General features: G+C 64.6%; 42 protein-coding genes, 4 tRNA genes and 2 pseudogenes. 23 read left to right on the top strand and 25 right to left on the bottom strand.

Going from position 1 to position 49,062, the window contains the following annotated elements; translation table 11 throughout:
* Positions 1-176 precede the first annotated feature (176 nt).
* Complete coding sequence (murA, locus tag GFD25_RS09925; protein WP_163232408.1) at positions 177-1,505, top strand: UDP-N-acetylglucosamine 1-carboxyvinyltransferase; 1,329 nt, start codon at positions 177-179, stop codon at positions 1,503-1,505.
* A gap of 336 nt (positions 1,506-1,841) precedes the next feature.
* On the opposite strand, the gene GFD25_RS09930 is transcribed toward murA, so the two are convergent.
* Together GFD25_RS09930 and GFD25_RS09935 are read right to left on the bottom strand one after the other, a co-directional pair.
* Positions 1,842-3,122, bottom strand: coding sequence for an MFS transporter (locus GFD25_RS09930; protein ID WP_338024652.1), 1,281 nt, complete (start codon positions 3,120-3,122; stop codon positions 1,842-1,844).
* A 501-nt stretch (positions 3,123-3,623) separates the two neighbouring features.
* The gene (locus GFD25_RS09935; RefSeq protein ID WP_163232485.1) at positions 3,624-4,352 is read right to left on the bottom strand and encodes a TetR/AcrR family transcriptional regulator; all 729 of its coding nucleotides are present in this window, start codon (positions 4,350-4,352) and stop codon (positions 3,624-3,626) included.
* A 295-nt stretch (positions 4,353-4,647) separates the two neighbouring features.
* Between GFD25_RS09935 and GFD25_RS09940 the strand changes: the two genes are divergently transcribed.
* The 3 genes from GFD25_RS09940 to GFD25_RS09950 all read left to right on the top strand — a co-directional run bounded on the left by GFD25_RS09940 (position 4,648) and on the right by GFD25_RS09950 (position 8,004).
* Positions 4,648-5,541, top strand: a complete 894-nt coding sequence (locus GFD25_RS09940) for a lysophospholipid acyltransferase family protein (RefSeq protein WP_163232412.1) — start codon at positions 4,648-4,650, stop codon at positions 5,539-5,541.
* Positions 5,542-5,803: 262 nt separating this feature from the next.
* Positions 5,804-6,799, top strand: coding sequence for an NAD(P)H-dependent glycerol-3-phosphate dehydrogenase (locus GFD25_RS09945; protein ID WP_163232414.1), 996 nt, complete (start codon positions 5,804-5,806; stop codon positions 6,797-6,799).
* A gap of 65 nt (positions 6,800-6,864) precedes the next feature.
* On the top strand, positions 6,865-8,004 hold the full coding sequence (locus GFD25_RS09950; RefSeq protein ID WP_163232417.1) for a D-alanine--D-alanine ligase family protein: 1,140 nt from the start codon (positions 6,865-6,867) through the stop codon (positions 8,002-8,004).
* Between the two features lie 350 nt (positions 8,005-8,354).
* Here the strand turns inward: GFD25_RS09950 and GFD25_RS09955 are convergent, their stop codons facing one another.
* Positions 8,355-9,161, bottom strand: a complete 807-nt coding sequence (locus GFD25_RS09955) for a mechanosensitive ion channel family protein (protein ID WP_420837557.1) — start codon at positions 9,159-9,161, stop codon at positions 8,355-8,357.
* Between the two features lie 82 nt (positions 9,162-9,243).
* Here GFD25_RS09955 and GFD25_RS09960 point away from each other — a divergent pair, with 82 nt between their 5' ends.
* Positions 9,244-10,401 carry an Mbeg1-like protein gene (locus tag GFD25_RS09960; protein WP_163232420.1) on the top strand — a complete coding sequence of 386 codons (1,158 nt, stop codon included), beginning with the start codon at positions 9,244-9,246 and terminating at the stop codon, positions 10,399-10,401.
* Positions 10,402-10,418: 17 nt separating this feature from the next.
* On the opposite strand, the gene GFD25_RS09965 is transcribed toward GFD25_RS09960, so the two are convergent.
* Both GFD25_RS09965 and GFD25_RS09970 read right to left on the bottom strand, forming a co-directional pair.
* Entirely contained in the window at positions 10,419-11,069 is a 651-nt protein-coding gene (locus tag GFD25_RS09965) for a TetR/AcrR family transcriptional regulator (protein ID WP_163232423.1), read from the bottom strand.
* A 203-nt stretch (positions 11,070-11,272) separates the two neighbouring features.
* Positions 11,273-12,478 carry a DUF2974 domain-containing protein gene (locus tag GFD25_RS09970; protein ID WP_163232424.1) on the bottom strand — a complete coding sequence of 402 codons (1,206 nt, stop codon included), beginning with the start codon at positions 12,476-12,478 and terminating at the stop codon, positions 11,273-11,275.
* A gap of 246 nt (positions 12,479-12,724) precedes the next feature.
* Here GFD25_RS09970 and GFD25_RS09975 point away from each other — a divergent pair, with 246 nt between their 5' ends.
* The 5 genes from GFD25_RS09975 (at position 12,725) to GFD25_RS09995 (ending at position 14,458) form a co-directional block, all read left to right on the top strand.
* Entirely contained in the window at positions 12,725-13,915 is a 1,191-nt protein-coding gene (locus GFD25_RS09975) for a pyridoxal phosphate-dependent aminotransferase (protein ID WP_163232426.1), read from the top strand.
* A 108-nt stretch (positions 13,916-14,023) separates the two neighbouring features.
* Positions 14,024-14,096: transfer RNA gene (locus tag GFD25_RS09980), tRNA-Gly, on the top strand.
* A gap of 52 nt (positions 14,097-14,148) precedes the next feature.
* A tRNA-Val gene (locus tag GFD25_RS09985) sits at positions 14,149-14,220 on the top strand.
* A 62-nt stretch (positions 14,221-14,282) separates the two neighbouring features.
* Positions 14,283-14,355, top strand: a tRNA-Val gene (locus GFD25_RS09990).
* Between the two features lie 30 nt (positions 14,356-14,385).
* Positions 14,386-14,458, top strand: a tRNA-Ala gene (locus tag GFD25_RS09995).
* Between the two features lie 121 nt (positions 14,459-14,579).
* Here the strand turns inward: GFD25_RS09995 and GFD25_RS10000 are convergent.
* A complete protein-coding gene (locus GFD25_RS10000) occupies positions 14,580-16,424 on the bottom strand; it encodes an AMP-dependent synthetase/ligase (protein WP_163232428.1) in 1,845 nt (614 codons plus the stop codon).
* A 238-nt stretch (positions 16,425-16,662) separates the two neighbouring features.
* Here GFD25_RS10000 and GFD25_RS10005 point away from each other — a divergent pair, with 238 nt between their 5' ends.
* From GFD25_RS10005 to GFD25_RS10020, 4 genes are all read left to right on the top strand, one after another.
* Entirely contained in the window at positions 16,663-17,496 is an 834-nt protein-coding gene (locus GFD25_RS10005) for a class I SAM-dependent methyltransferase (protein WP_163232430.1), read from the top strand.
* 167 nt (positions 17,497-17,663) lie between these two features.
* Positions 17,664-18,824 carry a helix-turn-helix transcriptional regulator gene (locus GFD25_RS10010; RefSeq protein WP_163232432.1) on the top strand — a complete coding sequence of 387 codons (1,161 nt, stop codon included), beginning with the start codon at positions 17,664-17,666 and terminating at the stop codon, positions 18,822-18,824.
* Between the two features lie 127 nt (positions 18,825-18,951).
* Positions 18,952-19,569 (top strand): sugar O-acetyltransferase, encoded by a 618-nt coding sequence (locus tag GFD25_RS12420; protein WP_163232434.1) that lies wholly within the window; start codon positions 18,952-18,954, stop codon positions 19,567-19,569.
* 136 nt (positions 19,570-19,705) lie between these two features.
* Entirely contained in the window at positions 19,706-20,254 is a 549-nt protein-coding gene (locus GFD25_RS10020; protein ID WP_204314873.1) for a GNAT family N-acetyltransferase, read from the top strand.
* A 50-nt stretch (positions 20,255-20,304) separates the two neighbouring features.
* On the opposite strand, the gene GFD25_RS10025 is transcribed toward GFD25_RS10020, so the two are convergent.
* Complete coding sequence (locus GFD25_RS10025; protein ID WP_163232437.1) at positions 20,305-20,670, bottom strand: VOC family protein; 366 nt, start codon at positions 20,668-20,670, stop codon at positions 20,305-20,307.
* Positions 20,671-20,824: 154 nt separating this feature from the next.
* On the opposite strand from GFD25_RS10025, the gene GFD25_RS10030 reads away from it, so the two are divergent.
* The gene (locus tag GFD25_RS10030; protein ID WP_163232439.1) at positions 20,825-21,220 is read left to right on the top strand and encodes an HIT family protein; all 396 of its coding nucleotides are present in this window, start codon (positions 20,825-20,827) and stop codon (positions 21,218-21,220) included.
* A gap of 268 nt (positions 21,221-21,488) precedes the next feature.
* Here GFD25_RS10030 and GFD25_RS10035 read toward each other — a convergent pair whose 3' ends face one another.
* Both GFD25_RS10035 and GFD25_RS10040 read right to left on the bottom strand, forming a co-directional pair.
* Positions 21,489-22,784: an MFS transporter gene (locus GFD25_RS10035; protein ID WP_163232441.1), complete on the bottom strand. Its 1,296-nt coding sequence runs from the start codon at positions 22,782-22,784 to the stop codon at positions 21,489-21,491.
* 185 nt (positions 22,785-22,969) lie between these two features.
* Positions 22,970-24,052 (bottom strand): PfkB family carbohydrate kinase, encoded by a 1,083-nt coding sequence (locus tag GFD25_RS10040; RefSeq protein WP_163232443.1) that lies wholly within the window; start codon positions 24,050-24,052, stop codon positions 22,970-22,972.
* Positions 24,053-24,313: 261 nt separating this feature from the next.
* Here GFD25_RS10040 and rpmB point away from each other — a divergent pair, with 261 nt between their 5' ends.
* The 4 genes from rpmB (at position 24,314) to GFD25_RS10060 (ending at position 28,604) form a co-directional block, all read left to right on the top strand.
* Positions 24,314-24,508 (top strand): 50S ribosomal protein L28, encoded by a 195-nt coding sequence (rpmB, locus tag GFD25_RS10045; RefSeq protein ID WP_163232444.1) that lies wholly within the window; start codon positions 24,314-24,316, stop codon positions 24,506-24,508.
* A 136-nt stretch (positions 24,509-24,644) separates the two neighbouring features.
* Positions 24,645-27,131, top strand: a complete 2,487-nt coding sequence (locus GFD25_RS10050) for an ATP-dependent DNA helicase RecG (protein WP_163232446.1) — start codon at positions 24,645-24,647, stop codon at positions 27,129-27,131.
* Between the two features lie 99 nt (positions 27,132-27,230).
* Positions 27,231-27,839 (top strand): 16S rRNA (guanine(966)-N(2))-methyltransferase RsmD, encoded by a 609-nt coding sequence (gene rsmD / locus GFD25_RS10055; protein WP_163232448.1) that lies wholly within the window; start codon positions 27,231-27,233, stop codon positions 27,837-27,839.
* A gap of 162 nt (positions 27,840-28,001) precedes the next feature.
* Complete coding sequence (locus GFD25_RS10060; protein ID WP_163232450.1) at positions 28,002-28,604, top strand: nitroreductase family protein; 603 nt, start codon at positions 28,002-28,004, stop codon at positions 28,602-28,604.
* 220 nt (positions 28,605-28,824) lie between these two features.
* Here GFD25_RS10060 and trmD read toward each other — a convergent pair whose 3' ends face one another.
* From trmD to ffh, 6 genes are all read right to left on the bottom strand, one after another.
* Positions 28,825-29,757 carry a tRNA (guanosine(37)-N1)-methyltransferase TrmD gene (gene trmD, locus GFD25_RS10065; protein ID WP_163232453.1) on the bottom strand — a complete coding sequence of 311 codons (933 nt, stop codon included), beginning with the start codon at positions 29,755-29,757 and terminating at the stop codon, positions 28,825-28,827.
* Positions 29,758-29,901: 144 nt separating this feature from the next.
* Entirely contained in the window at positions 29,902-30,504 is a 603-nt protein-coding gene (rimM, locus tag GFD25_RS10070) for a ribosome maturation factor RimM (RefSeq protein WP_163232455.1), read from the bottom strand.
* 8 nt (positions 30,505-30,512) lie between these two features.
* On the bottom strand, positions 30,513-30,746 hold the full coding sequence (locus tag GFD25_RS10075; RefSeq protein WP_094729693.1) for an RNA-binding protein: 234 nt from the start codon (positions 30,744-30,746) through the stop codon (positions 30,513-30,515).
* A 2-nt stretch (positions 30,747-30,748) separates the two neighbouring features.
* Entirely contained in the window at positions 30,749-31,195 is a 447-nt protein-coding gene (gene rpsP, locus GFD25_RS10080) for a 30S ribosomal protein S16 (RefSeq protein WP_163232457.1), read from the bottom strand.
* A gap of 285 nt (positions 31,196-31,480) precedes the next feature.
* A complete protein-coding gene (locus GFD25_RS10085; protein ID WP_239512536.1) occupies positions 31,481-32,629 on the bottom strand; it encodes an endonuclease/exonuclease/phosphatase family protein in 1,149 nt (382 codons plus the stop codon).
* Between the two features lie 75 nt (positions 32,630-32,704).
* Positions 32,705-34,345: a signal recognition particle protein gene (gene ffh / locus GFD25_RS10090; protein WP_163232459.1), complete on the bottom strand. Its 1,641-nt coding sequence runs from the start codon at positions 34,343-34,345 to the stop codon at positions 32,705-32,707.
* Between the two features lie 367 nt (positions 34,346-34,712).
* Here ffh and GFD25_RS10095 point away from each other — a divergent pair, with 367 nt between their 5' ends.
* Positions 34,713-35,618 carry a cation transporter gene (locus GFD25_RS10095; RefSeq protein WP_163232461.1) on the top strand — a complete coding sequence of 302 codons (906 nt, stop codon included), beginning with the start codon at positions 34,713-34,715 and terminating at the stop codon, positions 35,616-35,618.
* A gap of 273 nt (positions 35,619-35,891) precedes the next feature.
* Here the strand turns inward: GFD25_RS10095 and cysS are convergent, their stop codons facing one another.
* Positions 35,892-37,523, bottom strand: a complete 1,632-nt coding sequence (gene cysS, locus GFD25_RS10100) for a cysteine--tRNA ligase (RefSeq protein ID WP_163232463.1) — start codon at positions 37,521-37,523, stop codon at positions 35,892-35,894.
* 114 nt (positions 37,524-37,637) lie between these two features.
* On the opposite strand from cysS, the gene GFD25_RS10105 reads away from it, so the two are divergent.
* The 3 genes and pseudogenes from GFD25_RS10105 to GFD25_RS12600 all read left to right on the top strand — a co-directional run.
* Entirely contained in the window at positions 37,638-38,363 is a 726-nt protein-coding gene (locus tag GFD25_RS10105) for a type 1 glutamine amidotransferase (RefSeq protein WP_163232465.1), read from the top strand.
* A gap of 72 nt (positions 38,364-38,435) precedes the next feature.
* Positions 38,436-40,317: pseudogene (locus GFD25_RS10110) on the top strand (ABC-F family ATP-binding cassette domain-containing protein); the annotation flags it as partial.
* 98 nt (positions 40,318-40,415) lie between these two features.
* Positions 40,416-40,658, top strand: a pseudogene (locus tag GFD25_RS12600) (ABC transporter C-terminal domain-containing protein); the annotation flags it as partial.
* Positions 40,659-40,818: 160 nt separating this feature from the next.
* Here the strand turns inward: GFD25_RS12600 and GFD25_RS10115 are convergent.
* The 9 genes from GFD25_RS10115 to coaD all read right to left on the bottom strand — a co-directional run bounded on the left by GFD25_RS10115 (position 40,819) and on the right by coaD (position 48,888).
* Entirely contained in the window at positions 40,819-42,162 is a 1,344-nt protein-coding gene (locus GFD25_RS10115) for an MFS transporter (protein WP_163232469.1), read from the bottom strand.
* An 11-nt stretch (positions 42,163-42,173) separates the two neighbouring features.
* On the bottom strand, positions 42,174-42,737 hold the full coding sequence (locus GFD25_RS10120) for an ArsR/SmtB family transcription factor (RefSeq protein ID WP_163232471.1): 564 nt from the start codon (positions 42,735-42,737) through the stop codon (positions 42,174-42,176).
* Positions 42,738-43,063: 326 nt separating this feature from the next.
* Positions 43,064-43,618, bottom strand: a complete 555-nt coding sequence (gene ilvN / locus GFD25_RS10125) for an acetolactate synthase small subunit (protein ID WP_163232473.1) — start codon at positions 43,616-43,618, stop codon at positions 43,064-43,066.
* Between the two features lie 31 nt (positions 43,619-43,649).
* The gene (locus tag GFD25_RS10130) at positions 43,650-45,572 is read right to left on the bottom strand and encodes an acetolactate synthase large subunit (protein WP_163232475.1); all 1,923 of its coding nucleotides are present in this window, start codon (positions 45,570-45,572) and stop codon (positions 43,650-43,652) included.
* A 164-nt stretch (positions 45,573-45,736) separates the two neighbouring features.
* On the bottom strand, positions 45,737-46,462 hold the full coding sequence (gene rnc, locus GFD25_RS10135; protein ID WP_163232477.1) for a ribonuclease III: 726 nt from the start codon (positions 46,460-46,462) through the stop codon (positions 45,737-45,739).
* Between the two features lie 104 nt (positions 46,463-46,566).
* Positions 46,567-46,761 carry a 50S ribosomal protein L32 gene (rpmF, locus tag GFD25_RS10140; protein WP_163232479.1) on the bottom strand — a complete coding sequence of 65 codons (195 nt, stop codon included), beginning with the start codon at positions 46,759-46,761 and terminating at the stop codon, positions 46,567-46,569.
* A gap of 93 nt (positions 46,762-46,854) precedes the next feature.
* Entirely contained in the window at positions 46,855-47,463 is a 609-nt protein-coding gene (locus GFD25_RS10145; RefSeq protein WP_163232481.1) for a YceD family protein, read from the bottom strand.
* A gap of 4 nt (positions 47,464-47,467) precedes the next feature.
* Complete coding sequence (locus GFD25_RS10150; RefSeq protein WP_163232493.1) at positions 47,468-48,331, bottom strand: ATP synthase F0 subunit B; 864 nt, start codon at positions 48,329-48,331, stop codon at positions 47,468-47,470.
* Positions 48,332-48,357: 26 nt separating this feature from the next.
* The gene (gene coaD, locus GFD25_RS10155; protein WP_163232483.1) at positions 48,358-48,888 is read right to left on the bottom strand and encodes a pantetheine-phosphate adenylyltransferase; all 531 of its coding nucleotides are present in this window, start codon (positions 48,886-48,888) and stop codon (positions 48,358-48,360) included.
* Positions 48,889-49,062: the final 174 nt, after the last annotated feature.

Below are 49,062 nucleotides of genomic sequence, written 5' to 3' on the forward strand. Positions count from 1 at the left end.
ACGTTTTTCAAACAACACCACGCATGGTGCGAGCGTCAGCGTCGCCACTCAATCCATCAGTTAACTAAACACGGTGCTTTCACCGGGTGCGCACATACCTTGTGGCAAACTGTTGGATAGTCAGGTGGGGCGGTGGCTCCCCACGAAGAGCAGCGCGAGAGTCGAAAGAGGTCAGCGTGGTCAACGATCCGAAGGAAGACATCCTGCATGTCGAGGGCGGCAAGCCCCTCAACGGCACCATTAAGGTGCGCGGCGCGAAGAACTTCGTCAGCAAGGCGATGGTGGCGGCGCTGCTTGCGCCCGGCAAGTCGGTGCTCAAGAACGTCCCCGAGATCCGCGACGTGCACGTCGTGTCCGATCTGCTGCGCCTGCACGGCGTGGACGTGAACGTGGACGGCAAGAACGGCATCGTGACCATCGACGCGACCCATGTGCAGCTCGCCGACGTGGCCGACGTGGACACGCTGTCCGGCTCGTCGCGCATCCCGATCCTGTTCTCCGGCCCGCTCGTGCACCGCTTGGGCGAGGCGTTCATTCCCGCGCTCGGCGGCTGCGCGATCGGCGGACGTCCGATCGACTTCCATCTGGAGACCCTGCGCAAGCTCGGCGCGACCGTCGACAAGGAGCACAAGGACGGCATCCACATCTCCGCGCCCGACGGACTGCACGGCGCGAAGATCCACCTGCCATACCCGTCCGTCGGCGCGACCGAGCAGACGCTGCTCGCCGCCGTGCTCGCCGAGGGCAAGACCGAACTGTCCGGCGCGGCCATCGAACCGGAGATCATGGATCTGGTTGCCGTGCTGCAGAAGATGGGCGCGATCATCTCCGTGGACGTGGACCGCACGTTCCGCATCGAAGGCGTCAAGGAGCTCAAGGGCTATACGCACACGGCCCTGACCGACCGCATCGAGGCCGCGTCGTGGGCCGCGGCGGCGCTTGCCACGCACGGCGACATCTTCGTCAAGGGCGCGACCCAGCCGGAGATGATGACCTTCCTCAACGTGTTCCGCAAGGTCGGTGGCGAATTCGACGTGACCGACAAGGGCATCCGCTTCTGGCATCCGGGCGGCGACCTGCACCCGGTCGCCATCGAAACCGACGTGCACCCCGGTTTCATGACCGACTGGCAGCAGCCGCTCGTGGTGGCGCTGACGCAGGCGAACGGCCTGTCGATCGTGCACGAGACCGTGTACGAGAACCGTTTCGGCTTCACCAAGCCGCTCGTGCAGATGGGTGCGACGATCCAGCTGTACCGCGAATGCCTCGGATCCCTGCCGTGCCGCTTCCAGCAGCGCAACTACAAGCATTCGGCGGTCATCTTCGGACCGACCCCGCTGACCGGCCGCGACATCGACGTGCCGGATCTGCGCGGCGGCTTCTCGCACCTGATCGCGGCGCTCGCGGCCTCCGGCCCGTCGAACGTGCAGGGCATCTCGCTCATCGACCGCGGCTACGCTGACTTCCGCGGCAAGCTCGAGGCGCTCGGCGCGGACTTCGACTGATCGCGTCGGCGGGATCGCAGTGGCCGGCATCCGGATTGTTGTTCCGGGTGCCGGCCATTTTTATTGCCGACCGGGGCGGTTCTCCGATGAGTTTGGGGCGGTGTCCCGCTGTCGTGGGTCTGCGTGGGGCCGGTTCATTACGGCATCCGGGAATTGCCCCGCACAACGTATGCTGTTCGGGGCGATTCCCTGACGGGTTCCGTGATATACCCCGCGGGGCGGGCTGTATGCGGGGCCGAATGCCGATGACTTCCCTGAGCTGCCCCGCGAAATACTCCATACGCGGGGCAGCTCAGGGATGAGTTCCTGAATTGACCTCGTCGGACGGCGCGGCCTTCAGGATTCGAGCCGTTTGGCGATGGGAATGACGGCCAATGAGCCTATGGCCAATGCGGCGGCCGAGACAAGCAGCACCGCCGCGACGGGGAAGCGGTCATAGGCCCAGCCGTACAGCATCTGGCCGAACGGCTGGGCGCACATGCACAGCGCGGAGAACATCGCCATCACCTTGCCGGTCATCGACTCCGGCGTACTCAGCTGAATCGCGGGTACGGCGATCAGATTCGTGAAACAGGCCGCGATCACCGATGCGCACATACCGGCCACCAGCACCGCGAGCTGCGTTGCCGGGTCGAGCGGCAGCAGGAATACGATGCCCTGCGGCAGCGTGGTCAGCGCGAACATGGCGGTCGCGGCCGGCAGATGGCGAACGGCAAGACGCGCGGCGAACAGTCCGGCGAGAAACGCGCCGGCCACGCCCGCCACGCCGACCAATCCGTCGGATATGCCGTACACGGTCGCGTCGAATCCCAGTACGGTGCGGATCGTGTACGGAAACCCGACCGCGGAATAGCCGATCGTGACGAAATTGATCGCCGCCGCATACAGCGCCAGGTGGAACACGGCCGGCCTGTCATATGTCAGGAACCGCAGTCCGGCTTTGAGATCCTCGATCGGCGTGGGAAGCCGGTCGCCGTCGGCCGTGCGATCCGGTGCGGCGAGACGGATGAAGCATTCGAGGACGGCGGCCATGGCGAAGCTCGTGATCGTGACCGCCATCATCACGCGGATGCCGACCATCGCGTACAGCACGCCGCCGAGGAAGCTCGGCAACAGGGAGCTCAGCTGCTGCACCTGATTGATGACGGCCATCGCGCGACGCATGGTCGCCGGTCCGTGTGCACGGAACATCTGGGGGAGTGCGGCCTGGACGGTCGGCGTCTCGAACGCGCCGAGCACGGCGAGCGCCACCTGCATGACGGCGATCGCGGCGATATTGAATCCGACGACGGCGAAGACGATCGCGCTGGCGAGTACGAGTGCCGCCGATGCGGCGTCGAGCGCGACCATGATCGTGCGGCGGTTCATCCGGTCGGCGAGCACGCCGCCGAACGGGGAGAGGATGATCGTCGGGACGATGGAGACGGCGAGGATGGACGCGAAGACGGCGGCCGAGCCGGTTTCGTCGAGCACCCACATCGACATGGCGAAGCGCAGCATCATGTTGCCGAACAGCGAGATGCCCTGGCCTGCGACGAGCAGGATGAAGTCGCGGGAGATGAGCGGGGAACGGGCGGCGGTGTTGTCCGGAGGAGTCGCACTTGTCGGAAAATTCACGTTGCCCGGTCCTGGTTCTGTTGCCGCAGTGGTTCTCGACGTTGGCCGTGTTGCGTTGCGATGTGTCTGATTGTCGCGGGTCATTAGGGGTTCCTTTCTCGCTTGTCCTTTGTCATACCGATTTTTCATACCGGACGACGGTATGAAAAGAAACGTTGATATGACGCCGGATTGGGCGGATGGTGTCGGGTTGGCATGACAACGGATCGGGTGGGCTGGCGGACGATTGCGGACCCCGAAGTGGCTTGCGGCTTATCCGGTGGGTGCGGGCTATCCGGTAAGTACGGGGTCATCCGGTGGTCCTCGCGCCGGCGCGACTTTTTTCGGAAAACAGCCGCATCGTCCGGAAATGGTTGCGCTGAGTGGTCGTCAGTGCAACCATTTCCGGGAATCGCGGGTTGTTTCCGAAAATAGTTGCGTTGGGACAAACTCAGCGCAACCATTTTCGGAGGATGGGGAAGATTGCCGAAAATAGTTGCGCGAGCAAGTGGACTCGAGCGATTAGCTGGGGTGTGAGTCGGCGGAATGCCGGCTGTCGGAATGTTGATCGGCGGCGTCCGGGCTGTCGGAATGCCGGCGGGGGCACGGAGTGTCGAAGGCGGCGTAAAGGTCGGCGGTGAGATCGATGAGCTCGTCGTCGAAGACCGGCACGCCGATCGCGTCGAGCATCGTCGCAAGGCATTGGACGCGATGCTTCAGCTGTGCGGGCGTGGCGGGGTAGAAATGCGGCAGCAGCCAGTAGTTGAACAGCAACGCGATCAGCTCAGCGGCCTCCTGCGGGTATTCGGTCGGAATCGACCCGTCCCGCACACCCTCGTCGATAAGCGGGCGGAAGCTGTTCGGAAGCTGCGACGACCAGAACCGCATGTTCTCGGTGAAGTATTTCGGATCGTCCAACAGGGGCAGCGCCACACGGTTGATGTCGCGATGGTCGGCGCTGGTCGTGAATATGCGAAACAGTTCCCGCAGCTTCTGCAGTCCGGTCATGCCGGGATTGTCGAACACGGTTTTGGTCTGCGCGTTGATGCGTTGCGCGTCCTCGTCGCCGAGACGGTCGAGGATCGCCTGCTTTGACTTGAAATGGTGATAGATCGCGCCTTTCGACAGGTCGCCGAGCCGGTTGACGATGTCCTGGATGGAGGTCTTCTCGTATCCCTGTTCCATGAACAGTTCGCGGGCGGCGTCGAGGATGCGCCGTTCGGTCACTTCGGGGTGCGCGTTGCGTGCCATCATTGCCTCGTTTCTGTACGGTGATGCGGCCTGCCGACACGGCTGGCGGCTTGTCGTACGGTCATCATTATACATACCATCGGTCGGTATGCATAATTGGATGGTGACATCGTGTGGTGGTTTTCGTTCGCCGACGGTACCGTCAGCGAACGAAAACCGCCACGCGAGTAAGCACGCGACGTGACGAACGATACGGACATGACGGATGAATGCGGACGATGGAGCGTGTATGCGAAGGCCGGCGGACGACGATCCCCTGCGGCCGTCGTTCGTGGGTTGCGGCACAATAGGGCACATGGCATCCAAAGGAAAACCGTCGCCGCGATCCGCGGTCAAGCCTCTCTCCAACGAGCAGGTGGACCGGCTCGCCAAGCGGCATCATCTGGTCGACCCGATGCGCGACCTGCCGACCGGTCCGAACCGTCGCATCAACCAGCCGGAAATCGACGCGCAGAACCCGAAAGGCACCAGGCGTCTGCTCAAGGGCGTCGACGTCGTCTTCAACACCAGCTGCAAGACGCTCGCGTGGGGACTCGACAACATCCCCGAAACCGGCCCGTTCATCACCGCCGCCACGCATGTGACGATGTTCGACGTGTTCGTGCCGATGGCGAGCCTGTTCCACATGGGCCGCCGCCCGCGCTACATGGCCAAAGCGGAGATGGCGCACTGGCCGCTGATCGGCAAATGGTTCCAGATCGTCGGCATGCAGCCCGTCCAGCGCCGCTCCGGCAAGGCCAAGGTGATCGAGGAGACGTCGATCGAGATCCTCACCTCCGGCCGGCCGCTCACCGTGTGGCCGGAAGGCACGGTGACGCGCGACCCGAAGAAATGGCCGATGAGCATGAAGAACGGCGTCGGCGTGATCGCGCTCGAGGCGTCGCGCCGACTCGGGACCCAGGTGCCGCTGTTCTGCGCGGTGACGTGGGGTGCGGCCAGCATCAACCACTGGTGGCCATGGCCGCGCAAGAACGTCGTCATGTGCTACGACACGCGGCTCGACTACGCCGACCTGCTGGAAGGCAGCGATGCGTGGGCCGAAGGGATTGATGGCGTGCCGGAAGCCGCCGCCGACGAACTGACCCGGCGAATCCGCGTGCGCATGACCGAGATCATGGCCGAGATCCGCGGCGAGGACGCACCCGACGGGTACTGGGACTACCGGACGATGAGCCGTGTGAAGGGCTGAGGGTTTGCCGGGCTTGGCGTGTTGGGTATGTCACCCCCTCAGTCAGCTGCGCTGACAGCTCGTCCAGCAATTATGGACGGTCTGCGACCGCGTTTTGCCGGCTCGCCTGACGGTTCGCACGTTGCCTGCAAACAGCGCTGCTGTTTGCTTCACGGCAACGTCCCTTCAGGGGGAGCAAGAAATAAGGGGGCGACTGCGCTGACAGCTATTCAGTCGGGCGACCAAAGATTTGATAGCAATGAGATATAAGGAGAATAACGGTATGAAGATCACGGTATTGGGCGCCGGTGCCTGGGGCACCGCCTTCGGACAGGTACTGGCCGACGCGGGCAACGACGTGACCATGTGGGCCATCGAACCCGAGATCGTCGAGGGCATCCGCGACCACCACCACAACGGTGTGCGCCTGCCGTCCGTCGAGAAGCTGCCCGACAACATGACCGCAACCGGCGACCGCGCCGAAGCCGTCAAGGACGCCGAAATCGTCGTCGTCGCCATCGCCGCGCAGTTCGCCCGCGTCGCGCTCGCCGAATTCAAGGGCCTCATCCCCGAAACCGCGATCGTCGTCAGCCTCATGAAAGGCATCGAGCGCACCACGAGCAAGCGCATGGACGAGGTCGTGCGCGAAGCCCTCGACCTGCCGGCCGAACGCTTCGCCGCCGTTTCCGGTCCGAACCTGAGCAAGGAGGTCGCCGACCGTCAGCCGGCCGCCACCGTCGTCGGCTGCGCGGACCTCGACAACGCCCGCAAGGTCGCCAAGGCCTGCACCAACGGCTATTTCAAGGCGTTCGTCACCCGCGACGTCATCGGCCTCGAAATGTGCGGCTCGCTCAAGAACGTGACCGCGCTCGCCGTCGGCATGGCCCGCGGCGCCGGCTACGGCGAGAACACCGCCGCGATGATCGAGACCCGCGGACTTGCGGAGCTCACCGCCCTCGGCAAGGCCGCCGGCGCCGATGTCAAGACCTTCTCCGGCCTCGCCGGAGTGGGCGACATGACCGCCACGTGCGGCTCTCCGCTGAGCCGCAACTACATGTTCGGCGCGAACCTCGGCAAGGGGCTGAGCGTCGAGGAGGCCACCAAGGCCAGCAACGGCGTGGCCGAAGGCGTGCCCACCACCGACGCGGTCGTCGCGCTCGGCAAGGAGCTCGGTGTGGCCACCCCGCTCGCCTATGCGATGAGCCGCGTGCTCGCGGACGGCATCTCCTGCCAGGAGATGCTCGGCCTGCTGTTCGGCGACGAGATCACCGAGGAGTGACCGGGCTGCCGGGTAGTCTGTTGCCCCGGTATTGTTGATCGTTTCAGGAACGGTAAAGGAAGAACATGACCAAGAAGCGCATTGTGGTGATGTATGGCGGCAAGGCCGACGAGCATTCGATTTCCTGCATTTCGACCGCGGGCGTGCTCAAGGCGCTCGACACCGACAAGTTCGAGCCGATTGCGGTGGGCATCACCAAGTCCGGCCAGTGGATCGTGGACGGTGAGGACCCGCGCGGCTGGGATCTGGGCGGTTCCGCGCTGCCGACCGTCGAAAAGACCGCCGGCTCGCGCGACGTCGTGCTCGACGTGGCGCTCGGCCAGGACGGCTTCTTTGCCCGCAATGCGGACGGTACGCTGGAATCGCTCGGTCACATCGACGCCGTGTTCCCGGTGCTGCACGGTCCGTTTGGTGAGGACGGCACGATCCAGGGCCTGTTCGAGATGATGAACGTGCCGTACGTGGGCTGCGGCGTGCTTGCATCCGCCGCGTGCATGGACAAGCACTACACCAAGGTGCTGCTGGCGGCCGCCGGCATTCCGGTCGCGCCCGGCATCACGCTTGACGCGCGCGGCTTCGACGCGTCGACCAAGTTCGCCGCGAACGGCGAGGACATCCTCGCGCAGGTCGAGGCGGCGGGACTCCAGTACCCGCTGTTCGTCAAGCCGTCGCGCGCCGGCTCCAGCTTCGGCGTGACCAAGGTCGAGCATGAGGGCGACGCGGCCGAGCTTGCCGCCGCCGTGTTCGAGGCCAGCCACCACGACTGGCGCATCCTCGTCGAGCAGGGCATCGACGCGCGCGAGATCGAATGCGCGGTGCTGTGCCCGAAGGCCGGCGACGAACCGAAGGCCAGCTGGCCGGGCGAGATCGTGCTTGACAAGCGCGCCGGCGGCGACGACCAGTTCTACGATTTCGACAGCAAGTACATGGACTCGTCAGCCAGCCACGTCGAGGTGCCGGCCAACCTGCCCGACGAGCTGCTCGAACGCGTGCGCGAGATCGCGGTGCGCGGCTTCAAGGCCGTCGATGGCGCGGGTCTGAGCCGTGTCGATACGTTCGTGACGCCGGACGGCGACGTGATGATCAACGAGATCAACACCATGCCCGGTTTCACGCCGATCTCCATGTATCCGAAGGCGTGGGAGGCCACCGGCGTGAGCTACACCGACCTCATCACCACGCTCATCGAGGGCGTGCTGCGCTGATTTGTTTCGTCGGCCGACGGTGATGCCCTGTGTCATGGCCAGTGTCATCTGGCTGGGACACAGGGCATTGCCATATGTGGTGAGCCATCACGATGTATGTCTTTTCGCAAACCCTGAGGCAGTTTTCCCATGTTGACGAGGCCGATTTGCAAACTCTGAGGCAGCCGTTGTCCCGGAATCCATCGCGGCATGGGGGAAAACGGCGGATTCATGCCGCAGGCAGCTGGATACTAGCCTCAAGGTTTGCAGAAAGACCTTCTCGCCCGTCAAAAACCGCCTCAAGGTTTGCGGAAAGCTAGACAGGCCAGTGCTGCGGCCGCCTGAATGGCCAATGGACCGTGGATTAGCGGTTACGCGCCGACGGCGGCACGCTGCTCCAGGGCATCGACGCCCGACAGCGCACGGGCCGCCGCATCGCGTGCCGTCGACAGCAGCAGGTCGGGCTTCGCGAACACCAGCACCTGCCCTTCGATGCCGTAGGGCGAGAATCCCGTGAACTTCACGATCGGCACGGTTCCCTCCGCCGCTACGTCGATCGTGCCGTGCTTCACGGCCTCGACGATACGCCGCTCGACGTCCTTGACGTCGCTGCCGGCCTTCGCCGTGAACGGCACCGTCACCAATCCTTCATTCGCCGGCGTGAGCTTTTCCAACGATGCCGTGTTGAGCACCGAATTCGGGATCACCATTTCATTGCCGTTGCGCTCGCGCACCACGGTCTGTCGCCAGGTGATGTCCTTCACCACGCCGGTCGTGCCGGCTACCGTCACCAGGTCGCCTGGCTGGATCACGCGCCCGAACATCAGCCCGAATCCCGAGATCACGTTTGCGACCGTGTCCTTCAGGCCCAGCGACACCGCGATGCCGCCGACGCCGAGCGCCGTCATCAGCGTGGTCGGGTCGATGCCGAACACCGGCTTGAGCACAATCGTCGCGGCGACCACCCAGATCAGCACGCGCACGATGTTGACGAAGATCGACGCGCTCGGCATGTCCGTGTGATCCAGCACGCGGCGCAGCACCTTGCTGACCACCTTCACGACCGCCCATGCGGCGACGAGCACCACGATGAGGAACACGATCTTGCCGGCGTTCGCGGTCAGCCACTTGATCATCAGGTTCATCATGTCCAGTCCAGCATCCGCCGTATCGCTCATCATGCCTCTTTCGTGTCGTCCGGTGATATCCGCCTATATCCTACCGGGGTGATGCGGCGGAACCTGTGACTACCATGAAAGCATGGGCAATATTCTCGATGGCGCGCGTTCGAATTTCCGCACGTTCGACGAACTGCCGTTCAACGCGGTCGATTCGCTGACGCTCAGCGAGCTCGCATACATCCATATGCCGGAATCGGTGCCGCGTCATGAGACCACCACGACCGTGCGCTGCGTGCCGATGACCGCCACGTTGCGTGCGGAAGACTATCCGTCCATGGTCACGACCGGCTCGCAGTCGGTGAACGAATACCGGCTGAACCTGCTGCGGGCCGTCTGCGAATCGCCGCGATACCGCGGCATGCGCGTGGGGGAGTACGCCGAACGGCTTGACTCGGACGACCAGACGCAGTTCGCGGCCATGACCTTCGATCTGAGCGACTGCGTCGGCATGCGGGCGGACGCGGGCGGCACGCTGTACGTGGCGTTCCGTGGCACGGACAACACGCTCGTCGGATGGAAGGAGGATTTCAACATGGCCGTGCGGTGCCCGGTGCCGGCGCAACGTTCGGCGGCGGCGTACCTGCGGTCGGTGGCCGACCGTTCGACGGGAGCGCTGGGCTCCTCGCCGGCGACGATCATGGTCGGCGGTCATTCCAAAGGCGGGAACATGGCCATATACGCGGCCATGTTGTTGGGGGCGTCCCAACCCCGTGTCACGCGTATTTTCAGTCATGACGGCCCTGGTTTCGATGCGGCCGTCACGCGGTCTGACGCATATCGTGCGGTGTGCGGGCGCATCGACAAAACCGTTCCCGAATCGTCGGTCATCGGCATGCTGCTGGACGACGGCGACGTTGCGCATACCGTCGTCAAGGCCGACGCGATCGGCATCCTGCAGCATATGGGCGGCAGCTGGCAGGTCGCGGACGGTGAATTCGTCACCGCGCCCGAGCTGACCGTCGGAGCGCAGTTCGCGGACAGGACGATCGGCGCGTGGCTGGACGGGGTCGACCAGCGGCAACGGGAGATCACGGTCGATCAGACGTATGATGTCATCGCCGCGGCCGGATACGACAATTTCGCCGATCTCGCCGCGAACTGGACCGCGGCGCTGCCGAAGATCCTCGTCGCGGCGAGCGGCACTGACCGCAAGACGCGTGAGCTCATCTCGTCGGTGCTCAAGGGGTTGCCGTCCAGCGCCGTGCGCACGCTGGTGCGGCGTGACGAAACCGTGTGACGGTCGGCTGCTGCCGGTCAGGCGGCTGCGCCGGCGGTCGCGCCCGGCAGGTTGTTGCGGAAGATGCGATGCCAGTAGCCGAGCAAATCCTTGCGCGACAGTGACAGGCACATGCTCATCGCCAGCACGGCCATGTCCTCGTTGAGCAGGTCGTCGAGTTCCACGGTGCCGCGCAGGTCGGGCCAGCGTCTGAGCACGGCGAGCATGCCGCCGACCGTGAAGTCCAGCATGAGATCGGTTTTCAGGTCGGGACGTTCCGGCAGCTGCAGGCTGTGGATGATGGTGAGGCGGCCGAAGTCGCGCAGCGAATCCACCAGTTCGGGGGAGCTGTGGGGGCCCGCGATGAGCGCGAGCCGGTCGAGGCGCTCGCGGTGTTCGGGCGACTGCAGCAGGTTGGTGATGTTCTCGCGCCAGGTGGCGTCCGGATCGGAGTCGGGCGTGGGCAGGGCCGTCTTGGCTTCCTGAACGACGTGCATGATGGCGGAATCGGCGAGTTCGGACAGGCCGCTGAAATGGTAGTAGAACGAGTTGCGGTTGACGTTGGCCTCGTGCACGATGTCGGTGACGGTGATCTTGTGGTATTCGCGCTCCGCGAGCAGGTCCCAGAACGCGTTCTCCATGCGTTCCTTGGCGGGCAGGATCTCGGAATCCCTACGTGGGCGTGGCATGGCGGCTCCGTCAGGCGTTGCGGCGAATTATTGGTCGGGGTGTCCAGACAATCTGTCTAGACACCGTGTCTAAGCCGTCATGATACACCGTTATTGGACAACGTGTCTATGGAGGATGGCCGGCTGGCGCCTGAGACCTGCGCCGTATCGTCGGCGCGTCGTGATGGGCGCGGGTGCCCGCCGGCCCGATGGCCGTCGCGTCCTTATCGCCGCGACACCTTGGTATTGCGGGCCAGCGCCGCCTGCAACAGGATCATCATCGCCTGCGTGATGTTGCGCCGGTCCTCGGGGCTCAGCCCCACGAACGTGCCGAGCATCTCCGGGATCGCCTTCGCGCCGGCCGCCATCACATCGCCGATGTTGTTCGCCCCGCTCGCCTCCAGCACCGCGAACAACGCGTCCACCGCATGCTCGCGCTGCTCCTGGCTCAATCCCGCCATCCATTTGTTCAGCGACTCGTTGAACAGCTTCGAACTATGCGCCAGATCCTCCACCTGCACGAACTCGCCGCCGCACATCTGCCAGGAGAACGCGAAATGCTGCATCACGCCCTCCACGTCGGACTTGACCACCGTGCAGCGCTCCGGTGTCTCCAGAATCATGCCAATGATCGACGAATCCGGCACGATCTTGACGATCCGGTCCTTCACCGTGCCGTACTCGTACCCATGCACCACGTCCGGCGGGAAACCGGGCCCGTCCAGCGAATAGATGCGCATGACGCGCTCGCGCACCTCGTCGGGTGCGTTCATCGCCGCGTACACGGCCAGGTTGCCGCCCTTCGAATGTCCGGTCAGGATGATCGGCCCGTCCCACAGCCCGGCGACCTGCGTGAGATATTTCGCCGCCGACACCTGCGCCGGCACCGGATACTGGAAGGACATGTTGAAATCCTCCTTCCAGCCTACCAGCGAATCGTCGGTGCCGCGATACGAGACGATCAGCGTGCCGTCCGGCAGTCGGAACGTCAGCGCGGCGAACTGCGTCTGCCTGTCCGCGCTGAACTCGGCGGCGTACGCGCCCATGACGATGCCGGAAAACCGCGGATTGGCGGCGCATGCTCGGTAGAAGTCGTGCGTCAGCTGCGGGTTGACCAGTGCGACGGCGTTGACGTCGTGATCGCTGACGATCTGACCCTGATGCAGTTCGCGGTCGGCCTGCTCGACGGTCATGCCGTCGAATGGCGGATGACTCAGATGATGCAGCGACGTGACCGGATGACGGAAGGAGAACGAGTGCAGCCGGCTGCGCAGCGTGCCGTAGCGGTGCAGTTCGTCATCGAGACGCGGCATGTCGTTCGGCACGTCGTCGTAGATGAGGATCGCCAGCGCCAGCGCGTCGGCCGCGCCGAACGGCAGCGTCGCAAACCCGCGCGTCTCGGTGCGCGCGTAATCGGTGATGTTGCCCATCGCGCACCTCCTTCGCCGTGCGTCCCCGAACGTGTTGCGCGGAACCTCCATGTCGGCCGGCCGCGCCCTGCGCCGGCCTCGCGTGTACCGCTACGTATGATCTTAGTGAATTGTCGTCACGCCGCCGGCGAAACTCCCCGCATCGCGCGAAATTGGCGTGTTGCCACGACTCTGACCGTCATTGTGCCCGGCGGGTGGTAGAAACGAACCAACACACCGGCGACGAATGCCAACAGGGAGGTTGCGATGATCAACGAAACATACAAGGCGATGCTTGGCGGCAAATCCGTGATCCGTACCTTGAGCGAGTATGCGACCGCGCGCGGGGCCGAAATCGGCTACGACAACGTGTTCGACTACAGCCTCGGCAATCCGAGCGTGCCGTGCCCGCCCGACTTCACCAAGACCGTCATCGACATGTACGAGACCGCCGAGCCGGTCAAGCTGCACGGCTACAGCCCGTCGCTCGGCCTGCCGTCCGTGCGCGAGACGATCGCCGACAGCCTCAACCGCCGTTTCGGCATGGACTACACCGGCGACTACGTCTTCCCGACCACCGGTGCGGCCGGAGCGCTTTCGCATGCCCTGCGCGTCGTGACCAAGCCGGGCGACGAGGTGATCACGTTCGCGCCGTACTTCCCCGAATACCAGCCGTACGTCAGCGGCACGGGCGCGTATCTGACCGTCGTGCCGGCCGATACCGAGAACTTCCAGATCAACTTCGACGCGTTCGAGGCCGCGCTCGGGCCGCAGACCGCGGCGGTGCTCATCAACACGCCGAACAACCCGTCCGGCGCGGTGTACTCGGCGGCCACGCTCGAACGTCTCGCCTCGATCCTGCGCGCCCGCCAGGAGGAGTACGGCCATGACATCTTCCTCATCAGCGACGAGCCGTACCGCGAGATCGTCTTTGACGGCGGAGAACAGCCGTACCCGGCGAAGTTCTACGATAACACGCTTACCTGCTATTCGTGGTCGAAGTCGCTGAGCCTGCCGGGCGAGCGCATCGGCTATGTGGCCGTCAACCCGCGCGCCACCGACGCGAAGCTCATCGTGCCGATGTGCGGCCAGATCTCGCGCGGCACGGGCCACAACTGCCCGAGCTCGACCATGCAGCTGGCCGTGGCGAAGGTGATCGACGAGACGAGCGATCTGAGCGTGTACGAGACGAACATGAACCTGCTGTACGACGCGCTCACTTCGATCGGTTTCGACGTGGTGCGCCCCGGCGGCACGTTCTACATCTTCCCGAAGGCGCTTGAGGACGACGCGACCGCGTTCTGCATGAAGGCCAAGGACTACGACCTGATCCTCGTGCCGTCGGAGAGCTTCGGCGTGCCCGGATACTTCCGCATGGCGTACTGCATCGACACGGAAAAGGTGAAGCGGTCCATCCCGGTGCTCGAGAAGTTCGCGCACGAAGTGTACGGCCTGTGATGCTTTGCGGCCGGCGATAATGCGCGAAATACCGGGCGACACGCCGAGATTTGCATGTGCGGGTGTTCTCGTGTAGATTATCCATCTGTTGCCTCACGGCGACAGATTGCGGACATAGCTTAGTTGGTAAAGCGCAACCTTGCCAAGGTTGAGACCGCGGGTTCGAGTCCCGTTGTCCGCTCGCTTTTTTCTCGGATGCCGAGTTCGCTTGGCTTCCGGGGAGACGCAGGCCCGGGCGGTTGGCGCAGAGGTAGCGCACTTCCCTGACACGGAAGGGGTCACAAGTTCGAATCTTGTATCGCCCACGATTGATTGGCGGGAAACCGGCGATCGATTGGATCGGACGCGAGTCTGGTCGGATGCGACTGGGTGATTGGCGCAGCGGCTAGCGCACTTCCTTCACACGGAAGGGGTCGTAGGTTCGATTCCTACATCACCCACGATCTCGTGGCTTGCCGCGGGTGAATTTCGGGGCTATGGCGCAGCTGGTAGCGCATCTCCATGGCATGGAGAGGGTCAGGGGTTCGAATCCCCTTAGCTCCACAGACAAAGGGCTTGCCTTCGGGCAAGCCCTTTTGCGTATGCCGCGGCCGCCGTGCGGCCGGCGTCATCGACGATGACGGCACCGGCCGCACGTGAGCGCGATGCTTTCGGCTTCCGACCGCTACTTGCGCGGCGCGTAGATCACCGTGTCGATCAGCTCGCGGTAATGCTTGACGATCTGCGCGCGACGCGTCTTCAGGCTCGCGGTGAGCATGCCGTTGTCCTGTGTGAACTCGTCGGGCAGGATCTCGAACTTGCGGATCGACTCGGCACGCGACACGCTGTCGTTCGCCTGATTCACCGCGCGCTCCACTTCGGCGTGCACGATCGGGTTGGCGGCCAGCGCCGCCAGATCGGGTTCGGGCTGCGCGCCCTGCGATTCCAGCCACGCGTTCGCGTCCGCAAGGTCGAGCGTCACCAGCGCGGCCACGAACGGCTTGCGGTCGCCGATCACCAGGCACTGGTTGACCACCGGCGACGTCATCACCGCGGCCTCCAGCAGACCCGGGGAGACGTTCTTGCCGCCGGCCGTGATGATCAGGTCCTTCTTGCGGCCGGTGATCGAAATGAACCCATCCTCGGAAATGTCGCCCAGATCGCCGGTATGCAGCCAGCCGTCCACGATCTGCTCGGCCGTGACCTCCGGGTGGTTGTGATAGCCACGGCACACCAGATGGCCGCGCACGCACAGTTCGCCGTCGTCCGCGATGCCGGCCGTCACGCCGCTCATCGGCATGCCGATCGTGCCGATCCGGTTGTTCTCCGGCAGGCTCACGCACACCGGGCCGCAGGTTTCGGTCATGCCGTAGCCTTCGAGCAGCGGCATGCCGATGCCGTTGAAGAAGTGCGACAGGTCGGCGTCCATCGGCGCGCCGCCCGTGATCGCGAAATCGGCGTTCGGTCCGAAGATCGTGCGGATCTTGCGGTACACCACGCGCTCGTAGAACGCGTGCGCGATCCGCTTGTTCCACGCCAGCTTCTCGCCGGCCTGCTCGGCCTTCGACCATTCGCGCGCCACGTCGGCCGCGCGCAGGAACATCTTGCCCGCAAGACCGCTGCCCGCGCGCTGAGAGGCCGCGTTGTACACCTTCTCGAACACGCGCGGCACGGCCAGCAGCAGCGTAGGCCCGAACGATTCGAAATCCTTGACGATCGTCTTCATGTTCGAGCTCAGGCCCAGCGTGAGCGTGCCGCAGAAGCTCAGCAGTTCCATGAACCGCGCGAACACATGGCTCAGCGGCAGGAACAGCAGCAGACGGCGGTCGGGCCAGGCGCAGGCGCGCGGCATGTACTGCATGGCCGACAGACACAGGAACGCGAGGTTGCGGTGCGTGAGCTCCACGCCCTTCGGGGTGCCGGTCGAACCGGACGTGTACACGATCGTGGCCAGGTCGTCGCCGTGCGCGGAACGCTTGCGATCCCAGAACTCGCCGTCGGACACGGACTTGCCGTACTCGCGTAGCGTGTCGAGCGCGCCGGCCTCGATCATGAACACGTTGCGCAGCGTCGGCACGTCGGCGTGCACCGATTCGACCTTGTCGCGCTGGCCGTCATCCTCGGCGAACGCGATCGTCACCTCGGAATCGTTGAAGATCCACTTCACCTGATCGGCGGAATTCGTCTCGTACACGGGAACCGTGAGCGCGCCCACCGCCATGATCGCCATGTCGAGCGCCGTCCACTCCCAGCGGGTGTGCGAGACGATGGACACGGCGTCGCCCTGCTGCACGCCGAGCGCGATCAGACCCTTGCCGAGCGCGATCACCAGATCGCGGAACTGTGCGGCCGAGAACGACTTCCAGACATCCTTGCCGGACTCGTCCTTGGCCTTGTACTCGACGGTGGATCCGTCCGGATCGCGCTGGGCGCGCCGGTCGAGGAAATCGAACAGGTTGATGTCGTCGTCGATGGGCTCCTTGAGCGGATTGGTGAACTCTTTGACGATGGTGGTGGAATTGACTGTCATGACACCAGCATGGCACCGGTTCGGTACATCGTGCGGGCGGTGTTCGGATGCGATTGCGGGGGCTTGCGGAACGTTCGTGTGGGGAAGGGTGCGCGAGCGCGGCGAACGCTGGGCCGCGCCGCCGGAAATATGCGATTACGCTGGTGCGCGACGGACGAAGGAGGCCGATGCGATGGCGGAACGACGGGATGACACGAGCGGGGAAAATATGCCGGCCTGGTCTGCGGGGGAGCCTCACATGCCGGCACGCGGCAGGCGCACCGAATTCCATGGCAAGGCGCAGGCATACGACCGCGCGCGGCCCGGATACCCGGACGCGGCCATGCGATACATCGCCTCGCTGTTGCCGGCCGGCGCGAGGATCGCGGACATCGGCGCGGGCACCGGCAAGTTCACGGTGCCGCTGGCCCGGCTCGGATACGGGATCGCGGCGGTCGAACCGGACGCCGACATGCGCGGCGTGCTGGTCGACGTCGTCCGGCCGTATCCGAACGTGACCGTGGCCGACGGAACGGCCGAGCACACCGGACTGCCCGACCGCAGTGTGGACGCGATCGCCTGCGCGCAGGCGCTGCACTGGTTCGACCACGACGCCTTTCTCGCCGAATGCGCGCGCATCGGCCGGGGCGGCTCGTTCCTGCTGATTTCGGTCTACAACAGCACGTCGTTCGATTCGGCGATGATGCGTGGCGTGGACCCCGGCGTGCCGGGGGCGGTGGCTAATGCCGACGGCGACTCGACCGGCTCGGCGAATGCCGGTGTCGGTGCGCCTTTGGTTGTCTCGGCCGGCGACGTCGCCGACATCGGCGTCAGCGCGCGGCACTTCCGTGACACGGCCGCCGCGTTCTTCACGCATCCGACGATCCGCCGTTTCCCGAACCCGATTCGGTACACGCGCGAAACGTGGCGCACCTACATGGACTCGCACTCGCACAGCCCGCTGCCGACCGACCCGGCGTACCCCGCGCACCGCGTATGGGTCGACGCGATCTTCGACGCGCGCGCCGTCGGCGGCATCCTCACCGACGACAACATCACCATGATCGCCAGCGAACGAATCGCGATACGGTAGCCGGAAACGGCGTCATTGCGCCGATGCAACCGCTGGTTGCGCGACGACTGCGGTCAAGATCGGCGTGTGCAACCGCAAGATGGTGGCGACCGGCGGCGTGATCTGCCATAGTGAAGTCATCGTCCGGACATGACACGATGACCGACGGCACCACGGAAGGGGGGCCGATGACTTTCCGCACCAACCTGCAAGCCCTGCGCGCGCGGCGCAACATGACGCAGGAGCAGCTCGCCATGCTGCTCGGCGTCTCGCGGCAGGCGATCTCGAAATGGGAATCCGAGAAGGCATATCCGGAAATGGACAAGCTGCTGGCGATCTGCGACCTGTTCGACTGCACGCTCGACGATCTCGTGCTCGGCGACGTGACTCGGCCGGCGACGGGCACCGCGGACGCCGTGAATGTGACGGGTGAGGGTGCGGATGCGTCGGCCGTGCGGAATGCGGTGGACCTGTCACGGACCCGGGATCTGACGGCGAAGGACGACCAAGCCGATGGTTATCCCGGCGATCCGTCATCCGGCGGCTTGCCTGGACCTTTTCGTGCCGAATCATCGCCCGATGACGATTCAACGTTTCCGCCACGGGATCCGATCGGCTACGACGTGCATCGCCGCCGGTTTGCACTGATGATCGCGGCCGGCGTCGCAACGGTCATCGCGTCGGTCGGCGTCGCGAACCTGTTCGACCCCGTGAACTCAATCATCGGATCGTCGCCGTTCAACGATCTGCTGATGTTCGCGTGCATCGGCGTGGGGACGATCGTCGGACTGGCGCTGCTTATTCCGGGCGGTATGTCTCATGTCGTCTTCGCGCGCCGGCATCCGTACGTCGAGGACCCGTATACCGAGGACGATCACGATCGGGAGATGCGGTTGCTCGCGACCGGCATCGTGGGCGGCATGGTGGCGATACTGGTCGGCATCGTGGTGGTCGTGTACGCGGATGATGTGCTGGGTATTGCCGCCGGCTGGCCGAACGCGGTCATGTTGCTGCTCGGTGCGCTTGCCGTGTTCGGCTTCGTCTACTGCGGCATGCGGTACGGTCTGCTGAACATCGACGACTACAACCGTGCGGCCGAGAACGATCGAGGCGAGGAGCGGCGAACCGAGCAGCAGGCATTCTCCGGCAGGCTCACCGTGGTGGTGTGCGGCGTCATCATGCTGGTCGCCACGATCATCGCCCTATGTCTGTTGCTGCTCATGCCCGGTGCCGATGCCGGTGCGTGGTCGGTGTTCGCGCTGTTCTGGCTGCCGTGGCCGGTCGGTGGCATGCTGTGCGGCATTGCGGCGCTCGTCATCTGGCTGTGCGGGGATCGACCCGACCGGTGACACGGAGACGCGGTGGCATGTGAAGTCGGAGTGAATCGTGCCGTCGATCGGATAGTCCGACGTTTCAGGCATATAATGATAACGCAAACATAGTTGAAATCATTGGGATGCAACGAGGAACGCCAAGATGTCGGAACTCAATAACGCGCAACGCCGCACCGAACAACTGCCGTACCACTACGACGATCCGTCCATCATGGGCGGCCAGCTCGAATATCAGGAAAAACTGTGGGAATTCAACCAGACGCACCCCACCGACGCGGACGGCAAGCAAAAACTTCTCAAGGAGATGTTCGCCGAGATCGGCGACGGCTGCCACGTCGAGACGCCGGCGCATGCGAATTGGGGATTCCACCACGTGCGCATGGGCAAGGGCGTGTACTGCAACGTGAACTTCACCTGCGTGGACGACGCCGACATCACGATCGGCGACTACTGCATGTTCGGGCCGAACGTGGTCATCGCCACGGCCGGGCATCCGGTGCTGCCGGTCCTGCGCGAGCACCATTACGTGTACTGCATTCCGGTCACGATCGGCCGCAACGTGTGGGTAGGCGCGAACGTGACGATCCTGCCGGGCGTGACCATCGGCGACAACTGCGTGATCGGCGCCGGTTCGGTCGTCAGCCACGACATCCCCGCGAACACGGTCGCCTACGGCGTGCCGTGCAAGGCCGTACGCGAGATCGGCGAGAAGGACCGCGAGTTCTACTACAAGACCCGCCGCCTTGACGTGTGGGAATGAGCGCGTGCCAGAGTGAGCGTACTCGGCCGAGCATGTGTGCGCTTCCGTAAAGGCTTTTGTGTCATGCGTGATCTGCCTTCTCGATACGTGGGAATATGGAACCCGAAAACGAATCTGCATATAAGGAAGATCGAGAATGATGATAGAAACCCAGCGTCTTATGATGCGCCCGTTCACGCTTGACGATGAGGATATCATCTCCGCGCTGTACGGCGACCCAGAGATCATGATGTATATGCCGTGCGGTTGTTTGACGGATGAAGGGATTCGGGATCATGTGCGGCAGGTGGTGTCCGACTGGGATGCGCGGCCGCAGACGAATTATGAGATGGCGGTGATCGCGAAATCCGATTCGCGAAAAATTGGGCGGGCGCGAATCCATATGGATTATGAAAGTGATACCGCGATGCTTGGCTGGCTGCTCGTGCGATCTGAATGGGGCAAGGGGTATGCCACGGAAATCACCAAATCATTGCTCAAATATTGCTTCGATGTAATGCAGGTTCATCGCGTGTGCGCGCTTTGTCATCCGAATAATATCGGCTCATGGAAGGTGATGGAGAAATGCGGTTTACGCAAAGAGGCCCATTACGTTCAAAAGGTGAAATATGTGGGTGCTGCCGGCACGCATTGGGAAGATGAGCTGGAATACGCGATACTGAACGAAGAGTTTCAACGAATGTGACTTGCTGCTGTGGTGGGAGTGTCGCCTCACCCACCACAGCCGATGCACCGCTACTGCAGGCAGGCTTCGATGTTGTTGCCGTCCGGGTCGTGGATGAACGCGGCGTAATAGGTCGGGCTGTAGTTCGGGCGCGGACCGGGCTGGCCGTTGTCGACGCCGCCCGCCGCAAGGCCGGCCGCATGGAACGCCTTCACCGCATCCTCGTCGGCCGCGTGGAATGCCAGATGCGTCGGCACGACCGGGTTGCCGTCCTTCGGCGACTCCAGCCATACGCTGTCGCCGTCCTCGTCGTTCGCAAAGCACACCGCGCCCGGGAACTCGCATTTCTTCACGTAGCCCAGCGGCTTGAGCAACTGCTCGTAGAAGCCCGAGCGCTCGTTCGCGTCCTTGACGAACAATCCGACATGATCGATCATGACAACCTCCTTGGTGTGATGCGAACCGTTGACATTCCTACGGCTCCGTCACGTTCTCAGTGTAGTCGTCGGCAGCCACCGGGCTGTTCGGTCGGCGGCGCGATACCAATACCACGGGCCGCGCGCGCATACACGCCACCCATATAATCGGCATATGGGTGAATGTGTGTTCTGCGATATCGTGCGCGGCGAGGCGCCGTGCCGTCTGGTCGCGCAGTCCGATCTGGCGATGTGCTTCGTGTCGACCGACGATCAGGTCGATTACCATCTGCTCGTCGTTCCGAAGCGACACGCGGTCAACATCATCGACTGCGACACGGAATCCCTGCGCGCGGTGGCCGAACTGACGCAGCGCGTCGCCCGGCATATGGTAGCTGACTGCGGGTTCGACGGCGTCGACCTGCTCAACACCTCGTTCGAGGACGACCAGTCGGTGTTCCATTTCCATGTGCATCTGCTGGCCCGTTCGCGCGGCGATGGCCTGGACACTTGGCCGAAACTGCCCGGCCGCGCGATATCGCTGGACGCCGCGTGGCGTCGAATGCGGTAAGGCGACGCCTTTCTTCAAACCATGAGGCAGATTGCGGAACGTGCAGGGGTCTTTCTGTGATCTCTGAGGCAGCGTATGCCAGGGAGACGGCCGATATATACCCCCGAACGTGGTCGGCGGTGCGGATGCGAATCGATATGCTGCCTCAAGATTTGCGAAAAGACCTCTGCGGCGGTGATAATCTGCCTCACAGTTTGCGGAAAGCTGATATTCGAGTCCGAACGGGCTGCCCAACGGCCAACCAATCCGGCTTGCTTGGGCGGCCCCGTCAGGCCGTCTTGGTCGGGTCCTTCTGGAGGGTGAGAAACACGAGTGCGACGACGAGGAGGATCGCGATCGAGAGGACGCCGAGGGAGGCGTTACCGGTCAGCGACGTGGTGGTCGCCACGAGGAACGTGCCGAGGATCGAGGCGGTCTTGCCGAAGATGTCGTACAGGCCGTAGTACTCGTTGGCGTGCTCCTTGGGGATGATCTTGCCGTAGTACGAGCGCGACAGCGCCTGGATGCCGCCTTGGAACATGCCCACGAGAATCGCGAGGATCCAGAACTGCACGGCCGAGCGCAGGAAGAACGCGGCGAAGAACACGATGCACATGTACGCGATGACCGCGGCCACGATCATCGGCTTGCATCCGAACCGGCCGGCCATGCGGCCGTACAGGATGGCGCACGGGAACGCGACGAACTGCGTCACCAGCAGCGCCACGACCAGCTGCGTCGAGTCGATGCCGAGCTGCGTGCCGTACGACGTGCTCATCGAAATCACCGTGTTCACGGCGTCGATGTAAAAGAAGAACGCGATCATGAACATCCACAGCGGCTTGTTCTTCACGAGCTTGCGCAACGTGCCGCCCAGTTCGGCGAACGTGCCGTGGATCGCCTCGCGCGTATGCTCTCGGGTCGCGCGGTAGTGCACCTGCCGGTAGCTGGTCAGCAGCGGGATCGTGAACGCCACCCACCATACGGCCGTGATGACGAAACTCGCCCGCGTGCAGGCGACCGTCGACCAGCCGAACAGCGACGGGCCGCCGAAGATCAGCGCGATGCACGCGATGAACGGCACCGTCGAGCCGACATACCCCCAGCCGTAGCCGTGCGACGACACCTTGTCCATGCGTTCGTTCGACGTCGTGTCGATGAGCATCGAATCGTAGAACGTGAGCGAGCCGTTCAGGCCGATCGTCGCGAGCACGTACACGATCAGGAACGGCAGCCACGTCAGCGGCAGCGCCATCGCGCAGCACATGACCACGCCCGTGCCGAAGAATCCGAGGAAGAACTTGATCTTCATGCCCTGCACGTCGGCGATCGAGCCGAGCAGCGGCATGAGCAGCGCGATGACCAGCGATGCGATCGTCTGCGCGTAGCCCCACGCCGACACGATGTTGCCGTCCTCGGGCATCAGCGAACTCGCGTAGATGGGGACGACGGCCGTGCTCAGCAGCACGAACGCCGAATTGCCGACGTCATAGACGATCCATTTTTTCTCGTGCGGGGTGAGTTTCGCGGATGCGCTCGGCGCGACGGACGTGGCGTCCGCGGCGCCGGTGGTGCGTTCAGACATACAAGCTCCTGTTCATAACCATCTTCCATGGTACGGTGACGAGCCGATGACGATCGGGGATGGAAATGAACGGCGGGTGAATTGTGACTGGCGGATAAGGCGCCCGCATGATGCCGGACGATGCGTTGTCCGGCATCATGCGGCGCCATGCTATCGGCTGCCGAACGTGGTCGCCGGAGGGGGCGTCACTTCCGTTCGGGTATGCTCTCGTCGGCGTCCGCGTCGCCGTCGGCCAGCGCGATCGTGTCCTCGTAGGACGGGCACACCGGCACGCCGTTGACCGAATCCCGGATCGCCAGTGATGCGGCCGCGTTGGCGATGCGCACCGCATCGGTCAGCGACCAGCCGCGCGCCAGCATCGCGCACAGCGTTCCGGTATGCGGCGCCCCGGCCGAACGCGTATGCGTCGCCTTGACCGGATGTCCCTCCACGTGCGCGACCTCGCCTCCCGGCGTGCGCACCCACGCGCCGCGCGATCCGGCGCGCACGACCAGCGGCGCACGCAGCGTTTCGCCGAGCGCCTGGCACAGTTCGGCCATCGACCGGTCGAAGCCGCCGCCCACGGTCATCAGCATGTCGTCGTCGCGCAGGATGCCCAGACGGTCGGCCAGCGTGTTCGCCTCCTGTCGGTTGCACGACCAGATCGGCCGCGCCAGCACCAGATCCTCCAGCAGATGGTCGTTGACGAGCGACAGCGTGTTGGTCGGATTGAGCACGATGGCATATCCGCGCGTCGCCGGGTCGGAGCCGGCGCGGTGCATGAATTCGTCCACGCCGGCGGCCGTGTGATCCATCAGCGTGTTGCCGCTGATGTGGACCACGTCGCCGGGCTGCGGCTCCACGCAGTCGAACGTCGTGCCGTCGCCCTGCGCCTCGGCGCCATAGGTGGCGATGTAGGTTTTGCGATGCTCCTCGTCGGACAGTACGAGACGGAATCCGGAATCGGTGTCGAGCCGGTCCTGCCCGATATGCGCGATGCCGTTGTCGTCCAAGGCCTTGCGCACGATCGTCGCCCACGGTCCGGTGCCGATGATGCCGGCATGCGCGGCGTGCACGCCCATGCGCGCGGCCGCCTGCATCACGCGATAGCTGCCCCCGACCGTCGCGTTGGTGTGGTCGGATACGGCGAATCCTCCGGTTTTCGGGAATCCGTCGACGTCCATCATGATGTCCACCCAGACATGGCCGAGCGAAATCACCGAATGGCCGGCGGCGTCGGCATGGTGATCCTGGGCCTGTGCGAGTCGTTCGCCGATGCGACTGATCATGGCATCCTCCTTGACTGACCGTAATTAGTCACGTTGTATAGCAAGTTTATGGACGTTTGCTGAAAGCGGCAATAGGTACTGGGTATGATTGTGCGAAGTTTCGTGGGGCGGCCATGCGCGGCGATGCCGGCGGCGGCCCTCGCATTTTGCGTTGTCCGCGGCTGTGCGCTATAGTAGTGAAGTTGTGTGTTCCGCCGTGCGGTAAAACGTGTGGTGCGAACGCAAGACTTGCAAGTCAAAGAACATTATAGGGAGTCCATTATGGCAGCTCGTTGCGCAGTGTGCGGCAAGGGACCGCAGACCGGTTACACCGTTTCGCACTCACATATCCGCAATAAGCGCACCTTCCGTCCGAACCTGCAGCCGGTTCGCACCACCGTTGACGGCCAGAACGTCCGTCTGCGCGTGTGCGTCAAGTGCCTCAAGGCTGGCAAGGTTCAGCGTGTGGCCGCGTGAATCGCGAGATAGCAAGCTTAAACCCCGGTAGTCGCAAGACCGCCGGGGTTTTTCATATCGCAGGCGGTGCGCGGGCGCTGTCGCGGGAGACGCCTCCCGCTGTGAAAGTCCGCTTGCCCCGACACAATGGAGCGTTATGAGCATTACCCTGAACACCCCGGTTTCGTCGTTGATGACGAACAAGCGGCGTGCCGGTGCGCTCAAATCGCTGGGCATCGTCTCGATCGGAGACGCGCTGACCTATTATCCGTTCCGCGTGACCGACCCGGTGCCGCTGCGCGCATTGCGTGAGGCCCGTGCGGGGGAGTCCATGGCGTTCGCGGCGGTGATCCGATCCCTGCGCGTCGTGCCGATGAACGCCAGACGCGGCTACCGACTCGAAGCGCTCGCCGACGACTCCGATTTCGCCCGAACCCGGAACGTGGCGGGCGCGGTGGCACCGCTCACGTTCTTCTCCTACAAGAAGCAGTACGTCGACTGGCTCGGCATGCGTCTGCGAGCCGGTGCGACCGTGGTGGTCTGCGGCATGCCGAGCGAATACGGCGGCCAGCTGCAGTTCACGCATCCCGAAATCCTGACCGTCGCGCCCGGTCCGACGACGGACGACGAATTCGGCGGCGACGATGCGATGTTCGTTCCCGTGACGTCATCGCTCAAATATGACGCGGATACGGTCGAGGCCGGACTGCGGCGCGTCTGCCGCCCTCGGCCGGTGTACCACGCGACCTCGCGCATCTCCAGCGAACACATCCACGAGTCGATCCTGGGATTCCTGCGCATGCTGGCGCAGGACGGTGATGACGCGGCCGCCGCGGCGTCCGGCGGTACTCCCGGCGGCTCCGTGTCCGCCGAGGGCCTGTTTGTCGATGGCCTGTCTGTCAATGGCATGGCCGCATCCGACGCAACCCACACGGGAGGCAGCGCGATTGAGACCGCGCGACTCGCGCAAGCCATCCCCGACATCCTTCCCGAGCCGGTGCGCACGGCGAAACGCCTCATGCACCGAGCCGAAGCGTTCGCGGCGATCCATAACCCGGATTCCACCAAGGACTTCGCCCGCGCCATCGACACGCTGCGCTACGAGGAGGCGTTCGTCTGCCAGACCGCGCTCCTTCAGGCGCGACGGCACGCGCATCATGCCGCGGCCGAATCCTGCCCGGACACCGCGTTGCGCGACGCGTTCATCGCCTCGCTGCCGTTCGATCTGACGAACGGCCAGCGCGAGATGATCGACGACATCGCCGCCGACATGTCGCGAGACACGCCGATGCAACGGCTGCTGCAAGGCGAAGTCGGCTCCGGCAAAACCGTCGTCGCGCTCGCCGCCATGCTGCAGGCGGTCGGATCCGGGCATCAGGCCGTGCTCGTCGCGCCCACGCAGGTGCTCGCCGAACAGCACGTCGCCACGATCGAGAAGATGGTGGGCGGACTGCATGCGTCGGACGACGGCGACGCCATCCGGGTGATCCTGCTGACCGGCGGCATGAAACTCGCTGTGCGCCGCCGTGCGCTCGCCGCGGCCGCCAGCGGCCAGCCGTGCATCATCGTCGCCACGCATGCCGCATTCTCCAAGACCTTCCAGGCGCCGAACCTCGCGCTCGCAGTCATCGACGAGCAGCACCGGTTCGGCGTCGAACAGCGCGAATCGCTGCGCGGCAAGGCCGACAAGGCCCCGCACCTGCTGGTCATGACCGCGACGCCGATCCCGCGCACGGCCGCGATGACATGGTTCGGCGACCTTGACATCTCTTGGCTCACGGAGCTGCCGGGCGGCCGCAAGCCGATCCGCACGTTCATTGTGCCTGAGTCCGACGGTCGCACGATGGGCAGCATGTTCGCGCACATCCGCCAGCGCATCGACGCGGGGGAGCGGGCGTACGTGGTCTGCCCGCGCATCGACGCGGATTCCGATGCCGACGATGTGGATTCGTCGGTGTCCGGCGGTTCCGAAATGGATGTGTACGATCGTTCCGACGCGGGGACGGGCGACGATGAACGGCCGCAACGTCCGCCGCTGCATTCGGTGACGGAGATCGCCGCACGGCTTGCCGGACTGCCGCAGTTCGCCGGTGTCGAATTCGCGACGCTGACCGGACGCGACGATGATGAGGCGAAAGCCCGGGTGATGGCCGATTTCGCGAGCGGCAGGACGCCGATTCTCGTTGCCACGACGGTGATCGAGGTCGGTGTGGACGTGCCGCAGGCCAGCTGCATCGTGATCTTCGACGCCGACCGGTACGGACTGTCCCAGCTGCATCAGCTGCGCGGTCGTGTGGGCCGCGGCGGAACCAACTCGTGGGCGTTCCTGATCTCGCGCGCCGAGTCGGGCTCTCCGGCCGAACAGCGTCTGCAGGTCATCCAAGGGTCTCTGGACGGTGCCGAGATCGCGCAGGCCGATCTCGAGTTCCGCGGCGCGGGAGACGTGCTCGGCGATGCGCAGTCGGGCGGCAAGTCAAGCCTCAAGCTGCTGCGCGTGGTCAAGGACGCGGGCATGATCGCCGACGCGCGCGAACGCGCGGATCGTCTGTTGTCCGACGATCCCGATCTGAGCGGCGACGTACAGCTTGCGGGCGCGGTGCTCGATTTCACTCGCGGCAACGAGACGTTCCTGACCTCGTCGTGATGATGTCGTGACATAGGCGTGACGCGGGTTGTCGTTTCGGCCGAATGACATGGTCGGGTTGGAAGGTCGGTGCATAGGCCGACCGCTACAGTAGGGCCTATGCGTGTGATTTCTGGACGATTCAAGGGCGTGGCTCTGACCACGCCGAAAACCGGCACCCGGCCCACCACCGACCGCACCAAGGAGGCGATATTCTCGCGGCTTGACTCGTGGGGCGTGCTTGATGACGCGCGGGTGCTTGACCTGTTCGCCGGTACCGGCGCGCTTGGCATAGAGGCGTTGAGCCGTGGCGCGCGCGAACTGATTGCGGTCGAAGCGAACGGTCCGGCCGCGGCGTTGATCGCGAAGACGCTGACCGTGCTCAAGCATCATCGGGCGTGGGAATCGGATATGGTCGCGCGGGTCATCAAGGCCAAAGCCGAGAAGTATGCGGCTCCGGCGATCTCCGGGTCTGTAGTCGCCCATGCTTTTGACGTGATCTTCATCGACCCGCCGTATGCGTTCGAAACCGAGGCGTGCGAGCGACTGTTGTCCGATCTGGTGGACTCCGGCATGGCGGGGGAGCGCACGGTCATCGTGCTGGAACGGTCCGCCAGATCCGATGAGCCGACCATGCCGGCAGGCTGGGAGATCGGCGAGCGGCGCGACTATGGCGAGACGGCGGTGTTTTATCTGGAGGCCGTGGTTCCCGCGATCGATGGCGAATGACCCTAGGACCGGTGATCTCGGGTCGGTCAATTTCACTTTCAGCGAAAACGGCGTGACGTTCCGGTGATACCTCGTATCGTGATATTCGGATGGTATATCTCTAATCGAGATGTCGAATCGAGATATATCGAAGAACGAAACATCGCACCGAAAGGAACCATCATGTCGAACTTTGTCGAGGACCTGCAGGCCCGTCGCTCGCAGTACGCGCTGACCAGCGAATCGCCGATCAGCGATCAGGAGATCGTCAAGCTGGTCGAAGACGTGACCGTCGCCGTGCCGAGCGCCTTCAACTCCCAGCCGCAGCGCGCCGTCGTGCTGTTCGGCGACGCCAACCAGAAGCTGTGGGACATCGTCAAGGAAACCCTGCGTCCGATCGTCAACGACGAGGAGGCCTTCAAGGCCACCGAGGCCAAGGTCAACTCCTTCGCCGCCGGCCACGGCACCGTCCTGTTCTACGACGACACCGACGTGACCAAGAAGCTTCAGGAGAACATTCCGGCCTACGCCGCCAACTTCCCGGGCTTCGCGCGCGACGCCGCCGGCATGCTGCAGCTCGCCGTGTGGACCGCCCTGTCCGAGCAGGGCCTCGGCGCGTCCCTGCAGCACTACAACCCGCTGATCGACGAGGCCGTCGCCGCCGAGTTCGGTCTGCCGGCCAGCTGGAAGCTGCAGGCCCAGATGCCGTTCGGCACCGTCGCCCAGCCGGCCGGCCCGGTCGACAAGCAGCCGGCCGACGCCCGTGTCAAGGTCTTCGGCCTGTAAGCTATTCGTGGCTGGTCGGTGGTCGCATCCGACCATCTCCGGTCGTCGCTGGTCGTCACTGACCGCTTCAGACCGTCACCGACCGCTTCTGCCCGTCACTATGTTCGAGCGATAACGACATCGACTCGAACATAGTGACGGTTACGGCACTTGAAACGTCACTATGTTCGAGCCGGCATCGCGTTCGCTCGAACATAGTGACGTCTTTGCTTGTTTGCCGCTACTTGCGCCGCGGATGCGCGCCCGAGACCTCCCAGCCGAGCGCCATCAGCGTCTTGCGGTCGGCCTTGTCAAGCGCCTTGCAATCCAGCTGCTCGATCAGGTCCGGGCGGATCTCGTTCGTGCGGGCGATCGCCTCGTCGCGGCGGAACCGGTCGACCTTGCCGTGATCGCCGGACAACAGAATGTCCGGCACGCGGATGCCGCGCCATTCGGCCGGCTTCGTGTACTGGCGGTGCTCCAGCAAGGCGTTGTCGCCGGTATAGGATTCCTCGACGATGGAGTCGGCGTTGCCCATGAACCCGGGCAGCAGGCGCGTGATCGCCTCCAGCATCACCGACACGGCCACTTCGCCGCCGTTCAGGACATAGTCGCCGATCGAATACTCGCGCACGTCCACGCCCTGCGCACGGTAATACTGCGGAATACGGGCGTCATAGCCCTCGTAACGGCCGCAGCCGAACAGCAGATGGCCGGCGTGGCTCAGTTCGGTGGCGTCGCGCTGCGTGAACAGCGGCGCGGAAGGATTGGGGAAGATGAGGACGGGACGGTTGCCGTGATCGGCTGGCGTGGATTCGTCGCCTGACTCGGATTCGCGGGACGGAACGACACCGTCATCGGCCGTGACCGCGATTCGTGACGCATCGTCCGTCATGACGGTCGCATCGGACGCCGTAGGGTCGTCGATGCTGACGGCGGCCGGCGCAAGGCCCAACAGATCGTCCAGGCACTCGGCCCACACTTCGGGCTTCATCACCATGCCGGCGCCGCCTCCGACCGGGGTATCGTCCACCGAATGATGCACGTCATGCGTCCAATCGCGCAGGTTACGGGCGTGGACCTCCACCAGCCCCTTGGCCTGCGCCTTGCCGAACAGCGACAGGTTCAGCACGTCAAAATACTCCGGGAACACGGAAACGATATCGATCTTCATGAACCACTAGCCTAGCGTGAGGGCTGTCGAGACCGTGCCGAGTGGCGGAAAACGCTCGCTGACATGGCTGTCAGCGAGCGTTTTCCGCCACGCACGACGCGACCGCCGGCTGGATGGAGACCGCCACGAGAGGAGCGGAAAGGATCACAGACCGGGGATCAGTCCGCCGGGCGGATCGATCGTCAGATACCGCTCGTCCAAATCGATGTCGGGCACCAGCTCGTCCACGAACGGCACGAGCGCCGAGTTCTCGGTCACTTCGCCGGTTTCGGGATCGCGCACCGGATTCGCCAGTCGGACCTTGAGCAGCGACTGGAAGCCGTCGAGCACGTCCACGACCTTGCCGACCACCTGACCGGCCGGCAGTCCAAGCCCGTTGTCCTCGGCCAATCGGACCTCCAGCCCGATCAGGTCCTTCGGATACCAGGCGTCCTCCTCGAGCATGTCGTCCGGGTCGTCGGCCTCGCCGAACAGTTCGACGCCGTTGAGCGCCTCCGAAGCCTCACGGGTCTCGACGCCTTCGAGCTTGAGGATCCAACGATTCTTGAACGAGCGGGAACGTTCCACGATGTACTCGGTCTCGCCATCGCGCGAGTACAGCACGGAACCGGGAGCGAACCGGTACTCCGGTTCGTCCGTGAAGCTGTAGACGTTGACTTCGCCTTTGAGCCCCTGAGCGCGGCCGATACGACAGACCCTCAGCAGTTCGAGCTGCTGAGGGTCGTCTGAGAATTCTTCTCGCACCACGTTGGGGTTCACCTGCGCACGTCCATGATGTCGACGCGCACCTTGTGATCGGACAGAGCCTGGATCACGGTGCGGATCGCGTTCGCCGTGCGGCCGTTACGGCCGATCACGCGGCCGATGTCCTCGGGATTCACGCGCACGCGAAGCAGTTCGCCGCGCGGATTCTCATGGGACTTGACCGAAACATCGTCGGGAAAATCAACGATGTTCTTGATGAGGTGTTCCACAGCCTGCGCGAGCATGATCACTCAGCCTGCGCTTCCTCGGCCGGGGCTTCCTCGGCGGCAGCGGCGGCTTCGGCCTCGGCCTTGGCCTTCGCGTCGGCCTCGGACTTGGCGGCCTTGAGCTTCTGGGCCTGAGCTTCGACGGCCTCAACGCGGGCGGCGGCATCCGGGCCGGCTTCAACGGTCTTCAGGGTGCCTTCGGCACCGTCAAGGCCCTTGAACTTCTGCCAGTCGCCGGTGATCTTCAGCAGGTTGAGCACCTGCTCGGTCGGCTGGGCGCCGACGCCGAGCCAGTACTGGGCGCGCTCGGAATTGATCTCGATGGTCGAAGGCTGGGTGTTCGGGTTGTAGGTACCGATCTCCTCGATGGCACGGCCGTCGCGCTTGGTGCGCGAATCCATGATGACCACGCGGTAGAACGCGTAGAACTTCTTACCCATGCGCTTCAGACGAATCTTGGTTGCCAAAATGGCTCTCCTTGTTAACTAGAGTTGTGGTTTCGGTTTGCAGTGTGGGGCACAGCTCGCCGAGCCCACGCGTTCCTCACGGCAAGCGGGAGTAGAGGGCACCGCCCACCATGAATAACCGGGCTATTATAGCGCGCGGGGGTGGATTTCCTCGGCGTGTCGCCTTGACCGGCTGCGGACCGCGGTCAAGGGGCGTTCGTGATCGTGGTTAAGAGGCGGTCGTGTACTGCCGCGGGCCCCGCGCGTGCGTTTCCGGGCCGGCCGCTGGGCTCCTGTCGGGAACGGTCAGATGGACAGGGTCGCGGACAGCGCGAGATGGTCGGTGTCCGCGATCTCGAAGGACTCGACGGACGTGAACCGTATGCCGGGCGTGGCGAGGACATGGTCCAGGATCAGGCGCGGCCAGCGCGTCCAACGAGGGAACGTGTACCGCGGACCCTGCGCCACGGAGAGATTCGCATCGGTGAATCCTGCGGCCAGCAGCTTGCGGAAACTCGGATGGTATGGGCTTGAATTGAGGTCGCCGAGCACGACGGCGAAGTCGTGATCATGCCGTTTGGTCGCGTCCGCGAGCTCGCCCAGTCCGATGATGCCGGCCGACCAGTCGTGCGTGCCGCGCATCGGGGATTTCGGATGCGCCGATGCGAACGTGATGTCGTGCAGCGAATCGACGGGGATCGTGATGGACGGTACGTCGGCCGCGGGAATGGCGACGGCCGAGGCCTGCGATGCCTGCGGCTCGACGCGGATCCAGATGCCGTTGAACCCGCCGTTGTCGCTTTCCTTGTTGTCGCCGAGCTGGCGGTAGGGCAGCAGCGCGTCGAGGCCGTTGCGATTGAGGTCGTCGACCAGTTCCGGCGTGAGCTCCTGCAGGGCGAGCACGGAGACGTTGCGGGCGAGGACCGCTCCGACGATCTCCTTCGCGTTGGCGCGGCCGTAACGGCAGTTGAGCGTCATGACGGTGAGCGTGGCGTTCGACGACGGCGTTCGTTGCTGGGCGAGCACGTCCTCGGCGGTCTCATTGCTGGTATCGGTTGTTTCACGAAGTGTTTCACGTCGCGCGTCGCGGGATGTCGCCGCACTGGAGTTCTCGCCCGAACGGGATGACGCGGTCTTGGCGAACGCGGCGACGATCGACGCGGACAGATCCTCCGGGCTGTAGTTCGTCCAATAGGCCGCGCCGTACAGCTGCGTGACCAGGCCGGCCGCCACGGCGCCGCACATCAGACCCCATTCGTGCATGACGATCGCGGCGACGGCGACGGCCAGCGGCACCGGCCACAGCAGCGGCACCAATGCGATCAGATACGGCAACGGCATGTGCGCGTCCGCGCCGGCCGGCACCGCGGCGAGCGCGGCCCACGCGACGCATACCAGCAGCACGATCCACAGGAACCAGAACATGAAGGAAGTCTCCTTTGCCGTCCCTGCCATGCCGGCAGGGAACAATCATCATACGGACATACAGGAAGGCCCCCGAAACGGGGGCCGGATCATGTGAGCGCGACGTCAGCCGAGCAGACCGGACAGGCCGCCGCCGAAGTTCGGCGGAAGCTCGCCGCCGTTGGCGCCCAGCGCATCCTGCAGGCCGGCCGGAAGCGCCGGATTCTGCGGCTTCTTCGCGAACGCCGAACCGCCCGACGTGCCGCCGGACTTGCCGGACAGACGGTCGCGTAACGCCTTTTCCTCGGCCTCGCGCTTCATCGGGTTGCCGGACTTGCCCTTCTTCTTGTTCTTCTTCGCGTTCTTCTTGCCGCCGCCCATCGCAGGGCCGCCGAAACCGGGAATGCCGCCCATGCCGGCCTTGCTCGACATGCGCTTCATCATCTTCGCGGCCTGCTCGAAGCGCTGCAGCAGCGCGTTCACCGCGGACACCGTGTTGCCGGAGCCGTATGCGATGCGGGCACGGCGCGAACCGTCGATGATCTTCGGATTGCGGCGTTCGGCCGGTGTCATCGAGCGGATGATCGCCTCGGTGCGGTCGATCTCGCGCTCGTCGAACTGCTCCAGTTCCTTGCGGTGCGCGGCCATGCCCGGAATCATGCCGAGCAGCGACTTCATCGAACCGAGCTTGCGCACCTGCTGCAGCTGCTCGAGGAAATCGTCCAGGCCGAACTCGCCCTCGGCCATCTTGGCCGCGGCCTCACGCGCCTTGTCCTCGTCGAACTGCTTCTGCGCCTGCTCGATGAGCGTGAGGATATCGCCCATGTCGAGGATGCGCGAGGCCATGCGGTCCGGGTGGAAGACCTCGAAGTCCTTGAGACCTTCGCCGTTCGAGGCGAACAGGATCGGCTTGCCGGTCACGGAAGCGACCGACAGGGCCGCACCGCCGCGGGCGTCGCCATCGAGCTTGGACAGCACCACGCCGGTGAAATCCACGCCCTCGTCGAAAGCCTTCGCGGTCTTGACCGCGTCCTGGCCGATCATCGCGTCGATCACGAACAGGATCTCGTTCGGCTGCACGGCGTCGCGGATGTCGCGCGCCTGCTTCATGAGCTCCTCGTCCACGCCGAGACGGCCGGCGGTATCGATGATCACCGTGTCGTACAGCTTCTGCTTGGCGAACTCGATCGAATCGCGGGCGACCTTCACCGGGTCGCCGGTGGTCTGTCCCGGAGCCGACACCGCGTCGCCGCCGTCGGACTGCACGCCCTTTTCCGGCGCGTACACCGGCACGCCGGCGCGCTCGCCCACCACCTGCAGCTGCGTCACCGCGTTCGGACGCTGCAGATCGGCCGCGACCAGAAGCGGCGTGTGACCGGCGTCCTTGAGCCAGTAGCCGAGCTTGCCGGCGAGCGTGGTCTTGCCGGCGCCCTGCAGGCCGGCGAGCATGATGATCGTCGGCGGGTTCTTCGCGAAGTTGAGCGGACGGTCCACGCCCGCGCCGAGGATGTCGGTCAGCTCGTCATTGACGATCTTGACCACCTGCTGCGCCGGGTTGAGCGCGTCGGACACCTCGGTGCCCAGCGCGCGCTCGCGAACGCGCGCGGTGAAGGAACGCACCACGTCGAGCGCCACATCGGCGTCGAGCAGCGCGCGGCGGATCTCGCGGATCGTGCCGTCGATATCGGCCTCGGAAAGCTTGCCCTTGCTCTTCAAATGCTTGAACGCATTCGAGAGACGGTCTGTCAAAGAACTAAATGCTGCCATAGTGGGCACCAGTCTAGCCGTGGCGGGGGAAAACGAGGAGGCCGGCCGCGCGGGCCGCGGCTCACGTGCCACTTGGCCTGCCATCCGATCCGTGGACCTTCGAAAACCGGACATTCGCGGGGAATCCGTCATCCGGACGATTCAGCCCAGAACGCAACGTCGAATCGGGGCCTTTCGGTACCATGGAAGGGCAAATAATCCGTGGTTTTTTGGAATGCTCATGCTGTTTTGAAATGCCGTCGGACACCACCCTATACGCAGACTGCCGTGCGCCCTCGCGAATCGAGCCGGCCCGCAACGGAACGGGACCGGCCAGTGAAGTAACGGGTCAACGCAGACATGCCGTGCAATATGGAAGGCCCGCCCTATGCCCCAAAAAAGAATCGAACGCAAAGCCCTGATCGTTGGCATCGTCGTCAACGTGCTGCAAGTCGCGGCCGGCATGGCCGTGTTCTTCATGACCGGCCTCAAGGCCATGTTCCTCGACTTCTCCTTCACCGCGATCTCCGTGCTGTCCGGCATCGTCGCGGTCTACCTGTCCTCGCGCACCGTGCGCACCACCGAACGCTTCCCCAACGGCCTGTTCGCGCTTGAGCCGATCTACGCGATATGCAAGGCCATCTTCACGCTGTCATTGCTGCTGTTCTCGCTCGTTGACGTGTCGCGCGTCGCCTACGACTATTTCGTGCTCGGCCAGGGCGAGCGCATCGAAACCGGCCCGGTCGTGATCTACGAGATCGTCACCGTACTGGTGTGCTTCGGCCTGTACGCGTATTACCGCCGTGAAAACCGGGCGATTCGCAACTCGAGCACCATGCTCACCGCCGAATGCAAAAGCACGCTTGTCGACGGCGCGATGTCGTTCGGCATCGGCGTGGTCGCCGTGGTGCTCCTGTTTCTGCCGGCCGGCGGACCGTTCGACTTCCTGCACTTCACCGGCGACTTCTTCATCACCGTCGCGCTCGTGGCCTGCACAATCAAGGAGCCGTTCGGCGTGCTGCGTGATGCGTTCATCGAACTGGTCGGCGGCGTGCATGACGACGACGAGACGAACGCGTTCGTGGAGACCGCCGCCCAGCGTCATCTGCCGGCCAACACCGAATACGAGCAGACGCTGATCTTCAAGACCGGTATGAACTACACGGTCGACGTGTATCTTTCCGGCACCGGCGAGACGATCGACGTGGCCGACCTGGTCGAGTGCAAGCGCTCGCTTGAGAAGGAGCTTACCCGGCGCCTGCACATCGTCGACGTCGATTTCGTGTTCGACTGATATCCGCCTGATCCGTTCGCGAAACGGCCGTAACCGAGTCCCTGATCGTGATCGGGATTTGGTTACGGCCGTTTTTGCGTGTTTGGACGGCTGAAACTGAGTCCATAAGACGGACGAGCGTTTTGTCTGCGGTCGTTCCCGGCCGCGAAACGGCCGCAGCTGAGTTCGTGAGTGAGCGTGATGATGGAGTTACGGTCGTTGGAAGACGAAAAACGGCCGTAACCGAGTCGGTATGGTGTTACACGGACTCGGTTACGACCGTTTCGTTTGAACCTACTTGAGGCTCCAGGTGCTGCCCTGCGGGCCGTCCTCGATGGCGATGCCGGCGGCGTTCAGCGCGTCGCGGATCGCATCGGCCTTGGCGAAATCACGGGCCTTGCGAGCTTCGGCACGGGCATTGAGCTGCTCGGCGATCAGCGCGTCCAGAACCTCGTGTTCGCGGTTCTCGCCCTCGCCGGCCGCGCCCGCCGCAGTGCCGCCTCCGGTCCACGGCTCGGCCAGCGGGTCCAGGCCCAGCGCGTCCAGCATCGCGCGCACGGCCACCAGCGCCTCACGCACCTCGGCGCGCGCCGCATCGGAATCGGCACGGTCGGCAAGCTGCGAGAGCAGCGTGTTGCCATTGCGGATCGCGGTGAAGATCGCCGCCGTCGCGCCCGACACGTTGAAGTCCTCGTTCAGCGAGGACACGAAATCGGCCGGCAGCGCATCCGCGCTCACCGCCGTTATCTCGTCGCGCGACGGCTGCTCGCCCAGCGCCACGCCCGCACGCTCGATGAAGTTCGACACGCGGTCGTACGCGGCCTGCGCCTCGACCAGCGCCTGATCCGACCATTCGAGCATCGAACGGTACTGCACCGAGCCGAGCGCGTAGCGCACCACCCACGCGGAATGCTCGGCCAGCACACTGGGCACCGACAGGCCGGTGCCCAGCGACTTCGACATCTTCTCGCCCTTGGCGGTCACCCACGCCGAGTGCATCCAGTGCGCCGCCGAATCGTAACCGGCCGCGCGGGTCTGCGCCATCTCGTTCTCGTGGTGCGGGAAGCGCAGGTCGAGGCCGCCGCCGTGAATGTCGAACATGCCATCGAGATAGCGGTGGCTCATGGCCGAGCACTCGATATGCCAGCCCGGGCGGCCGGCGCCGAACGGCGTGTTCCAGCGCGCATCCATCGGATCGGTGCTCTTCGGGGCCTTCCACAGCGCGAAATCGCGCGGATCATGCTTGTCGGGCGACATGTCGGCCGGGTTGACCGGATTGTACTTGTCGTCGCCCGCCGCATCCACGCTCGGGCCCATGCGATCGGCCACGGCGGCCGCCTCGTCGGCCTCCGCGGCGCCCTGCTTCTGATGGGTCAGCTCGCCGTAATGCGGCCAGCTCGCCACGTCGAAGTACACGTTGCCGGTCGGCTTGCCGGCCTCGTCGCGCACCACGTACGCGTGGCCGTTGTCGATGATCTTCTGGATCAGGTCGATCATGTCGAGCATGTGGCCGGTCGCACGCGGCTCGTAGGTCGGCGGCAGCACGCCGAGCGTGTCGTACGCCTGCGTGAACTCGCGCTCGTAGTGGTACGCGCGCGCCCACCACTGCTGTCCGGCCGCCGCGGCCTTGTCGAGGATCTTGTCGTCGATGTCGGTCACGTTGCGCACGAACGTGACCTTGTAGCCGAGCTTGAGGAACCAGCGGCGGATCACGTCGAACGCAACCGCGGCGCGGATATGGCCGATATGCGGCGACGACTGCACGGTCGCGCCGCACACGTAGATGCCCACCTGACCGGGTTTGATCGGCTGGAAAGACGCCACGGCATGTGTCGCGGTGTCGTACAGCCTGAGGCCGGCCGCGGCCTTGGCGACGGCAGGTGCCTCGGAAATGTTGGAATCATGCGGTTCTTGAGCTTCTGTCATACTCCCGAGCGTATTCGTGTTGGACGACATCGCGCAAGCGTTTTCGCCGCATCGGTGACACTTGTGGACAAAACGTGAACGTGTGTTTACGTGGGTGATGTCACAATAGAAGCTATGACGCAACCGCAAGTGTTGATTCTGCAGCACGTCCCGTGGGAAAAGCCGGGGCGCATCCTGACGTACCTCGAAGAGCTGGGGGTGGGCAGCGTAACGCTGAACATCGCGAAAAAGAAGAAGCCCGACCTGCCTGATTTCGGCGAGATCGCCGGCGTGGTGATCATGGGCGGTCCGATGGGCGCGCAGGACTACGACGAGTATCCCGGGCTCAAGGTCGAGGCGAAGCTCGCGAAGGCCGCGGCGAGCGTGGGCAAGCCGGTGCTCGGCGTGTGCCTCGGACACCAGATCATCGCCACCGCGCTCGGCGCGAAGCTCAGCCGGGGAGAGGCTCCGGAGATTGGGTTCGGACCGCTCAAGCGCGTGGACAAGAACGACTATTTCTCCATGTGGGACAAGCAGATCAACGTGCTGCACTGGCACAACGACGTGGTCGGATTGCCGGCGGACGGCCAGCTGCTCGCGCGGTCGGCCACCACCAAGGTGCAGGCGTTCCGCTTCGCCTCGGCCCTGGGCCTGCAGTTCCATCTCGAGGTCAGCGCGCCGCTGCTTGAGGAATGGCTGGACGAGCCGTCGATGGTCAAGGACCTCAAGGCCGCCGGCGGGTCGAAGTCGCAGCTGCGCGAGGATTTCGCGCAATACGATCCGCAGATCCTGCCGCTTGCGGACCAGGTGTTCTCCGGGTTCGCCGCACGTTGCAACACGTACGCGCAGTCCTTGGGCTGACCGGCCGATCGTGTCCGCCGGCCGATGAATGCGGGCCGGTAATGCCCGGTGGTGCCGCTAAGTTAGTGGGTTATGCCGACTTACGATATTGGATTGGAACACGTTTCGCTCGCCTTCGCCACCAAAACCATCTTCACCGATGTGACGCAGGGCGTGTTCGAGGGTGACCGCATCGGCATCGTCGGCCGCAACGGAGACGGCAAGTCCACGCTGCTGCACCTGTTCCGCGGCACGCAGGAGCCGGATTCGGGCCGTGTCACCAAGCGCAACGGACTCACGTTCGGTATGCTCGACCAGCGCGATCCGCTGGATGACAACGCCACGATCCGTGAAGCCGCGCTGGAGGGGCGCGCGGATTACGAATGGGCCGCCGAGACGCGCTCGCGCGAGATCGTCGAGGCGCTGCTCGGCGGCATGAGCCTTGACGCGAAGATCGGCGAGCTGTCGGGTGGCCAGCGCCGTCGCGCCGATCTGGCCCGTCTCCTGCTGCACGACTGGGACATCCTCGCGCTCGACGAGCCGACGAACCATCTGGACGTGGTGACAATCCACTGGCTGGCCGAGCATCTCAAGAACCGCTGGTCGCGCGGCGAAGGCGCGCTGCTGCTGGTCACGCACGACCGCTGGTTCCTCGACGAGGTGTGCGAATCGATGTGGGAGGTCCACGACGGCGTGATCGAGCCGTTCGAGGGCGGCTATTCCGCGTACATGCTGCAGCGCGTCGAACGCGACCGTCAGGCCGACGTGCGCGAGACCAAGCGCCGCAACCTCGCCCGCAAGGAGCTGGCATGGCTGACCCGCGGCGCGCGAGCCCGTTCGACCAAGCAGAAGTTCCACGTCAAGGCCGCGCGCGAGCTGATCGCCGACGTGCCGCCGGTGCGCAACACGCTCGAACTGAAGCAGATGGCGACCTCGCGTCTCGGCAAGCAGGTCGTCGATCTGATCGACGTGACGCAGATCTTCGAACATATTCAAGGCGGCGCGGACGGTTCCGTTGCGGCGTCCGTCGACCCGGACGTGGCCGCGATGGCCGACTCCGCGTCGCGCGTGGACGTGGTGCGTCCGATGTACGCCGAACCGCAGGTGCATGGGTCGGTCGAAGTGGCCGTGACCGACATGGACGATCCGCGGCTGGTGGACGCCGGTGTGCCCGAAGCCGTCGAGGCGGCGGAGGCCGCGCGTGCGGCCGAAGTGGCGATGACCGACGAGGAGCGCGAGACGCGACGTCGGCTGACCGGCGGCGAGACGATCGGCGTCGACGTCGCCGCGGGCGATGCGGATGCCACGTCGGCCGCCCGCAAGATCACCGTCACCGGGCGCAAGATCCTCGACGACGTGACGTGGCTGATCGGCCCCGGCGACCGGTTCGGCATTGTCGGCGCGAACGGCGCCGGCAAATCCACGCTGCTGCGTCTGCTCGACGGCACGCTCACCCCGACCGCCGGCCACGTGAACATCGGCAAGACCGTGAAGTTCGCGGTGCTGTCGCAACGGCTCGACGAACTCGAGAAACTCGGCAAATACAAGATCAAGGAAGTGCTCAGCCGCTACAAGCCGAGCTATATCGTCGACGGCAAGGAGGTCACGCCCGGTCAGTTGATGGAGCGTCTCGGCTTCGAATCCGCACAGCTGATGACGCCGATCCGCGACCTGTCGGGCGGTCAGAAGCGCCGCATGCAGCTGCTGCTCATCCTGCTCAACGAGCCGAACGTGCTCATCATGGACGAGCCCGGCAATGATCTCGACACCGACATGCTCGCTGTGATGGAGGACCTGCTCGACACCTGGCCCGGCACGCTCATCGTCGTTTCGCACGACCGGTACCTGCTCGAACGCGTCACCGACGAGCAGTTCGCGCTCATCGGCGGCAAGGTGCGGCATCTGCCCGGCGGCGTGCAGGATTATCTCGACATGGTCGAGGACATCAAGAACGGCAAGCCGCTGCCGTCGCTCGAACCGGCGTACGGCAGGAAGAAGGGCAAGGGGAACGGTGGTGCGGCTGCGGAATCGGCCGCGACGATCGACCGGCCGGCTGCGGCAGCCGATGCGGACGACTCGGCATCGCCCAAGCTGACCGGCAAGGCGTTCCACGACGCGAGCAAGCGCGTCGCCGCCATCGACCGCAAGCTCGCCAAGCTCGAGGAACTTAAAAGCGATCTCGAATCGCAGATGGCCGCGCACGACCCGAGCGACTACGAGGGGTTGAACAAGCTCAACGAGCAGCTCAAGGCCGTCTCCGACGAATCCGACGAACTCACCGCCGAATGGATGGAGCTGTCCGAGCAACTCGAATAGCGGCGGGCGTCCGAACGGTGCGGTCGGCCGGTGTGACACGCCGAACGGGTGATCACGACACGCTTGATGCGTTTCGGACAATGGCGGATTGCCGGTGTTCCCGAAAACGCATCAAGCGTGTCGTGCACACCCCGCCGGCGTATCGCGGCCGTTCACGCCGCTACAGTTCGGCCTCATCCCAGCGGTCGGCGGACGGGATCGTGCGCAGAGTCGGCATCGCCAGTACGATCGCCACGTTGGCGGCCAGTGCGAGCAGGAACAGCGTGACGGTCATGCGGAAGCCGATCGTCGGCAGCAGCGATCCGGCGATCGCCGAACAGAACATCGTCGGCAGCATGCCCAGCAGATTCGTGAACGAGTCGACGCGTCCCTGCATATCGGTCGGCACCTTGGCGAACACGAATCCCATGACCAGCGAGTTGATCGTCGGGATCGGCAGGCCGCACAGCAGCGACGATACGAGAATCACCGGATACGCGTGGCTGACCAGCATCGGGACCATCGTCGCCAACGCGACCAGCGACATGACCACCAGGCCGGTGCCGACCTCCATCCGGTCGCACACGCGGGCCGCGATCACCGCGCCGACCAGTAGGCCGGTGCCGACCGCCGTGCTCACGAAGCCGATGCGCACCGAATCCACGCCGGAACCGACCATCTGCAGCTGCACCGCGGCGAATATGCCGTTGATACCGAAATTCAATAGCGCGGCGATCGTGCATATCGCCATCAGCGTGCGCCGGCGCAACGTCCAGCGCCAGCCCGCGACGAAATCGTCGACGAACGAACCGCGCGCGGAGACGGTCGCGTCGGTCGTGGCGTTTGCGTTGCCGCGCTCGCCGTTGCGTCCGATCGCGTCGCGCACATGCTCGTCGACGCGCAGCATGCCGGCGCTGACTCCGGCGACCGCATACATGAGCGATGCGGCGGCGAATGGCGCCCACGCGCCGAACGCGTACAGCATGCCGCCGAGCGGCGAGCCTGCGAGACCGATCACCGAATCGCGACCCTGATTGAGACTTTGCGCCTTCGGATAGTCGGCGGTCGGGATGATCGAGCGGAGCATCGCGTTCGTCGCGCCGCCGAACAGGCCGTTGATCGTGGACGCCGTGACGATGATGACGGCGAAGACCGGGAAGGTGAGCAGACCGGTCGCCAGCAGAACGAATACCACGCCCCACAGGACGGTGCCGCATACGGCGTTGAGGATGATGAGCCGCTTGCGATGGTGCCGGTCGACCAGTGTGCCGCCGAACACGTCAGCCACCTGCGCGGCGATGACGCTCGCCGTGGCCAGCCAACCGGCTGCGGGCAGCGAATGGGTGAGTGAGAATGCGATCAGCGAGATCGCGAAGCCTTTCATTGCCAGGCCCACGCCGGACGCGGTGTCGGCGGTGAACCACGCGCGGTATTGCGGATTGCGCCACAGCGGGGTGCGCGTGACGTGTGGGGCGGGTGCAGCAGGGGAGCCGGTTACCGCCGTGTCGTTCGTGATGCTGTTCATGATCGCTTCCGTCAGTCCAGATAGCGGAAGGCGGACAGTGCGATCATGACCTGTTCGGACCCGTCGCCTTCGACGTGCCGGTCGCCTATCGTGTTGGCCCACTTGTCGGCAACGGCCATCAGTTCCTGCTGCATCTGTTCGGCTTCCTCGAAGGTGAGCCGTGTGATCGTCATGCCGTCGAGCGAGTGCCGCCATTGTTCGGGGAGCGACGATTCGGCCTGACGGTAGCGTATGCGCGCCTCGCTGACGGTGGCGGACACGGATCGTGCGAGCGCATCGGCGGATGCCGGGTCGGTGCTCTGGTCGGAATGGACGACGAGTTTTGGTGTGGTGGCCCGCCAGCAGCTTTTGCGGGCGTCGCCGTCGGGCGAGGGGACCTGTTCGACGAGTCCGGCTTTGGCGAGCTGCCTGAGATGGTAGCTGATGGTGCCGGCCGATTCTCCGGTGCGTTCGGCGATGTCGCCCACGGTGAGCGCGTCGGCGGGCGCCGCCACGATGTTCATGATGCGTATGCGCGTCGGATGCGATACGGCGCGCAGCTGCGCAAGATCGGCATCATGCTTGTTGTTGGTCATGGAATGCTTCCTACCTGTTGATGATCGTCCGATGTATTTTACAAGAAATATTGTACAACAAATCTTGTATAAATCGGCGAAGGAGACCGTATCTCAACAACAACGCGATGCTCCTGTTGAGTTATGGTCGTTTGGAGGGGCGGAAACGACCGTAACTCAATGAGAACGTTGCGTTGTTGTTGGGTTACGACCTGTGAATGATGCCGATGTCGTTCGTATGATGGCCGTTTGTGTCGGCGGATGACGGCGGACAACGAAAAGGCTCCTCGCCGATGGACGAGGAGCCTAGGATATGGCTGCTGGGCAGCGGTGCCGTCGGACCGGGGTCAGCGGCCGGTGATCTCCGAACCGATGACCTTTTCGCTCAGCGCGCGCGGGCCGCGGGTCACGGCGACCGCGCCGGAACGCACGAGCTCGATGATGCCGTAATGCTCGAGAAGGCCGAGCAGCGCATCGATCTTGCCCTCCGCGCCGGTCGCCTCGATGGTGAGCGATTCGGGGTTCACGTCGACCACGCGGACACGGAACAGACGCACGATCTCGAGCACGTCCGAACGGTTCGACTGATCGGCGGCGACCTTGATGAGCACCAGTTCGCGCTCCACGGTCGTGTCCGGGTCGAGGTCGACGATCTTCAGCACATGCAGCAGCTTGTTGAGCTGCTTGATGATCTGTTCGAGCGGCAGATCATCGACTTCGGCGGTCACCGTCACGCGCGAGATGTCCGGACGTTCGGTGGGGGAGACGGACAGCGAGTCGATGTTGAACGCACGGCGGGCGAACAGTCCGGCGATACGGGCCAGCACGCCGGGACGGTTCTCCACAAGCACCGACAGCGTGTGACGCTTGGAACCAGGCTGGGAAGCGGGATAATTTGCCATTGGAAGTATTCTCCTTAACCCTTCGCGAACCTTAGAAACCGGCCTCGCCGAGTTCGACCGGCCCGGCCTCGCCATGCGGGCGCAACGGCTGCGTGCCCGGGCGGTACGTCACATCGTCATTCGACGCGCCGGCGGCGACCATCGGCCATACCATCGCGTCCTTCCACACGCGGAAGTCGACGAGCACCGGACGATCGTTGATGGAGTTCGCCTTGTCGATCGCGGCCAGCGCCTCCTCCTTGGTGAACGCACGCAGGCCGACGCATCCGTACGCCTCGGCCAGCTTCACGAAATCAGGCACATCGAAGAATTGCGGCGTGCTCTCCTCGGCCTCATTGTGCGCCTCGCCGTCGAGCAGGTTCGTCTGCGAATAGTGCTGATCGTAGAACAGCGTCTGCCACTGGCGGACCATGCCGTATACGGAGTTGTTCAGAATCGCGATCTTGACCGGCGTATGGTCGAGGAAGGCGGTCGCCAGCTCCTCGCTCGTCATCTGGAACGAACCGTCGCCGTCGATCAGCCACACCGGCTTCTTGCCTCCGAAATCACGTGCGGAGGCGACCGACGCGCCGATCGCGGCCGGCAGGCCGAAGCCCATCGTGCCGAGGCCGCCGGAGGAGATCCACGAATGCGGCTTCTTGAAATCGATGAGCTGCGCGGCCCACATCTGATGCTGGCCCACGCCCGACACCCAGATCGTCGACGGATCGGCCTTGGCCGACAGCTGCTCGACCACCCACTGCGGCTGCAGCGTGCCGTCGGTCGGCTGGTCCTCCGGCTCGTCGTAGCGGATCGTGTAGCGTTCGCGCAACGCGTTCAGCTCATCCCACCACGGCTTGAGGTTCGGCTTGCCGCCGATCGCCTGCGAACGCTTGATCTCGGGGATCAGATCTTGCAGCACGGTCGCCACGTCGCCGACGATCGGAACGTCCGGCGCGCGGTTCTTGCCGATTTCGGCCGGGTCGATGTCGATGTGGATCACGCGGGCGCCCGGCGCGAACGCGTCAAGCTTGCCGGTGACGCGGTCATCGAAACGTGCGCCGATAGCGACCAGCAGATCGCAGCGCTGGGCTGCCGCCGTCGCCGCGACCGTGCCGTGCATGCCGAGCATGCCGAGGTTCTTCGGATTCTGATCCGGCACGATGCCGCGCGCCGGCAGCGTCGTGACGATCGGGGCGCCGGTCACTTCGGCCAGTTCGGCGACTTCCTTCGATGCGTTGGAACGGGACGCGCCGCCGCCGACATACAGCAGCGGGCGGTACGACTGCGCGAACAGCTTCGCCGCGTCGGACAGCACGCGGCCGTGCGCCTTCGTGACCGGGCTGTAGCCGGGCAGGATCATGCGCTGCGGCCACGAGTAGTACATCTCGCCGACCTGCGCGGTCTTCGTCAGATCGACCACGACCGGGCCGGGCCGGCCGGAGCGCGCGATGTAATGCGCCTCGGTGAGCACGCGTGGGATGTCCTGCGCGCGCGTGACCAGATACGAATGCTTGACGACCGGGTAGGTTGCGCCCACGATGTCGGCCTCCTGGAAGGCATCCGTGCCGATCGCGTTCACGCCGACCTGACCGGTGATGACGATCAGCGGCACCGAATCCATGTTCGCGTCGGCGATCGGGGTGATCATGTTCGTCGCGCCCGGGCCGGACGTGACGATGCACACGCCCACGCGACCCGTAGCCACCGCATAGCCCTCGGCCGCGTGACCGGCCGCCTGCTCGTGACGCACCAGCGTGAACCGGAACTTCGTATTGTCGTTGATCGCATGGTAGACCGGCAGGATCGCTCCGCCGGGCAGACCGAACACGTCCTGAACGCCCAGATCCTCCAGCGAACGAACCAGCGCCTGTGCGCCGGTCATCTTCTCGCCGTCGACAATGGTCTGCTTATCGCTGCCCGCGTGCGTTTTCGGCACGCCGCTGAATGCCTGAAGAGGCGTTGGAGTCGCCATGATCCCTCTCAATTGGTGGTTCCGGCCCGCCATGTGCGGTGCTTGTGGCAATTGCACACGGGGCGCGGTTTGTCAAGTCCTGATTCACACCATCCTAGTGTGGACGGTGAAATACGGCGATTCGTTGCCCGCATGGTGGCGGGTCGAACGGTGGCGGAACGAGGTCAGCCCAGCGCCTTCCACGCCACCTCGGCCGCGGCGAGCTGCGCCTTGCGCTTGCTTGAGCCGGTGCCGGAGCCCCAGACCTTGTCGTCGTCGCCGAGCAGCGCCTGCGCGGTGAACACCGGCTCGTATTCCGGTCCGGAAACCGCCATACGGTAATGCACTTCGCCCTTGCCGAGCTGGTGCGCCTTGACTTCCAGCGAGGTCTTCCAATCCAGCGCCGGTCCTTCGGCCGCCATTTCGGTCAGCGTGTCGTCGACCAGGCGGTGCACCACCTCGCGGGCGCCGTCGATGCCGTGCTCGACGAAGGTGGCGCCGATCAGGGATTCCACGATGTCGCACAGGATGGAGCTTTTGTCTGCGCCGCCCTGCTCCGCCTCGCCGTGGCCGAGCAGGATGTAGGGGCCCACATGCAGCTTGTCTCGGGCGATCACGCTCAGCGCACCCTCGGAAACGGCCTTCGCGCGGATCTTCGCCAGCTGACCCTCGGTCATGTCGGGATGATTCGCGAACAGGGTTTCGGTGGCGACGAGCTCAAGTACCGCGTCGCCGAGGAATTCGAGGCGTTCATAGTTCAGGGCGCCGGGATGCTCGTGGGAGAAGGAACGATGGGTGAGCGCCTGCACGAGCAGTTCCGGGCTGATCGTGGTGCCCAGCGCCTCCAGCAGGGGATTGGACGGGCTGGTCGGGGCGGGGACCGCGGTGGTGTTCGTAGTCGTCGAAGTCATGGCTTCCTCTTTATCGCGCCGTCGGGACAGTGGTTGGCCCGCGGATATGAAAAAGCCCCGCCACCCGTCGATGGCAGGGCTTTTATGCGTTCAACGCAACCGGATCACTTGGTGTGAGCGGAGCGGATGGCCTCGCGGTAGGTGCGGCCGCGGAAGTTGCCGCAGCTCGGGCAGGCCATGTGCGGCAGCGCCGGGGCGCCGCAGTTCGGGCAGGTGACGGTCTGCACAGCAGACGCCTTCCAATTCGCGCGACGCGAGTGAGTGTTGGCGCGCGAGGTCTTGTACTTAGGCAGTGCCATTTGTATTCCTCTGTTTCGTTCGAACGATTGAGCTTAAGCGTTCGGTAGTTTAGCGCAACGGGCGTACAAAGTCCAGTCGGGAGACGTGCAGGCCTATTCCTGTGCCTCCAACTGGGCCTTGAGCGCGGCCAGTGAGGCGAACCGGTTGTCGACCACGTCGTGATGATGGTCGGGATCCTCGTTCAGATCCGCGCCGCACTGCGAGCACAGTCCACGGCAGTCGGGGCGGCACAGCGGCTGCAACGGCAGCTCTTCGACCAGCGTGTCGCGGATCAACGCCTCGAGATCGGCGAATGCGCCGTTGTCGAGCAGCGGGTACGTGTCCTCCGACTCGTCCTCGCCGGCGATGATCTCGACTTCGCCCTTCTCCTCGCGACCGTTCTTGCCGTTACGACCGGCCGTCGCGGATTCATAGGGGAAGAACGCGGTCACATCCACGCCCCAATCGCGTTCGATCGGCTTGAGGCATCGCGTGCATTCGGCGTGCACCGGCGCGTTGATGCGGGCGCTCAGGATCAGGCCGTCGACGATCGAGTCGAACGAGCCGGACACGCGCACGTCGGCGCCTTCCGCCACGCCGATCACGTCGTCGCCGATGCCGCTGGGCGCGGGGAACACGGCGTCGATCGGCTTGCTCTGGCCGGCGCGCGACGCGACCTGCGCCACGGACACGGCCCACTGGGAATCTTCAGGACGGGGCATGGGATCAGCCTTCCGGATAGTCGTTGTTGTCAAGATGGGGGAGTTGCTCGCCGGCGGTGCGCTGGCGTTCATACAGTACATTAAGGCCGGCCTGCACGTCGCGGTCGAGCTTGCCGAGCTGTGCCTGCAGACCCTCCATCACCGTGGTGCAGTACTTGTCGGCGCCCTGCGTGAGACGGTCGGCCTTGGCCTGCGCCTGATCGAGGATCGCGCGCGCCTTCTGACGCGCGATTTCGGTGACATTCTCCTGGCCGGCGAGGAACTGCGCCTGGTCGTTCGCGTCCTTGATCATGTCGGCCGCCCGGCTTTGCGCCGAGGCGACGATAGCGTTCGCCTGCGTCTGGGCCGACTCCAAGCGGCGTTCGGCCTCGCGCATCAGGGCCGACGCGCGTTCGAGCTGCACGGGGAGCATCTTCTTGAGTTCATCGAGCTGACCGGCGAACTCGTCGCGGTCCACCTTCACCATGCCGGGCGTGAAGATGCTGCCCTTGGCCTCGTCCAACGACGCCTCCAGCTGGTCGATGATGTCGTACACGGTGGTGAATTCGTCGCGAGACTGCGCGCCGGCCGCGTCGAAGCCATCCGAATCGGAGGCGTTTGATTCGCGCAGGTCCGGCAGGGAATCCATCGGGAACGCATGGCGTGGTCCGCCGTCCTTGGTCGGGGCGGGGGCCGCAGGCGCGGGGTCCTGCTGCGGGGCGGTCCGTTGCGGGACCTGCTGGGGGGATGCGGGCTGGGTCACCGCAGGTGCCGCCGGCTGCGTCGCACCGGGATCGAACCCGGCGGGCGCGTCGACCGGGGTTCCCGCCGCGTCGGCGCCTCCCACGGGCGCGCCCTGCACCGCGCGTTCGTCCGTCTGATCGGTCATCTGACCCAATGCGTCGGTCATAACGATCAATTCCTTCCTTCATACGCCGGTCGTCCGGCGGGACGCGACTCGCTTTCCGACTGCAGCGCCTCGACCAGCATCGGCACCACGCAATCGGGCACCATGCCGGTCACGTCGCCGCCGTGGCGGGCCACGTCCTTGACGATCGAACTGGAAATATGCTCAAGTATCGGATCGGCCGGCAGGAACAACGTCTCGATGCCGGCGAGCTTGCGATTGACGAGCGCCATGCCGAGTTCCGCCTCGTAATCGCCGTTCTGGCGCAGGCCCTTGACGATGACGGTCGCGCCGACCCGCTTGCAATAGTCGGTGATCAGCCCCTCCGTCGAGGCGACCTTGATGTTGTCGTACCCGTCCTTGGCGATGGCGCGGCGGATCACCTCGACGCGCGTGTCCTCCGAAAACATCGGCGTTTTCGCGGCGTTGACCGCCACCACCACATGCACCTCGTCGAAGAAGCGCGCGCACCGTTCGATCACGTCCAAATGCCCGGCGGTTACGGGGTCATACGATCCTGGACACACTGCGATAGTCATACGGTACAGCCTACCGCGTCGCGGCGAAGTCGGCGGGGCGGCGTGCTGTGTCGTTTCGCCGAAGGACCGGGGTGGCCGGTCGCGGTCGGGTACGGTCGCACCGTGTTTAGTTAACTGATGGATTGAGTGGCGACGCTGACGCTCGCACCATGCGTGGTGTTGTTTGAAAAACGT

The sequence above is a fragment of the Bifidobacterium aerophilum genome, from assembly GCF_010667685.1.
In the GTDB taxonomy this organism is placed as follows: domain Bacteria; phylum Actinomycetota; class Actinomycetes; order Actinomycetales; family Bifidobacteriaceae; genus Bifidobacterium; species Bifidobacterium aerophilum.

Bases quoted from the DNA above. Each gene is read 5' to 3' on its own strand.
- cysS (WP_163232463.1), bottom strand. From the start codon at position 37,523: ATGACAGAAGCTCAAGAACCGCATGATTCCAACATTTCCGAGGCACCT.
- GFD25_RS09945 (WP_163232414.1), top strand. From the start codon at position 5,804: ATGAAGATCACGGTATTGGGCGCCGGTGCCTGGGGCACCGCCTTCGGA.
- GFD25_RS10040 (WP_163232443.1), bottom strand. From the start codon at position 24,052: ATGATCAGTCGCATCGGCGAACGACTCGCACAGGCCCAGGATCACCAT.
- GFD25_RS10085 (WP_239512536.1), bottom strand. From the start codon at position 32,629: ATGGCAGGGACGGCAAAGGAGACTTCCTTCATGTTCTGGTTCCTGTGG.
- GFD25_RS09965 (WP_163232423.1), bottom strand. From the start codon at position 11,069: ATGCCACGCCCACGTAGGGATTCCGAGATCCTGCCCGCCAAGGAACGC.
- GFD25_RS10115 (WP_163232469.1), bottom strand. From the start codon at position 42,162: ATGAACAGCATCACGAACGACACGGCGGTAACCGGCTCCCCTGCTGCA.
- GFD25_RS10105 (WP_163232465.1), top strand. From the start codon at position 37,638: ATGACGCAACCGCAAGTGTTGATTCTGCAGCACGTCCCGTGGGAAAAG.
- trmD (WP_163232453.1), bottom strand. From the start codon at position 29,757: ATGAAGATCGATATCGTTTCCGTGTTCCCGGAGTATTTTGACGTGCTG.
- GFD25_RS12420 (WP_163232434.1), top strand. From the start codon at position 18,952: ATGTCGGAACTCAATAACGCGCAACGCCGCACCGAACAACTGCCGTAC.
- GFD25_RS10050 (WP_163232446.1), top strand. From the start codon at position 24,645: ATGAGCATTACCCTGAACACCCCGGTTTCGTCGTTGATGACGAACAAG.
- GFD25_RS10005 (WP_163232430.1), top strand. From the start codon at position 16,663: ATGCCGGCACGCGGCAGGCGCACCGAATTCCATGGCAAGGCGCAGGCA.
- GFD25_RS10095 (WP_163232461.1), top strand. From the start codon at position 34,713: ATGCCCCAAAAAAGAATCGAACGCAAAGCCCTGATCGTTGGCATCGTC.
- rnc (WP_163232477.1), bottom strand. From the start codon at position 46,462: ATGACTTCGACGACTACGAACACCACCGCGGTCCCCGCCCCGACCAGC.
- GFD25_RS10000 (WP_163232428.1), bottom strand. From the start codon at position 16,424: ATGACAGTCAATTCCACCACCATCGTCAAAGAGTTCACCAATCCGCTC.
- rpmF (WP_163232479.1), bottom strand. From the start codon at position 46,761: ATGGCACTGCCTAAGTACAAGACCTCGCGCGCCAACACTCACTCGCGT.
- ffh (WP_163232459.1), bottom strand. From the start codon at position 34,345: ATGGCAGCATTTAGTTCTTTGACAGACCGTCTCTCGAATGCGTTCAAG.
- GFD25_RS10025 (WP_163232437.1), bottom strand. From the start codon at position 20,670: ATGATCGATCATGTCGGATTGTTCGTCAAGGACGCGAACGAGCGCTCG.
- GFD25_RS10145 (WP_163232481.1), bottom strand. From the start codon at position 47,463: ATGCCCCGTCCTGAAGATTCCCAGTGGGCCGTGTCCGTGGCGCAGGTC.
- GFD25_RS09960 (WP_163232420.1), top strand. From the start codon at position 9,244: ATGGGCAATATTCTCGATGGCGCGCGTTCGAATTTCCGCACGTTCGAC.
- GFD25_RS10075 (WP_094729693.1), bottom strand. From the start codon at position 30,746: ATGCTCGCGCAGGCTGTGGAACACCTCATCAAGAACATCGTTGATTTT.
- GFD25_RS09940 (WP_163232412.1), top strand. From the start codon at position 4,648: ATGGCATCCAAAGGAAAACCGTCGCCGCGATCCGCGGTCAAGCCTCTC.
- GFD25_RS09935 (WP_163232485.1), bottom strand. From the start codon at position 4,352: ATGGCACGCAACGCGCACCCCGAAGTGACCGAACGGCGCATCCTCGAC.
- GFD25_RS10030 (WP_163232439.1), top strand. From the start codon at position 20,825: ATGGGTGAATGTGTGTTCTGCGATATCGTGCGCGGCGAGGCGCCGTGC.
- GFD25_RS09975 (WP_163232426.1), top strand. From the start codon at position 12,725: ATGATCAACGAAACATACAAGGCGATGCTTGGCGGCAAATCCGTGATC.
- GFD25_RS10150 (WP_163232493.1), bottom strand. From the start codon at position 48,331: ATGACCGATCAGACGGACGAACGCGCGGTGCAGGGCGCGCCCGTGGGA.
- GFD25_RS10130 (WP_163232475.1), bottom strand. From the start codon at position 45,572: ATGGCGACTCCAACGCCTCTTCAGGCATTCAGCGGCGTGCCGAAAACG.
- GFD25_RS10035 (WP_163232441.1), bottom strand. From the start codon at position 22,784: ATGTCTGAACGCACCACCGGCGCCGCGGACGCCACGTCCGTCGCGCCG.
- coaD (WP_163232483.1), bottom strand. From the start codon at position 48,888: ATGACTATCGCAGTGTGTCCAGGATCGTATGACCCCGTAACCGCCGGG.
- GFD25_RS10120 (WP_163232471.1), bottom strand. From the start codon at position 42,737: ATGACCAACAACAAGCATGATGCCGATCTTGCGCAGCTGCGCGCCGTA.
- GFD25_RS09955 (WP_420837557.1), bottom strand. From the start codon at position 9,161: ATGAGCGATACGGCGGATGCTGGACTGGACATGATGAACCTGATGATC.
- ilvN (WP_163232473.1), bottom strand. From the start codon at position 43,618: ATGGCAAATTATCCCGCTTCCCAGCCTGGTTCCAAGCGTCACACGCTG.
- rpmB (WP_163232444.1), top strand. From the start codon at position 24,314: ATGGCAGCTCGTTGCGCAGTGTGCGGCAAGGGACCGCAGACCGGTTAC.
- GFD25_RS10020 (WP_204314873.1), top strand. From the start codon at position 19,706: ATGATGATAGAAACCCAGCGTCTTATGATGCGCCCGTTCACGCTTGAC.
- GFD25_RS10060 (WP_163232450.1), top strand. From the start codon at position 28,002: ATGTCGAACTTTGTCGAGGACCTGCAGGCCCGTCGCTCGCAGTACGCG.
- GFD25_RS10010 (WP_163232432.1), top strand. From the start codon at position 17,664: ATGACTTTCCGCACCAACCTGCAAGCCCTGCGCGCGCGGCGCAACATG.
- GFD25_RS09950 (WP_163232417.1), top strand. From the start codon at position 6,865: ATGACCAAGAAGCGCATTGTGGTGATGTATGGCGGCAAGGCCGACGAG.
- rsmD (WP_163232448.1), top strand. From the start codon at position 27,231: ATGCGTGTGATTTCTGGACGATTCAAGGGCGTGGCTCTGACCACGCCG.
- GFD25_RS09970 (WP_163232424.1), bottom strand. From the start codon at position 12,478: ATGGGCAACATCACCGATTACGCGCGCACCGAGACGCGCGGGTTTGCG.